This is a genomic window from Drancourtella sp. An57 (assembly GCF_002161525.1).
GTDB lineage: Bacteria > Bacillota > Clostridia > Lachnospirales > Lachnospiraceae > Sellimonas > Sellimonas catena.
In genome coordinates, this window is record NZ_NFHY01000009.1 from 115,343 (window position 1) to 171,338 (window position 55,996).

The 55,996-nt window shown below is 45.8% G+C and carries 62 protein-coding genes, 1 pseudogene and 1 other annotated feature (2 of these 64 cut by a window edge); of the genes and pseudogenes, 8 read left to right on the forward strand and 55 right to left on the reverse strand.

The window, feature by feature from the left end; translation table 11 throughout:
- The 18 genes from dnaK to argC all read right to left on the reverse strand — a co-directional run.
- Positions 1-802, reverse strand: the 5' portion of a protein-coding gene (dnaK, locus tag B5G11_RS09135) for a molecular chaperone DnaK (protein WP_087167381.1). Its footprint begins 1,073 nt before the window's first position; 802 of the gene's 1,875 nt are visible here — the first part of the coding sequence; it begins with the start codon at positions 800-802; the stop codon falls past the left edge of the window.
- Between the two features lie 31 nt (positions 803-833).
- Positions 834-1,484 carry a nucleotide exchange factor GrpE gene (grpE, locus tag B5G11_RS09140; RefSeq protein ID WP_343215492.1) on the reverse strand — a complete coding sequence of 217 codons (651 nt, stop codon included), beginning with the start codon at positions 1,482-1,484 and terminating at the stop codon, positions 834-836.
- A gap of 23 nt (positions 1,485-1,507) precedes the next feature.
- A complete protein-coding gene (hrcA, locus tag B5G11_RS09145; protein WP_087167382.1) occupies positions 1,508-2,548 on the reverse strand; it encodes a heat-inducible transcriptional repressor HrcA in 1,041 nt (346 codons plus the stop codon).
- Positions 2,549-2,668: 120 nt separating this feature from the next.
- Positions 2,669-3,511, reverse strand: coding sequence for an EamA family transporter (locus tag B5G11_RS09150; RefSeq protein WP_087252993.1), 843 nt, complete (start codon positions 3,509-3,511; stop codon positions 2,669-2,671).
- A complete protein-coding gene (gene hemW / locus B5G11_RS09155; RefSeq protein ID WP_087252995.1) occupies positions 3,508-4,704 on the reverse strand; it encodes a radical SAM family heme chaperone HemW in 1,197 nt (398 codons plus the stop codon). Before hemW ends, B5G11_RS09150 begins: the two co-directional genes overlap by 4 nt.
- Positions 4,705-4,792: 88 nt before the next feature.
- On the reverse strand, positions 4,793-6,607 hold the full coding sequence (gene lepA / locus B5G11_RS09160; RefSeq protein WP_087167385.1) for a translation elongation factor 4: 1,815 nt from the start codon (positions 6,605-6,607) through the stop codon (positions 4,793-4,795).
- Positions 6,608-6,651: 44 nt separating this feature from the next.
- A complete protein-coding gene (gene holA, locus B5G11_RS09165; protein ID WP_087252997.1) occupies positions 6,652-7,629 on the reverse strand; it encodes a DNA polymerase III subunit delta in 978 nt (325 codons plus the stop codon).
- A gap of 40 nt (positions 7,630-7,669) precedes the next feature.
- Positions 7,670-9,868 carry a DNA internalization-related competence protein ComEC/Rec2 gene (locus B5G11_RS09170; RefSeq protein ID WP_087252999.1) on the reverse strand — a complete coding sequence of 733 codons (2,199 nt, stop codon included), beginning with the start codon at positions 9,866-9,868 and terminating at the stop codon, positions 7,670-7,672.
- Positions 9,869-9,871: 3 nt separating this feature from the next.
- Positions 9,872-10,807, reverse strand: coding sequence for a GerMN domain-containing protein (locus B5G11_RS09175; RefSeq protein ID WP_087167388.1), 936 nt, complete (start codon positions 10,805-10,807; stop codon positions 9,872-9,874).
- 12 nt (positions 10,808-10,819) lie between these two features.
- Positions 10,820-12,274: an ATP-binding protein gene (locus tag B5G11_RS09180; protein WP_343215489.1), complete on the reverse strand. Its 1,455-nt coding sequence runs from the start codon at positions 12,272-12,274 to the stop codon at positions 10,820-10,822.
- Complete coding sequence (locus B5G11_RS09185; protein WP_087167390.1) at positions 12,252-12,941, reverse strand: response regulator transcription factor; 690 nt, start codon at positions 12,939-12,941, stop codon at positions 12,252-12,254. Before B5G11_RS09185 ends, B5G11_RS09180 begins: the two co-directional genes overlap by 23 nt.
- A gap of 12 nt (positions 12,942-12,953) precedes the next feature.
- Positions 12,954-13,604, reverse strand: coding sequence for a helix-hairpin-helix domain-containing protein (locus B5G11_RS09190; RefSeq protein ID WP_087253002.1), 651 nt, complete (start codon positions 13,602-13,604; stop codon positions 12,954-12,956).
- A gap of 81 nt (positions 13,605-13,685) precedes the next feature.
- Complete coding sequence (locus tag B5G11_RS09195) at positions 13,686-14,117, reverse strand: DMT family transporter (protein WP_087167392.1); 432 nt, start codon at positions 14,115-14,117, stop codon at positions 13,686-13,688.
- A 64-nt stretch (positions 14,118-14,181) separates the two neighbouring features.
- Positions 14,182-15,363: an aspartate aminotransferase family protein gene (locus B5G11_RS09200; protein WP_087253004.1), complete on the reverse strand. Its 1,182-nt coding sequence runs from the start codon at positions 15,361-15,363 to the stop codon at positions 14,182-14,184.
- The gene (gene argB, locus B5G11_RS09205) at positions 15,356-16,252 is read right to left on the reverse strand and encodes an acetylglutamate kinase (protein ID WP_087167394.1); all 897 of its coding nucleotides are present in this window, start codon (positions 16,250-16,252) and stop codon (positions 15,356-15,358) included. Before argB ends, B5G11_RS09200 begins: the two co-directional genes overlap by 8 nt.
- A gap of 12 nt (positions 16,253-16,264) precedes the next feature.
- Complete coding sequence (gene argJ, locus B5G11_RS09210; RefSeq protein WP_087253006.1) at positions 16,265-17,488, reverse strand: bifunctional glutamate N-acetyltransferase/amino-acid acetyltransferase ArgJ; 1,224 nt, start codon at positions 17,486-17,488, stop codon at positions 16,265-16,267.
- 42 nt (positions 17,489-17,530) lie between these two features.
- The gene (locus tag B5G11_RS09215; RefSeq protein WP_087253008.1) at positions 17,531-17,977 is read right to left on the reverse strand and encodes a GNAT family N-acetyltransferase; all 447 of its coding nucleotides are present in this window, start codon (positions 17,975-17,977) and stop codon (positions 17,531-17,533) included.
- Positions 17,978-17,983: 6 nt separating this feature from the next.
- Positions 17,984-19,024 carry an N-acetyl-gamma-glutamyl-phosphate reductase gene (gene argC, locus B5G11_RS09220; RefSeq protein ID WP_087167521.1) on the reverse strand — a complete coding sequence of 347 codons (1,041 nt, stop codon included), beginning with the start codon at positions 19,022-19,024 and terminating at the stop codon, positions 17,984-17,986.
- 290 nt (positions 19,025-19,314) lie between these two features.
- Between argC and B5G11_RS09225 the strand changes: the two genes are divergently transcribed.
- The 4 genes from B5G11_RS09225 to B5G11_RS09240 all read left to right on the forward strand — a co-directional run bounded on the left by B5G11_RS09225 (position 19,315) and on the right by B5G11_RS09240 (position 23,183).
- Positions 19,315-20,541 carry an argininosuccinate synthase gene (locus tag B5G11_RS09225; protein ID WP_087253010.1) on the forward strand — a complete coding sequence of 409 codons (1,227 nt, stop codon included), beginning with the start codon at positions 19,315-19,317 and terminating at the stop codon, positions 20,539-20,541.
- 156 nt (positions 20,542-20,697) lie between these two features.
- Positions 20,698-21,228 (forward strand): GNAT family N-acetyltransferase, encoded by a 531-nt coding sequence (locus tag B5G11_RS09230; RefSeq protein WP_087167399.1) that lies wholly within the window; start codon positions 20,698-20,700, stop codon positions 21,226-21,228.
- Positions 21,229-21,376: 148 nt separating this feature from the next.
- Complete coding sequence (locus tag B5G11_RS09235) at positions 21,377-21,808, forward strand: MarR family transcriptional regulator (RefSeq protein ID WP_087167400.1); 432 nt, start codon at positions 21,377-21,379, stop codon at positions 21,806-21,808.
- A gap of 127 nt (positions 21,809-21,935) precedes the next feature.
- Positions 21,936-23,183 carry an MFS transporter gene (locus tag B5G11_RS09240; protein ID WP_087253013.1) on the forward strand — a complete coding sequence of 416 codons (1,248 nt, stop codon included), beginning with the start codon at positions 21,936-21,938 and terminating at the stop codon, positions 23,181-23,183.
- A gap of 99 nt (positions 23,184-23,282) precedes the next feature.
- Here the strand turns inward: B5G11_RS09240 and B5G11_RS16890 are convergent, their stop codons facing one another.
- Genes B5G11_RS16890 through B5G11_RS09250 form a run of 3 tightly spaced genes read right to left on the reverse strand, consistent with a single transcriptional unit; the run spans position 23,283 to position 25,157 of the window.
- The gene (locus B5G11_RS16890; RefSeq protein ID WP_255396416.1) at positions 23,283-23,405 is read right to left on the reverse strand and encodes a hypothetical protein; all 123 of its coding nucleotides are present in this window, start codon (positions 23,403-23,405) and stop codon (positions 23,283-23,285) included.
- On the reverse strand, positions 23,365-24,162 hold the full coding sequence (locus B5G11_RS09245) for a DUF1835 domain-containing protein (protein WP_087253015.1): 798 nt from the start codon (positions 24,160-24,162) through the stop codon (positions 23,365-23,367). The genes B5G11_RS16890 and B5G11_RS09245 overlap by 41 nt, the downstream gene beginning before the upstream one ends.
- A 26-nt stretch (positions 24,163-24,188) precedes the next feature.
- Positions 24,189-25,157: a dipeptidase gene (locus B5G11_RS09250; RefSeq protein WP_087253017.1), complete on the reverse strand. Its 969-nt coding sequence runs from the start codon at positions 25,155-25,157 to the stop codon at positions 24,189-24,191.
- A gap of 66 nt (positions 25,158-25,223) precedes the next feature.
- Here B5G11_RS09250 and B5G11_RS09255 point away from each other — a divergent pair, with 66 nt between their 5' ends.
- Positions 25,224-25,940: a gamma-glutamyl-gamma-aminobutyrate hydrolase family protein gene (locus B5G11_RS09255; protein WP_087253019.1), complete on the forward strand. Its 717-nt coding sequence runs from the start codon at positions 25,224-25,226 to the stop codon at positions 25,938-25,940.
- A 10-nt stretch (positions 25,941-25,950) separates the two neighbouring features.
- On the opposite strand, the gene B5G11_RS09260 is transcribed toward B5G11_RS09255, so the two are convergent.
- The gene (locus B5G11_RS09260) at positions 25,951-26,922 is read right to left on the reverse strand and encodes a Gfo/Idh/MocA family oxidoreductase (RefSeq protein WP_087167406.1); all 972 of its coding nucleotides are present in this window, start codon (positions 26,920-26,922) and stop codon (positions 25,951-25,953) included.
- Between the two features lie 204 nt (positions 26,923-27,126).
- Here B5G11_RS09260 and B5G11_RS09265 point away from each other — a divergent pair, with 204 nt between their 5' ends.
- Positions 27,127-28,683, forward strand: coding sequence for an ABC-F family ATP-binding cassette domain-containing protein (locus tag B5G11_RS09265; RefSeq protein WP_087253021.1), 1,557 nt, complete (start codon positions 27,127-27,129; stop codon positions 28,681-28,683).
- Between the two features lie 107 nt (positions 28,684-28,790).
- Here B5G11_RS09265 and B5G11_RS09270 read toward each other — a convergent pair whose 3' ends face one another.
- The 19 genes and pseudogenes from B5G11_RS09270 to B5G11_RS09355 form a co-directional block, all read right to left on the reverse strand.
- A complete protein-coding gene (locus B5G11_RS09270) occupies positions 28,791-29,618 on the reverse strand; it encodes a PRD domain-containing protein (RefSeq protein ID WP_087253023.1) in 828 nt (275 codons plus the stop codon).
- Positions 29,619-29,639: 21 nt separating this feature from the next.
- On the reverse strand, positions 29,640-31,805 hold the full coding sequence (locus tag B5G11_RS09275; protein ID WP_087253025.1) for a PTS transporter subunit IIABC: 2,166 nt from the start codon (positions 31,803-31,805) through the stop codon (positions 29,640-29,642).
- Between the two features lie 232 nt (positions 31,806-32,037).
- Positions 32,038-32,457, reverse strand: a complete 420-nt coding sequence (locus B5G11_RS09280) for a hypothetical protein (RefSeq protein ID WP_087253027.1) — start codon at positions 32,455-32,457, stop codon at positions 32,038-32,040.
- Positions 32,458-32,670: 213 nt separating this feature from the next.
- The gene (locus B5G11_RS09285; protein ID WP_087253029.1) at positions 32,671-33,462 is read right to left on the reverse strand and encodes a nitroreductase family protein; all 792 of its coding nucleotides are present in this window, start codon (positions 33,460-33,462) and stop codon (positions 32,671-32,673) included.
- Between the two features lie 12 nt (positions 33,463-33,474).
- Positions 33,475-33,888 carry a YrvL family regulatory protein gene (locus tag B5G11_RS09290; protein ID WP_087253031.1) on the reverse strand — a complete coding sequence of 138 codons (414 nt, stop codon included), beginning with the start codon at positions 33,886-33,888 and terminating at the stop codon, positions 33,475-33,477.
- A 32-nt stretch (positions 33,889-33,920) separates the two neighbouring features.
- A complete protein-coding gene (locus tag B5G11_RS09295) occupies positions 33,921-34,391 on the reverse strand; it encodes an LURP-one-related family protein (RefSeq protein WP_087253032.1) in 471 nt (156 codons plus the stop codon).
- Positions 34,392-34,403: 12 nt separating this feature from the next.
- A complete protein-coding gene (locus tag B5G11_RS16730; protein WP_343215493.1) occupies positions 34,404-34,859 on the reverse strand; it encodes a GNAT family N-acetyltransferase in 456 nt (151 codons plus the stop codon).
- A gap of 78 nt (positions 34,860-34,937) precedes the next feature.
- Positions 34,938-35,603: pseudogene (locus B5G11_RS16735) on the reverse strand (HAD family hydrolase); the annotation flags it as partial.
- Positions 35,604-35,631: 28 nt separating this feature from the next.
- Positions 35,632-35,817: a hypothetical protein gene (locus tag B5G11_RS09305; RefSeq protein WP_158099243.1), complete on the reverse strand. Its 186-nt coding sequence runs from the start codon at positions 35,815-35,817 to the stop codon at positions 35,632-35,634.
- Between the two features lie 186 nt (positions 35,818-36,003).
- On the reverse strand, positions 36,004-37,107 hold the full coding sequence (gene tnpB, locus B5G11_RS09310; protein WP_087253038.1) for an IS200/IS605 family element RNA-guided endonuclease TnpB: 1,104 nt from the start codon (positions 37,105-37,107) through the stop codon (positions 36,004-36,006).
- 362 nt (positions 37,108-37,469) lie between these two features.
- Positions 37,470-37,709, reverse strand: a complete 240-nt coding sequence (locus tag B5G11_RS09315; protein ID WP_087253040.1) for a hypothetical protein — start codon at positions 37,707-37,709, stop codon at positions 37,470-37,472.
- Between the two features lie 19 nt (positions 37,710-37,728).
- The gene (locus B5G11_RS09320) at positions 37,729-38,328 is read right to left on the reverse strand and encodes a DNA-3-methyladenine glycosylase I (protein ID WP_087253042.1); all 600 of its coding nucleotides are present in this window, start codon (positions 38,326-38,328) and stop codon (positions 37,729-37,731) included.
- Positions 38,329-38,360: 32 nt separating this feature from the next.
- A complete protein-coding gene (locus B5G11_RS09325; protein ID WP_087167418.1) occupies positions 38,361-39,368 on the reverse strand; it encodes a type II toxin-antitoxin system antitoxin SocA domain-containing protein in 1,008 nt (335 codons plus the stop codon).
- Positions 39,369-39,393: 25 nt separating this feature from the next.
- The gene (locus B5G11_RS09330; RefSeq protein WP_087167419.1) at positions 39,394-39,780 is read right to left on the reverse strand and encodes a type II toxin-antitoxin system MqsR family toxin; all 387 of its coding nucleotides are present in this window, start codon (positions 39,778-39,780) and stop codon (positions 39,394-39,396) included.
- A 129-nt stretch (positions 39,781-39,909) separates the two neighbouring features.
- Positions 39,910-40,371 (reverse strand): GNAT family N-acetyltransferase, encoded by a 462-nt coding sequence (locus B5G11_RS09335; protein ID WP_087253043.1) that lies wholly within the window; start codon positions 40,369-40,371, stop codon positions 39,910-39,912.
- A 30-nt stretch (positions 40,372-40,401) separates the two neighbouring features.
- Entirely contained in the window at positions 40,402-41,085 is a 684-nt protein-coding gene (locus B5G11_RS09340; protein WP_087253045.1) for a 4Fe-4S double cluster binding domain-containing protein, read from the reverse strand.
- A gap of 27 nt (positions 41,086-41,112) precedes the next feature.
- Complete coding sequence (locus tag B5G11_RS09345) at positions 41,113-41,754, reverse strand: N-acetyltransferase (protein WP_343215490.1); 642 nt, start codon at positions 41,752-41,754, stop codon at positions 41,113-41,115.
- A 16-nt stretch (positions 41,755-41,770) separates the two neighbouring features.
- Positions 41,771-42,304 (reverse strand): putative ABC transporter permease, encoded by a 534-nt coding sequence (locus tag B5G11_RS09350; RefSeq protein WP_087253047.1) that lies wholly within the window; start codon positions 42,302-42,304, stop codon positions 41,771-41,773.
- A gap of 50 nt (positions 42,305-42,354) precedes the next feature.
- Positions 42,355-42,543 carry a DUF6472 family protein gene (locus tag B5G11_RS09355; protein ID WP_087167423.1) on the reverse strand — a complete coding sequence of 63 codons (189 nt, stop codon included), beginning with the start codon at positions 42,541-42,543 and terminating at the stop codon, positions 42,355-42,357.
- A gap of 165 nt (positions 42,544-42,708) precedes the next feature.
- Here B5G11_RS09355 and B5G11_RS09360 point away from each other — a divergent pair, with 165 nt between their 5' ends.
- On the forward strand, positions 42,709-43,161 hold the full coding sequence (locus tag B5G11_RS09360; RefSeq protein ID WP_087167424.1) for a GNAT family N-acetyltransferase: 453 nt from the start codon (positions 42,709-42,711) through the stop codon (positions 43,159-43,161).
- Between the two features lie 62 nt (positions 43,162-43,223).
- On the opposite strand, the gene B5G11_RS09365 is transcribed toward B5G11_RS09360, so the two are convergent.
- The 11 genes from B5G11_RS09365 to B5G11_RS16325 all read right to left on the reverse strand — a co-directional run bounded on the left by B5G11_RS09365 (position 43,224) and on the right by B5G11_RS16325 (position 53,388).
- On the reverse strand, positions 43,224-44,327 hold the full coding sequence (locus tag B5G11_RS09365; protein WP_087253089.1) for a 5-methyltetrahydropteroyltriglutamate--homocysteine S-methyltransferase: 1,104 nt from the start codon (positions 44,325-44,327) through the stop codon (positions 43,224-43,226).
- A gap of 108 nt (positions 44,328-44,435) precedes the next feature.
- Positions 44,436-45,353 (reverse strand): LysR family transcriptional regulator, encoded by a 918-nt coding sequence (locus tag B5G11_RS09370; protein WP_087253049.1) that lies wholly within the window; start codon positions 45,351-45,353, stop codon positions 44,436-44,438.
- 123 nt (positions 45,354-45,476) lie between these two features.
- Positions 45,477-46,067, reverse strand: coding sequence for a hypothetical protein (locus tag B5G11_RS09375; protein ID WP_144289679.1), 591 nt, complete (start codon positions 46,065-46,067; stop codon positions 45,477-45,479).
- Entirely contained in the window at positions 46,040-46,225 is a 186-nt protein-coding gene (locus B5G11_RS09380) for a hypothetical protein (RefSeq protein WP_087253054.1), read from the reverse strand. Before B5G11_RS09380 ends, B5G11_RS09375 begins: the two co-directional genes overlap by 28 nt.
- A 52-nt stretch (positions 46,226-46,277) precedes the next feature.
- The gene (locus B5G11_RS09385) at positions 46,278-46,940 is read right to left on the reverse strand and encodes an aldo/keto reductase (protein WP_087253056.1); all 663 of its coding nucleotides are present in this window, start codon (positions 46,938-46,940) and stop codon (positions 46,278-46,280) included.
- Between the two features lie 122 nt (positions 46,941-47,062).
- Positions 47,063-47,962: an NAD-dependent epimerase/dehydratase family protein gene (locus B5G11_RS09390; protein WP_087253058.1), complete on the reverse strand. Its 900-nt coding sequence runs from the start codon at positions 47,960-47,962 to the stop codon at positions 47,063-47,065.
- Positions 47,963-47,993: 31 nt separating this feature from the next.
- The gene (locus tag B5G11_RS16985) at positions 47,994-48,149 is read right to left on the reverse strand and encodes a hypothetical protein (RefSeq protein ID WP_330677587.1); all 156 of its coding nucleotides are present in this window, start codon (positions 48,147-48,149) and stop codon (positions 47,994-47,996) included.
- A 272-nt stretch (positions 48,150-48,421) separates the two neighbouring features.
- Positions 48,422-49,312 (reverse strand): proline iminopeptidase-family hydrolase, encoded by an 891-nt coding sequence (locus B5G11_RS09400; protein ID WP_087167430.1) that lies wholly within the window; start codon positions 49,310-49,312, stop codon positions 48,422-48,424.
- A 278-nt stretch (positions 49,313-49,590) separates the two neighbouring features.
- The gene (locus B5G11_RS09405) at positions 49,591-50,241 is read right to left on the reverse strand and encodes a sugar O-acetyltransferase (RefSeq protein ID WP_087167431.1); all 651 of its coding nucleotides are present in this window, start codon (positions 50,239-50,241) and stop codon (positions 49,591-49,593) included.
- Between the two features lie 251 nt (positions 50,242-50,492).
- Complete coding sequence (gene leuS, locus B5G11_RS09410) at positions 50,493-52,916, reverse strand: leucine--tRNA ligase (protein WP_087253059.1); 2,424 nt, start codon at positions 52,914-52,916, stop codon at positions 50,493-50,495.
- A 122-nt stretch (positions 52,917-53,038) separates the two neighbouring features.
- Positions 53,039-53,259 (reverse strand) — a binding site (T-box leader).
- Positions 53,236-53,388 carry a hypothetical protein gene (locus B5G11_RS16325; RefSeq protein WP_158099245.1) on the reverse strand — a complete coding sequence of 51 codons (153 nt, stop codon included), beginning with the start codon at positions 53,386-53,388 and terminating at the stop codon, positions 53,236-53,238. Its footprint overlaps the feature before it by 24 nt.
- Positions 53,389-53,508: 120 nt before the next feature.
- Between B5G11_RS16325 and B5G11_RS09415 the strand changes: the two genes are divergently transcribed.
- Positions 53,509-53,931, forward strand: a complete 423-nt coding sequence (locus tag B5G11_RS09415) for a hypothetical protein (RefSeq protein WP_087253060.1) — start codon at positions 53,509-53,511, stop codon at positions 53,929-53,931.
- Between the two features lie 106 nt (positions 53,932-54,037).
- Here B5G11_RS09415 and B5G11_RS09420 read toward each other — a convergent pair whose 3' ends face one another.
- The 3 genes in view from B5G11_RS09420 to B5G11_RS09430 are tightly spaced (at most 60 nt apart) and all read right to left on the reverse strand, a layout consistent with a single transcriptional unit that may run on beyond the window.
- Positions 54,038-54,760, reverse strand: a complete 723-nt coding sequence (locus tag B5G11_RS09420) for an amino acid ABC transporter ATP-binding protein (protein ID WP_182466580.1) — start codon at positions 54,758-54,760, stop codon at positions 54,038-54,040.
- A 10-nt stretch (positions 54,761-54,770) separates the two neighbouring features.
- Positions 54,771-55,499 (reverse strand): amino acid ABC transporter permease, encoded by a 729-nt coding sequence (locus B5G11_RS09425; RefSeq protein WP_242959015.1) that lies wholly within the window; start codon positions 55,497-55,499, stop codon positions 54,771-54,773.
- 60 nt (positions 55,500-55,559) lie between these two features.
- Positions 55,560-55,996, reverse strand: partial view of a transporter substrate-binding domain-containing protein gene (locus B5G11_RS09430; RefSeq protein ID WP_087253068.1) — the 3' portion only. It continues 352 nt past the right edge of the window; the window shows 437 of its 789 coding nt (coding positions 353-789); the start codon falls outside the window, past its right edge — the gene reads right to left on this strand; the stop codon is at positions 55,560-55,562.

Below are 55,996 nucleotides of genomic sequence, written 5' to 3' on the forward strand. Positions count from 1 at the left end.
CAAAATGTTTCGGTCCTTCAGATGTTGCTGTGATGAACGGAAGGTTGATATTGGTTGTTGTAGCGGAAGAAAGTTCTTTCTTTGCTTTTTCTGCTGCTTCTTTTAATCTCTGAAGAGCCATCTTGTCATTGGAAAGGTCTACGCCTTCTTTTGCCTTGAAATCAGCCAGCATGTAGTCTGTGATCTTCTGGTCGAAGTCGTCACCGCCAAGTCTGTTGTTTCCGGCTGTGGAAAGTACTTCGATAACACCGTCTCCGATATCGATGATGGAAACGTCGAATGTACCGCCGCCAAGGTCGTATACCATGATCTTCTGTTCTTTTTCATTGTCAAGTCCGTAAGCAAGTGCTGCTGCTGTAGGCTCGTTGATGATACGTTTTACATCCAGTCCTGCGATTTTACCGGCATCCTTTGTTGCCTGACGCTGTGCATCATTAAAGTAAGCAGGCACTGTAATAACTGCTTCTGTCACTTTCTCACCAAGGTATCCTTCTGCGTCTGCTTTCAGTTTCTGAAGGATCATTGCAGAAATCTCCTGCGGAGAATACTGTTTTCCGTCGATGTTTACTTTCTCATTTGTTCCCATCTTCCTTTTGATGGAAGAAATTGTTTTGTCTGCATTTGTAACTGCCTGACGTTTTGCAGGTTCACCTACAAGACGTTCTCCGTTCTTTGTAAATGCGACTACGGATGGAGTCGTTCTTGCGCCTTCTGTATTTGCGATAACGGTCGGCTGTCCACCTTCCATTACGGCAACACAACTGTTTGTTGTACCTAAGTCAATACCAATAATTTTGCCCATAATGCATTCCTCCTGATTTATTTCATTTTTCTTAATTAGCTACTTTTACCATGCTGTGTCTTACCACACTGTCACGGTACATATACCCTTTCTGGAATTCCTCCACGATAATATTCTCACCGGCTTCTTCGTCTTCCACATGCATCACCGCATTATGAAAGTCCGGATTGAATTCCTGTCCCAGGGCCTCGATCTGCTTGACGCCTGCGTCTTCCAGCGTCTTCATAAGCTGTCTATATACTTTATCCATGCCGTCTACAAACGGATCGTCTTTCTTTCCGTCTTCAACGCTCTGGAACCCTCTCTCGAAATTATCGATAACAGGCAGGATCTTCTCAATGATGTCCTTTGCTCCAATCTCATACATGGCCGATTTTTCTTTTTCAGTACGCTTTCTGTAATTGTCAAACTCCGCCATCTGGCGTGTCAGCTTATCGGTCAGATCTTCGATCTTCTCATCTTTTGGATCCTTTTTATTCTTTCTTTTAAAGAATCCTTTCTTTTCTTTGCCGTCGTCCGAAGCTTCCTGGCCGTCTGTGCTTTCCGGCGCGCCGGTCTCTTCTGCTTCATCCTGTGCGGTTTCATCCTCTACAGGAATCTCACCGTTTTGCTCAGCCTGCTTTTTCGCTTCTTCTACGGCCTCTTTTACCATTTCTTCCTGATTCTTACTTTCTCCCACCAGGATACCACCTTTCTGCTTTTGCTCTATTCTTTTTTGTGAAATATCGTATCCAGCTCAGTCTGCAGTGTTTTCAGTGTGTCCATGACATGTTCATAGTCCATACGCTTCGGTCCGATAATCCCTATCGTTCCCTGCATGCCTTCTCCTAATTCATAGGTTGCTGTCACAATACTGCAGTCCTTCATGTTCTGTACCGGAGTCTCATTTCCGATATAAACCTGTATTCCCTTAGTGTCACTGGAAAGTGTCTGGGTGACAAGTTCCGAAAGCTGCTGTTTCTCCTCAAAGGCACTGATGATTTCCTGTGCGCTTTGCTTGTCGGATAATTCCGGATAACGGAAAATGTTGGTGGCTCCGCTTGTATAGATCTCCATGTCCTGATCGAGCTGAATCACATTGCCTACCGCGTCCAGCACATCGCTGATCACTCCGCTGTGAATGCCTGCCTGTTCTTTGAGCTTGGCAATCAGTCCCAGTGTAATCTGATCGATGGACATGCCGTTCAGCGTCGTATTCAAAAGCATGTTCAGCTTTAGAAGCGTCTCGCTTCCCAGATCCTGGTCAACCCGGATGATCTGGTTCTTGACAATGTTTCCTTCCAGCACAATGACTGCGATCAACTGTTCCTCATCAACCTGGGAAAGCTGAATAAATTTCAGCCGGTTTTTCATGCTGACAGGCGCGGATACCATCGTGGCGTAATTTGTATTGTTAGCCAGTACTTTCGCCGCCTGTTTCAAAAGCTGATCCATCTTATCCGCCTTCTGAAGCATCTGTTCCTTGATTTCCGTCACTTCCTGCTCTTTATCCTGCATGAGCATATCGACATAAAGCCGATATCCCTTGTCAGACGGAATACGTCCTGCAGACGTATGAGGCTGAAAAATATATCCAAGTTCTTCCAGATCCGCCATCTCATTCCGGATTGTAGCGGAACTTAAATTCAGATCGGTGTACTTGGAAATCGTTCTGGAACCAACCGGCTCACCTGTCTCCAGATAGTTCTGAATGACTGCTTTTAATATCTTCAGTTTTCTTTCACTCAGTTCCCGGATTAATTCCATTCAGATCCTCCTTCCGTCTTATTAGCACTCATTTATTTCGAGTGCTAATATCTACGTTTACTAATTTAGCACTCTCGCACACATTTGTCAACACCGATTCTGTATCTTTTTTGTGTCTTTCTACATATTCAGAAGTCCGACAGCAAGGATCACCATCCCATACGCTGTCCACTGTTTTTTCGTAAGTTTCTCCTTAAAAAGGATCACTCCTGCTGCTCCTATTACCGCCATCGCCGCAATGCTATAGGTCGGATAGGCAATGACCGCAGGGACATCGGCCAGTGCCCACAGCAGAAACCGGGCCGAAAAATAATTTGGAATTCCAATGAGAACTCCAAATAGAATTTCATTTTTTGTAATCCGCTCCCTGTTTCGTGCAACAAGCAGACCACTGATTACTCCGGAAACAAGAAAGGAAAGCATCAGGAAAAAGCTTCCAAAGGATGTTTTCCCGTATGCGTCATAAAACTTGGCCATGGCATCTCCCAGGCCTCCGCCAAGTAAAAGAAGTACAAGTCCGGCCTTGGAGCTTCCTCCCGTCCGGACCGCTCCTTTCTCCAGATTAATGAGCAAAATGGCAACCACCGCAATCAGAAGTCCGATTCCCTGGTTCCATCCTGGTTTTTCTCCAAACCAGAGGACTGCAAGCGCGGACGGGACGATCACGCCAAGCTTCATAAAGGTAGAGGACAGGATAACGCCGTTTTTCCGCACATTCCACTGCAGGAGAATGAATGCCCCGCAGTAAAGCAGACCGGTCACCACGCCAAATCCCACGGCTGTCATAGTACCGGCTTCCCCGATATGTCCCAGGTTTTTTCCCGTTGTCAAAAGCCCTGCAATGACGCAGACCGCGTAGTTCATCAGCAGAATCCCGTATTTTCCCCGACAGTACGTCTCACTTGCACGCATGAAAATGGAAACACCTGCGCTGCAAAGAACTGCCAGAATCAGATTGATCATGAGCTTTCCTCCTCTCCCTCATCCTGCAGAAAGCAGGCCATCACATGATTGCTCACATCAATTCCCCGGTCTGTTAAAGCGATACGCCCCTGCTTTCTTTGTATGAGATGCTCCTGTTCCAGTTCCCGGATCTCATCTCCATAAATTTCTTCCACCATATGGTGAAACCGCGCCGCAAACTCTGCTTCGGAAACACCTTCCATCATTCTAAGCCCCAGAAACATCGTCTCTTCCTGAGCTTCCCGCCCGGATAGTTTCTGCACTTCTTCCCTTGTCAGAAGCAGCGCTTCTTTCGGCTCGTTTTCACTCCAGATTTCCACATATTTCTTCCTGTCCCGGAGATTACTCCACCTCTGCTCTTCAAAAAGAGAGGCTGCCCCGACTCCAAATCCCAGATACGGAATTCTTCTCCAATAACCGATATTGTGTCTGCATTCTTTCCCTTTCTTTGCGTAATTGGAAATTTCGTACCGTTCATATCCGTATCCGTGCAGAATCTCTTTTGTCCGCTCATACATCTGCCGTTCGGTCTCTTCATCCGGCAGGGGCGGATGGTCCTTTGGATGATCCGTCTTCTCATACCATTTCCAAAACAGCGTCCCTTCCTCCAGAATCAGACTGTACGCCGAGATATGCTCCGGACAAAGACTGCATACCCGTTCCAGTGTCTTCTCATAACTTTTCAGTGTCTGACCCGGAATTGCAGACATCAGATCGATATTAATATTGGCAAAACCTGCCTTTCTCGCCGCCTCATACGTGTTTCGAAAATCCTGCCATGTATGAATTCTTCCAAGAGTATGGAGCTCCTGGTCATTCGCAGACTGTAACCCGATACTCAAACGATTGATCCCGGCCTTTCGATACGCTTCCATCTTCTCTTTTCCATCAGTCCCCGGATTGAGTTCCATAGTAATCTCCGCATTCGGAGAAAGCGAAAATGATTCCCTCACCGTCCTGAGAATCCCGTCAACTGCCTCCGGCGGCAGAATCGACGGCGTACCGCCTCCCAGAAAGACAGTGCTGACTTCATATTCCTCTGCCATTTTCGAAGCAACGCTGATCTCCCTCCGAAGAGCCCGGACATACGCTTCCTGCTCCTCCCTTCCGGCAGGGCCGGACAGGAAATCACAATACGCACATTTCTGCACACAGAAAGGTATATGAATATATATTTCCAGTTCTTGTTTCATCTATTTATCCTCATTTCATAATCATTATTGGGGACGTGTACCTGTGCATCGGTACACGTCCCCAATGAAAAAAATAAAACAATTCTGACTATTTGTCGTCGAGTTTCAGTACGCTCATGAATGCTTTCTGTGGAATCTCTACGTTTCCTACCTGGCGCATTCGTTTCTTTCCTTCTTTCTGTTTTTCGAGGAGTTTCCGTTTTCGGGAGATATCTCCTCCATAACATTTTGCAAGGACGTCTTTTCTGAGTGCTTTTACTGTTTCTCTTGCGATGATCTTTCCGCCGATGGCTGCCTGGATCGGAATCTCAAACAGCTGTCTTGGAATTTCTTCTTTTAATTTTTCGCACATCTTGCGTCCTCTGTCGTAGGCGCTTCCCTCAAAAACGATGAAGGAAAGGGCATCCACCTCTTCTTTATTGACAAGAATGTCGAGTTTCACGAGGGAGGACTGTTTGTATCCGAGCATCTCATAGTCGAAGGATGCGTATCCTCTGGATCTGGATTTCAGGGCGTCAAAGAAATCGTAGATGATCTCATTGAGCGGCAGGTGGTAGTGAAGGACCGCTCTGGTCGCTTCGATGTATTCCATTCCCTGGTATTCTCCTCTTCGTTCCTGACAGAGGTCCATGATTGCCCCGATGAATTCGGAGGTTACCATGATCTCCGCTTTGACCATCGGCTCTTCCATGTAGTCGATCTCACTTGGCTCCGGCAGGTTGGACGGATTTGTAAGTTCGATGACTTCGCCGTTAGTCTTGTGGACTTTATAGATAACGCTTGGTGCGGTTGTGACGAGATCCAGATTGTATTCTCTCTCCAGACGCTCCTGGATAATTTCCAGATGAAGCAGTCCTAAAAATCCGCAGCGGAATCCGAATCCGAGTGCAATGGACGTCTCCGGCTCAAACTGAAGGGAAGCGTCGTTTAGCTGAAGCTTCTCAAGGGCATCCCGGAGATCCGGGTACTTGGCTCCGTCTGCCGGGTACATACCGCAGTATACCATCGGGTTGACTTTCTTATATCCCGGAAGCGGCTCGTCGCACGGACGATCTGCGTCTGTAACGGTATCGCCGACTCTGGCGTCTTTTACATTTTTGATGCTGGCGGTGATATAGCCGACCATTCCTGCGCTCAGTTCGTCACATGGAATAAAGCGTCCGGCTCCGAAGTAGCCGACTTCTACAACCTCTTCTTTTGCCCCGGTTGCCATCATCTGGATTTTGGTTCCTTTTTTTACGGTTCCTTCTTTGATCCGGCAGAATACGATGACTCCTTTATAGGAATCATAGACCGAATCAAAGATCAGTGCCTGAAGCGGGGCCTCCGGATCTCCTTCCGGTGCCGGAATCTTATGCACGATCTCTTCGAGCACCTGGTCGATATTCAGTCCGGTCTTGGCGGAGATCCGCGGTGCGTCTGTGGCTTCAATTCCGATGACGTCTTCAATTTCTTCTGCCACACGGTCCGGATCCGCACTCGGCAGATCGACCTTATTGATTACCGGAAAAACATCCAGATCGTGATCCAGTGCCAGATAGACATTTGCAAGCGTCTGTGCTTCCACGCCCTGTGCCGCGTCCACCACGAGAATTGCCCCGTCGCAGGCCGCAAGGCTTCTGGATACCTCATAGTTAAAGTCCACATGTCCCGGCGTGTCAATCAGGTTGAAAACGTATTCCTCCCCGTCCTTTGCCTTGTAGACTGTGCGGACTGTCTGTGCCTTGATTGTGATTCCTCTTTCCCGTTCCAGATCCATATTATCCAGTACCTGGGACTGCATCTCCCTGCTTGTCAGAAGTCCGGTATCTTCAATGATCCGGTCCGCAAGCGTCGACTTCCCATGGTCGATATGGGCAATGATGCAGAAATTCCGTATATGTTTTTGATCAATTACTGACAATGTAAAATCCTCCAATCAACTCATTATAACTGCTGTATCTTATATTAACTACTGTATTGTACAATCAGAAGCTCCACCGCCATTGTATCGGCAAGCCTTCCTGTCTTGACCTCCTCTTCTGTCGAAGCACAGTCCTCCAGAATCTGCCGAAGACTGGAAGGAGAAAACTTCTGTGCCTGTGCCAGATAGCGTCCCACCGCAAACGGCGGAACCTTGACATTTTCACTGATCTCTTTTTTCCCGTATCCCCGTCTGTTCATCTCAGATACTTCCAGCAGAATACGGAACTGCCGTGTCATCAGAAAGAGAATCCGCATCGGCGGCTCTTTTAAGGCCAGCAGATCATAATAATACATCAGCGCCTGCTTCTGCTTCTGATCTGCCACGGCATTGACCATGTCGAAAATCTTGTTGTCTATGTGGGTCGTACAGATTTCTTCTATATCATGAATGGTAATCTCCTGTTTCCCAAGAGTATAGCAGAACAGCTTCTCAAGCTCGCCGTGGATATTTTCCATATCTTCCCCGACTTTCGTGAGAAAATACCGGACCGTCGACTGGGTAATCTGCCGTCCTTCCTTCTTCACCATGGAGAGTACCCATTTCTGCAAAGTATTGCCGTCCTGTCTGGTCATCTCCACAATGCGCCCTTTTTCCTTTACCGCCTTGTATAGCTTTCCCCGCTTGTCCACTTCGCTCTCCACAAAAAGAAAGCACGTCGTCTCCGGCATGCTGCGGATATACTCCGCAAGCTCCGGAGAGGCGCCTTTGAAAAATCCGGTGTCCTCCATCACAATCAGTCGTCGCGGGGCGAAGAACGGAAGCGTCTCGGCAAGATCGATGACCTGTCTGACATCCGTTCCCTTCCCCTCGTAATACGCATAGTTCATCGTATCCCCTTCGGGGAGCATCGCCTTGGAAAGCCTGTCCTTATACTGCTTTTTGAGATAGCTCTCCTCACCGTACAAAAGATATACCTGTTTAAATTGTCCTGTTTTGAGATCTTCATTTAAACTTTTCATACCGCTATTCTAGCATAGAACATGTTTTTCCGTAAACACCCTATTCCAAAAATTTTCGGATGGTCATTGTCTCCCCTTTGACCAGCAATGTGATGGCTCCGTCCTCTTTTGTACAGAATGTCTGGATTCCACAGGTTTCCAGACGTTTCAGAAGCTTTTCTCCCGGATGTCCGTATGGATTGTCTTTTCCCGCAGAAATCAGTGCATACCTTGCATTGTTCTGTTCTAAAAACGCTTCTGTCGCTGCTCCGTCAGAACCGTGATGGGGAACTTTCAGTACGGTATAGGTTCCTGAACCGCTTTCTCCCTGTAAGAAGTCTTCTTCTCCTGCTCCTTCCAGATCCCCGGTAAAGAGCATGGAAAACTTCCCGCTGGAAAGTTTTAAAATCATGGATGCTTCATTTCCCGGTTCTCCTCCATATTCTTCGGAAGGGCCAAGACAGGAAAGCTCTGTCCCTGCCCTGTCCCGGATTGCTTCCCCCGCTTTCATGGTCCGCACTTTTGTCCCTGCTCTTTTTGCGGTCCGTGCCAGATTTTCAAGACCTTCATCCCACAGATGCTGCTCGGGCAGAACCAGTGTCCGGATGCCGACGCCCACCTCCTGGCGCTCCAGCATTTCCTGTATCCCGCTGATGTGATCCGTATCCCCATGGGAAATCAGGACATAATCCAACATCCGGATTCTCTTGCTTTCCAGAAACGGCTCCAGCGTGTATTTTGCCAGCATCTCTTCCGATGTGCTTCCTCCGTCTACCAGACAGTCCAGTCCTCCCGGCATCCGGATCAAAATCCCGTCCCCCTGACCCACGTCTATCATGGTGACTTTCAGCTCTCCGTAATGCTGACTCCATGGACCAAGAAGCAGAGTCAGTGCAAATATAAGGGCGGACATCCCCGATTTTCCCTTTCCTTTTCGGAACAGCAGATATACCAGCATCAGTAAAAACAGATAGAGAAGAATCTGGATTGTATCCGGTTTTCCGGTGACAATTCTTGCCAAAGGCAGTTTCAGCATGATCCGGCAGTTCCATTCGTAAAACATCAGAACCGCCTTACTGATCCAGAGAATGACATCCGCAAGAGGGGGCAGCACCAGACAGCAGATGCTTCCCAAAAGACCGGCTCCCATGACAACCGACATCATCGGAATTACCCAGATATTCACAAGGACCGAGTACAGCGGAAATTCATAATAGGAAGAAAGAAGGACCGGAAAGGTCAGAAGCTGAATGCACAGCCCCGGATACGCTGCCCAAAGCAGTTTCTGCCGGATGGTTTTCTTCCTTTTTATTCCAGGAGTTTTCTCTTTTTTTCTTTCCTTGTCTTTCAGTTCCTCCAACCGGATTCGCAGCTCTTCCCCTCCCCAGATGGCAAAGATCGCACCAAACGAGAGGAGAAATCCCGGATCAAATACGGAAAGAGGCGCTGTCCCCACAATCACAGCAGCGGAAACGACAAGGCTTGTCAAAAGGTCATAGACTCTTCCCGTCACCTCTGCTCCCATCCGGATAAAATACATGTAAACTGCTCTTCTTGCCGAGACACTGAATCCCGTCATCACTGCATACGGGAGCAAAACAAGGATGCCCAGGGCGGCGCTTCCAGAAAACGGGACTCCCGCCTTTCGCATTGTCCGGTAAATCAAAAGGCCGATAAAGGACACATGAAGCCCCGAGACCGCCAGAAGATGAGCAATTCCGTTTTTCTGATACAGCTCTTTCACCTCCGGATCCAGGGCACTTTTATCTCCCAGGAGAATTCCGCTTAAAACCGCACCCTCGTCCCCCATTCTGTCCAGAAGTTCTTTCTTCCACCGCTCCCGAAGAGAGGTAATCCATTCTTTTCCATATTGAATTGTGTTGTCTGTAACTTTGATTGATTCCGGAAAGATCATTCCGTAGATATTCTGATTCTGATAATAAGACCGGGAATCGAATGTTCCCGGATTAGAAGCCCTTTCAAACAGATGAAAGGTGCCTGTGACTATGATCGTATTGCCGATCCTGTAATCGCTCCACTCGGAGCTGTAGATGATATACGCCCTGTCTCCCGCACGAAGATACCATGTCGGGCCCTTTTCCCTTTGTTCTCTTTTAAAAATACGCCCGCTCACACAGATCTTTTCTCCGTCCATCCGCAGTACTTCCGGCGGGAACTCCCATTTGGCTCCCGCCCAGAAGACCAGACAGCGGATCACAAGAAAAACAAGGCACATTACTGCAAGCGGCCTGTTTTTCAATCTTTATTTTTCTCCTTCCACAAGATCCAGATTTCTCGACAGCGGCTGGTCCAGCGGAACGCTTTCGCCGAAGTTGATATTACTCTCACCGTTGATGGAAATCTGTACCTGGCCTGCCATCCCGCTCTCCACAATCGAATTGACGATCGAGTAAATCAGGATCTCAGGCTTTACATTGGATTTCATGTTCATCAGTTCCTGATCAAAATTGACATAGCAGATCTGATCCCTTGTGGATACACTCAAGATCTTGGTATTGGCCGGAATCGTTGCATAGGCTCCCGAAGAGGACGGCCCCTTCAACAGCTGCTCAATCACCAGACGTTCCATGGAGATATTACTGTTGTACCGGACATTATTTACCGTTTCCTTAACCAGTTTGTCCCCGTCTTTGTTGGCGAAATAAAGCGTCAGTGACGTAGACTGATAGGAGTGGAGCGAAGATCCGACATTCTGTATAAAATCCTCGTTACTCATCAGGCCGACCGGCGTATTGTCTGCCGCCATCAAAGGCTCCTCTCCGATATAAAAAGAGACATAATCGATCCCGGAAATCTGTACCAGTGATTTTACAACCGCCGCTCTCAGAAGCACTTCTTCTGCGGCATCCAGAGATGTGTATTTCTCATTAAAAGTAAGATCCACCTGTTTTCCGTCGATCTCAAACTCTTCCACTCTCACGTCATTCTGAAACGGGGTCTGATAGTCCTCTGACTCTTCAGCCGGTTTTTCCAGTGCATCCAGCACATACTGTACCTGCTCCGCCTTTGACCCGTCTTTCTTTTCCCCGGCAATTCTCACAAGTTCCGTCTTATCCGCACTTAAGTAAAACAGTCCAAACTCTCCCTGCTTGACCTGCTCTCCTCTCCTGCAGCCGGACAGGAGACCAGACGCCATGAGTATGACAAGCAGAAATGATACAATCCTTTTTCCTTTCATGGTCTCCTCCTCTTATTTTGCATTTGCCACATATTTCAACGGAATCCGCACGGTAAACGTCGTGCCCTCCCCTTCTTCACTGTACACTTTGATAGCCCCTCTGTGCATGATCACAGCGCTTCGTGCAATGGCAAGCCCAAGTCCCGTTCCTCCGATTTCCCTGGAATGAGATTTGTCCACGCGGTAGAATCTCTCGAAAATATGTTCCTGCGCTTCTTTTGGAATTCCCATTCCGGAATCCGCCACTTTTAAATAGAAAAACTTATGGTCTGCGTTTAACGATACATGCACCCAGCCATTTTCATGATTGTACTTGATGGCATTTTCCACCAGATTGCTGACTGCGAGAGAAAGTTTTGTCTCATCTACTTCCGCCTCCACTGTACGGAATGTCTCAAATACAAGCTCGATATTTTGTTTCTGCGCGATCGGCTTGAGTCTTTTTAAAATCCGCTCTACGATGAGGTTAATATCCAGCATTTCGATATTCATATCGTTGGAAGTCTTATCCATCTTCACAAGAGACAAGAGATCGTTGATAATCTTGTTCTCCCGTTCGATCTCCTCCGACATATCTCCCATAAACTCCCGGTAGAGCTCTGCCGGCACTTCCTCCTGGGAAAGAAGAGAATCCGCCAGCACCTTCATGGAAGTAAGCGGCGTCTTCAACTCATGTGAGACATTAGAAACAAATTCCTGTCTCGATTCGTCCAGAACCTTGAACCTTCCGATCATCTTATTGAACGCCTCCGAAAACCGGATGGTCTCCAGAAATGCATTTTCATGGAGATCGTCTTCCTCATAACTTTCTGTCATGTTTTCGACTGCTTTTGTAATCCGGTTCAGCGGACGCGTAATGTAAAAGCTGATCAGCACGCCCACCGCAATCAATACAACAAACACCGTAATGATGATAATATCCAGCGTCTGTCTCAGATTTTCCTGAATATCCACAATATTGTCCGTGGAAACACTTGCGAGCATAACACCGACAATCTCTTTGGACGCAGTCCCCTGAATCGGAGATGTCACTTCGATATAGCTGTTCCGGTCGTCATAATTGCTGACTGTTTCACCTTCAAAACACTTGATCACATCACCGGAAATGATCGTCTTGCCCGCATCCAGATCGTACGAATCCTCAATGATCCGGTAAGACTGATCGATAATCATGACCCGGCCGTTATAAATGTTGGAAAACTGTGTGATCTCCGCGTCGATCGTCTCCGGGATATCTCCCGAAAGTGTGTCCAGCACGGAAAGCTGGTTGCAGAGAATCGTACACTGATTCTGAATCTCTGCCATGCGGATTGAGACAGAGTGGCTCTCGTTGGACCGCAGAACCACAAAACGTAAAATCAGACACGGCACCATTCCCATAAAAAGAATCAGCAGGAAAATCAGAAACCTGAGACTTTTAAACGGATGGTGCCTGAGTTTTAACTTACCCCCTAAAATAGTAACCAACTCCCCATTTTGTATATACATATTTCGGATCACTCGGGTTCACTTCGATCTTCTCACGAAGTCTTCTGATATGTACATCCACAGTCCTTGCATCGCCCGGATACTCATATCCCCAGACAAGATTTAACAGATCCTCTCTGGAATATACCTTGTTAGGGTTGTGGGCCAGAAGTTCCAGAAGATCAAATTCTTTTGCCGTCAGATTAATCTCTCTGTCTTTGGAAAATACTCTTCTGCTCTCACAGTCAAGCTTTAAGTCTCCTTTGACAATGACCTTCGCATCTTTTCCATCTTTTTCCTTCTTGCCTGTCCGGCGCATGATGGCCTTGATCCTTGCCTTTACCTCCAGAATATTAAACGGCTTTGTGATATAGTCGTCCGCACCATACTCGAGTCCAAGAATCTTGTCCATGTCGTCGCCTTTTGCCGTCAGCATCACAATCGGTACATCCGAAAATTCTCTGATCTGCTGGCATACTTCAAACCCGTCCAGCTTCGGAAGCATGATATCCAGAAGAATCATGTCGTAATCATTGTCCCGTGCATAGGCCAAAGCTTCTTCCCCGTCGTATGCGCAGTCCACTTCCATGCCGTCCTGTTCCAGACTGAAGCGTATTCCTTTTACAATCAGTTTTTCATCGTCTACAACCAATACCCTTTTTGCCATGTTTCTCCCTCGCTACACTGTTATCTTATCTTTAATCTTTTCAAAAACTCCATCCTTGATACCGGAAATATTTTTAATTTCATCGATGGAATCAAAGTTCCCATGTTCTGTTCTGTACTGAAGAATCGCCTCAGCCTTTGCCTCACCGATCCCCGGAAGCGTCATCAGTTCCTCCTTGGAAGCCTGGTTGAGATTGACGAGCCCACCGGCTGCTTCCGGGGATCCGCTTCCGGCTCCTTGCGGGATTGCCGGATTTGCTCCGCTTACTTCCTCTTTGTCCGGCACGTAAATCCTGGCTCCATCTGTCAGAACCTCCGCCAGATTCAGCCAGGAAGCCTCGGCCTCCTCAGTCACGCCGCCCGCCATCTCGATCGCCTGATAAACTCTGCTTCCGGCAGGAAGCGTAACAACACCTTCTTTTTGGACTTCCCCGCAGACGTAGACAACAATCATCTCCGGCTCTGTCTTCTTCCGGTCTTTTGACTCTTCTTCCCCGGCAGACTTCTGCTCAGTATCTTCTTCCAAAACAGCCTCTTTCTCTGACTCTTCCTCCAGAAGCACCACCGTCTCTTCCGGTTCGTCCTCCTTGCCGCCGCATCCTGCAAACACCAGAAAAATCAGAACTGCCGCCATACAAAACAATTTTCTTTTCTTTCTATGCATAGTACTCCTTTACCGCAGCCGATAAAAGCCCCCTCTATGCAGATAGTTCTATTGTAACGAATTTCTTTTTAAATTACAACTCTATTTCCACTGGAAAATCGCAATTCCGATCAGCGCAAGCAGAAGCCCTCCCGCCTTTCTCCATTCAAACGGACTTTTGTCCATTCCAAAGAGTCCGAAAAGTTCAATGACATAAGCCACTATCAACTGCGCAATGACAATAAGAAGCGCCGCCTTTGCCGGCCCCAGCTGATCCATGCTTTTGATTACAGTCCAGGTGATGCCCGCACCAATGGCTCCTCCAAGCAGCATATACTTTGGCTGTACTTCCATCAGACTTCCAACGGAATCCCTGCCTGCAAAAAACCAGACGATCAGACAGACGATAAATGCAGAAAACTGGACCCACATATTACTGACCCACATTCCCGCCGTCTTCGTCACCTGTGTATTAAAAACACCCTGCACACTCATTAGCGCACCGGAAATCAATGCAATAATAAAACCGGTCATACCGGAAATCCCTCCTTTCTTCTATATAAGAAAGTAGTCTTTCCAGTATGCCGGTTTTTATTCTTTATTCCAGGATCTCATCCAGAATCCGTATCAGTTCGTCCACTTCTTTTTCTGCGATAATCAGAGGCGGTACAAACCGGATTACGTCACTTCCTGCGCTGATCAGAAGCAGTCCCTTTTCCAGTGCTTTTTTCGTCACTTCCGCCGGAGAAATACTGAGCTGTATTCCCTGCATCAGACCTTTTCCTTTGCAGGCCAGAATGCAGTCGTGTTTCTTTGCCAGTTCCTCAAGCTGTTTTTTCAGATAAGCTCCGATTTCCTTAACATGCTCCGGAATGTGTTTCTCTTCAAAGATCTCAACGGTCTTTGCCACAGCCGCACAGGCAAGCGGTCCGCCGCCGTAAGTCGTACCGTGGTCTCCCGGGGCAAGTGAATACTCTGCCACTTTCTCCGTCATGGCAAACGCCCCTACCGGGAATCCGCTTCCGATGGCTTTTGCCATAGTCATAATATCCGGACGCACGCCGTATTCCTGCCATGCAAAGAAGGAGCCGGTCCGGCCCATGCCGCACTGTACTTCATCGCAGATCATCAGAATATCGTTTTCATCACAGATCTTGCGGATTCCTTTCATGAATTCTTCCGTCGCCACGTTAATTCCGCCTTCGCCCTGCACCGGCTCTACAATGATGGCGCAGGTCCTGTCTGTCACCAGTGCTTTCACACTGTCCAGATCATTAAGCTTTGCAAACTTCACACCCGGAACAAGCGGCTCAAACGGCTCCTGATAAGCTTTGTGGCCTGTCACGGAAACAGAACCGAATCCCCGTCCGTGGAAAGATTCTTCCATGGCAATCCATTCAAATCTTCCACTCTTTTTTGTATAGGCGTATTTTCTTGATGCTTTCAATGCACCTTCCACCGCCTCGCCGCCACTGTTGCAGAAAAAGATCCGGTCCATCCCGGACACCCTCTTCAGCGCTTCTGCCGCCTCTTTTGTTCTTGTATGATAGTAAAGATTGGAAGTGTGGGCCAGCTTGTCAATCTGGCTTTTCAGAGCCTCATTCCACTCTTTATTTCCGTATCCGAGAGAATTTACCGCATATCCGGCCGCGAAATCCAGATAAGCTTTGCCCTCCGTATCGTACAGATACGCACCTTTTCCATACTCCAGGATCACTGGAGCCGGATTGTATGTGTGTACAAGCGCATTCTGTACGGAGTCCATATATGATTTATCCATGATAATACCGACACTCCTTGTCATTTAAAATTGCTGTACCAATTCCTTTGTTGGTAAAGATCTCAAGCAGCAGGCAATGCGGAATCCGGCCGTCCAGAATATGAATCCGGGAAACTCCGTTTTCCAGCGCATCGATGCAGCTTTTCAGCTTCGGAAGCATACCGCCTTCGATGTAGCCTTCATTGATCAGACGGATCGCGTCTTCTGCGGAAAGCTCCGGAATCAATGTTTCCGGATCTTTTGGATCTTTGTAGACACCTTCGATATCTGTCAGGAAGGCAAGTTTCTCCGCTTTCACCGCTTTTGCGATAGCACATGCAGCTTCGTCCGCATTGACATTGTATGCCTGGAAATCATTGTCCAGACCAACGGAGCAGACTACCGGAAGGAAATCTTTTTCCAGAAGGTCAAAGAGGATCTTCGGCTCTACGTCGCAGACGCTTCCTACATATCCGATGTCCTCGCCGTCCACGTATTTTTTCGTCACTTTCAGAAGTCCGCCGTCAATGCCGCTGACTCCGATGGATTTAATTCCAAGCTCTTCCACGAGCTGTACCAGCTTTTTGTTGACTTTGGAAAGTACCATCTCCGCAATCTCCATCGTCTCTTCATCTGTTACGCGGAATCCGTTGACAAACTTTGTTTCCTTTCCGACTTTGTCAACCCACTTGCTGATCTCCTTGCCGCCGCCATGAACGATAATCGGCTTGAATCCACAGAGCTTTAACAGGACTACATCCTGGATGACTCTCTTTTCCTGTTCCTCATCGAGCATGGCGCTTCCGCCGTATTTTACTACGATGATCTTTCTGTTGAAACGCTGAATGTACGGGAGCGCTTCGATCAGCACTTCTGCCTTGTCCAGATATTTCTGCATACTCTTGTCCATTTTTCCTACCTCCTAGCTTCTGTAGTCCGCATTGATTTTAATATAATCATATGTAAGGTCGCATCCCCATGCAGATGCTTCTTCCGTTCCCAGCTTGATGTCCGCAATGGCTGTCACTTCCGGCTGAGAGAGAATCTCCGTCGCTTTTTCCTCACTGTAGGCAACAGCAGTACCGTTTTCCGTAATCTGAATCTTTCCTGCCTTGCTCTCGAAGAACAGATCAACCTTCTCCGGATCAAACTGTGCCCCTGAATATCCCATGGCGCAGAAGATTCGTCCCCAGTTGGCATCGTGTCCTGCAATGGCTGTCTTCGTAAGGTCAGAGCATACGATGGATTTTGCCAGGGTCTTTGCCTGCTCTTTTGTCTCGGCTCCGATGACTTTTGCCTCAAACAGAGCCGTGGCTCCCTCGCCGTCTCCTGCAATCTTCTTTGCCAGATAAACATTGATCTCATGAAGTGCCTGGCAGAATGCCTCATACTCCGGTGTTCCCTCTTTGATCTCCTCATTTCCGGCTGCTCCGTTTGCAAGGAGAAGTACGGTGTCATTTGTGGAGGTGTCTCCATCTACGGAGATCATGTTATAAGTATCCTGCACATCCGCGCTCAGCGCCTTCTGAAGCGCCTCTTTGGAAATGACTGCGTCTGTGGTTATGAAGCTTAACATCGTGCACATATTCGGATGAATCATTCCGGAACCTTTTGCCATTCCACCGATAGTCACTGTCACACCGCCAACTTCGATCTCAGCTGCCAGTTCCTTCTCTACGGTATCTGTCGTCATGATGGCTTTTGCCGCCAGTGTTCCATTCTCGATGGAATCATTCTTTTTCTCCGCAAGTGCTTTGACTCCTGCTTTCATACGGTCAATCGGGAGCTGGCGTCCGATCTCTCCGGTCGATCCAAGGGCTACGCTGTCCGCCGGAATTCCGAGTGCTTCCGCTGCCGCCCTGGCAGTCTCCTCACAGTAATACATTCCTTCTTCTCCGGTACAGGCATTTGCAATGCCGGAGTTAACAACGACAGCATGTACCGGTTTCCCGGAATCCACTACCTGACGGTCCCATTTCACCGGCGCTGCTTTTACGACATTCGTCGTGAATGTTCCTGCTGCCGCGCACGGCTTTTCACTGTAAATCAGTGCCATATCCGTCCTGCCCTCGTATTTGATCTTCGCTGCGGTGCTTGCTGCCTCAAATCCTTTTGCCTTTGTCACTCCGCCTTCTACTATCTTCATGTTCCCATCCTCCGTTCTGATCCCGGATTCTGCCCGGCATCTTTATTCTATAAATACTGTAATATTTTCTTCATTTAAAGTGAAATCATAATAATTCAGGTCTTCCCGTTTCGTCCATCCGATCCGGTTCCAGAATGCATTCCCGATATCATTTTGTGTAAAGGCAATCAGAGATACCTTGTTGATTCCCTCTGACTGCAGCGCCCGCATGGACGCAGCCACCATCTGGCGTCCGATTCCGTGCTTGCGGTATGCCTCCTCTACACAGACGTGGTAAAAGCATCCCCTTCTTCCATCGTGACCGCAGAGAATGCATCCTACGATCTTCCCGTCCTCTTCTGCCACTACACTGGTCGTCGGATTCCTCTTCAGGAAACGCTCCACACCCTCTCTTGAGTCATCAATGCTGCGGATTCCAAATCCATGAATCGTTTTCCAGAGGTGATACACCTGGTCATAATCCTCAATTGTCATTATCCGAATCTTCATTTTCTCTTACGGGAACATCGGTACGAGATTCAGTCCTTCGTTCTCCGGAAGACCAAACATCAGATTCATATTCTGTACCGCCTGTCCTGCTGCTCCTTTCACCAGATTGTCCATTGCTCCCATCATGATCACTCTGCCCGTCCGCGGGTCAAGCTGGAAGTTCACATCTACATAATTGCTGCCTTCCACCCATTTGGTCTGCGGGCAGATGCCTTTCTCAAGCACTCTTACGAACTGCTCATTCTCATAATAGCGGTCATAGACTGCTTTCACTTCTTCATAGGAAACTTCTTTCTTTAAGGAAGCATAGGCTGTCACCAGAATTCCCCGGTTCATCGGCACCAGATGCGGTGTAAAATTCAGGACCGTCTTTACACCGGATGCGTAGGTCAGCTGCTCCTCGATCTCCGGTGTGTGCCGGTGGGAGGCCACTCCGTATGCTTTGATGTTTTCATTCACTTCGCAGTAAAGATTGTCCACCTTTGCTCCTCTTCCCGCTCCGGATGTCCCGGACTTGGCATCGATAATCAGTGTATTCATATCGATCAGTCCTTCTTTTGCAAGCGGATAGATGGAGAGAATCGAACAGGTCGGATAGCATCCCGGATTGGCGAGAATCCGCGCCCCTTTGATCTGCTCCCGGTTGATCTCACAGAGTCCATACACCGCCTCCGGCAGAAACTGCGGACTCTTGTGCTCGATCTTGTACCATTCCTCGTATACATTCTGATCTTTAATACGGAAATCCGCGCTTAAGTCAATCACTTTGACTTTGGAGAGAATGTCTTCATTTAATAAGGAAGCGCAAAATCCCTGCGGCGTTGCTGTGAAGATCACATCCACCTGATCTGCGAGTTCCTCCATATTGTCATCCTTACAGACGTCCTCCACAATCTGAAACATATTCTGGTAAACTGCTGCGTATTTCTGATCGATATAACTTCTGGAACCGTACCATTTGATCTCCACGTCCTTATGACCCATCAGGATCCGGACCAGTTCTCCTCCGGCATATCCAGTCGCTCCGATGATTCCTGCTTTTATCATGATTCTTTCGATCCTTTCTTTTCTTTCTATAGAATGCTCTGTTGGAATCGAGCTGTTTTGCTTGTAGTCTTTAGTATACAACCTTTTTTTTCCTTTCACAAGTATAAATACACATATTTTTTGTATAATTATTCTTCTTTTGTGAATATTTTTTTGTGTATTATGCATTGTCTCTCGAAAAATCTTCTATTTTTATCTGATTTTCTACATTTTTCTGTTGCATAATTATAAAAAAAGGTGTATAGTAACACATGTGATTGACGAAAACAAAATTTCAGGAGGATATAGATATGAAAGAAAAAGTTGTACTGGCGTACTCAGGCGGACTGGATACTACCGCTGTCATCCCGTGGCTGAAGGAAACGTTTAACTATGATGTCATCTGCTGCTGTATCGACTGCGGTCAGGGAGAGGAGCTTGACGGACTGGAAGAACGTGCGAAAATGTCCGGCGCAAGCAAGCTTTATATTGAAAATATCGTAGATGAATTCTGCGAAGACTACATTATGCCTTGCGTACAGGCAGGCGCTGTTTATGAAAACAAATACCTGCTCGGTACTGCTATGGCTCGTCCGGGAATCGCAAAGAAACTTGTGGAAATCGCAAGAAAAGAAAATGCCGTAGCAATCTGCCACGGTGCAACCGGAAAAGGAAATGACCAGATCCGCTTTGAACTTGGAATCACTGCTCTCGCACCGGATCTGAAGATCATCGCTCCATGGAGAATGACAGATCTGTGGACCATGCAGTCCCGTGAAGATGAGATCGAATACTGCAAACAGCACGGCATTGATCTTCCATTTGATACAAAACACAGCTACAGCCGTGACCGGAACCTCTGGCATATCAGCCACGAAGGTCTGGAACTGGAAGATCCGTCCCAGGCTCCAAACTACGATGATCTGCTCGTACTTACCGTAACACCGGAAAAAGCACCGGATGAACCGGAAGAAGTGACCATGACATTCGAAAGCGGCGTACCGAAAACGCTGAATGGCAAAGAGATGAAAGTTTCCGAAATCATCACAGAGCTCAACAAACTCGGCGGAAAACACGGCATCGGTATCATCGATATCGTGGAAAACCGTGTTGTCGGCATGAAGTCCCGTGGTGTCTATGAAACTCCTGGCGGAACGATCCTGATGGAAGCACATCAGCAGCTGGAAGAACTCGTTCTCGACCGCGCTACCTATGAAGTGAAGAAAAACATGGGCAACAAACTCGCTCAGGTTGTCTACGAAGGAAAATGGTTTACACCGCTTCGTGAAGCAATCCAGGCATTCGTAACATCCACACAGAAATATGTGACAGGAGAAGTAAAATTCAAACTGTATAAAGGCAACATTATCAAAGCCGGAACAACCTCTCCATATTCTCTGTACAATGAATCACTTGCAAGCTTCACAACCGGCGATCTTTACGATCACCACGACGCTGACGGCTTCATCAACCTGTTCGGACTTCCGCTGAAAGTTCGTGCCATGAAGCTGATGGAAGAAAAGAATAATCAGAAATAATTCATAATCATGCATAATTATAAACCAGCTTCCGGGGAATGTTTATTCTCCGGAAGTTTTGGCATGTTTACGTATCAGAGGTGAAAAAACACTGGAATTCCCGCTCCTATTCTGGTAAGATTATTAGAATCATACCTGTGAGGGAGGGAAAGAAAAATGGAAATCTTAACACTGAAACGACCGGACATTTCCTTTTCGGATGAGATCCGCTCCTATCGTCAGGAGTTTCTCGATGCGGGGAGCCCTCTCAATGGCTGCGGCCCTCTGGCCGACATGGAAGATCCGGCAGAATGGGTAGCACACACAGTACGCTTTGAAAAGGGCGATGATATCCCTGAGGATATGGTACCATCGACTCAGTTTATCTATGTCAGAGAGTCTGACGGCAAAATCCTCGGTACCATCCAGATCCGTCACTCCTTTACTCCATTTCTGGAAACATACGGCGGACATATCGGCTACTCCATCCGTCCAAGCGAACGTCGTAAGGGATACGCAAAGCAGATGCTTCACGACTGTCTTCCATACTGCAAAGAACTCGGACTGGAAAAGGTAATGGTCTCCTGCGTGGATACCAATGTCGCAAGCCGGAAGACGATCCTTGCAAACGGCGGCGTTTATGACGGCACTGTCTGGGAACCGGAAGAACAGGTAAACTTTGAACGGTACTGGATTACAGTGGAATAAACGAATTTCCTTATAAGCTAAAAACGGACATTTGCAGACGCAACTGTCCGTTTTTTCATTTCCCTACTATTTCATAAAAAATCTCTTGACTTATGTCCGAAATCGGATATAATGTACAATGTACGAAATCGGACAAGGGGGTGAGCATATGCACTACTTAGGAGCAGAACAATATACTTATTTGGCAGGCGAAATCAATGCTTTATATCATGAAGCCGCTGTAAAAACGGGAATTTCAGACAGTGTTCAGAATATTTTATATGTACTCTGCGAGAAAGGCGGAAAATGTCTGCAAAGTGAGATCAGCAGACTCACAGGCATCAGCCGCCAGACCATCAATTCTGCCATCCGCAAATTAGAAAAAGAAGAAATTGTATATCTGGAACAAGGGAAAGGCAGAAATACCATTCTCTGTCTGACTGAAAAAGGGCAGAAATTTTCATTGGAAAAAATCTATCCTTTACACGAAATCGAAAACAAAATCTGGAGTGAGTGGACTCCGGAAGAACAGCAACAATACCTGGCTCTTACGAAAAAATATCGTGACGGATTAAAGAAATATATGGAAGCCCTGCTATAAATACAGGGAAGAATGATCTTTGGAAGGGAGGTGGCTTGATGTCGGCATCAGTACGCTAAGGGGATTATCGTACTTGATATTGTCCCCTGTTTGAAAAACTATTTTGAAAATGAGAGGACAATTGAATATGAAAAAAATACAAAAGTGGAAATCACAATTTATCATCGTTGCATTAGGACAGGCAGTTTCCATGCTGGGCAGCCACGGTGTTCAGTTTGCCTTGATCTGGTGGCTTGCTGAGAAGACATCTTCGCCTTTCATGCTGGGAATATCAGGGCTTGTCGCCTATCTCCCAATGTCGTTATTCAGCCCGATTGCAGGCATTGCGGCAGACCGCTACAACCGAAAGTTTATCTCTATTTTTTCGGACATGGCAATGGGAATCACTGCACTGATTTACGCAGTGATGCTGTACTTTTTTGACCTGCCGGTATGGACAGTATGTATTATGCTTTGTGTCAGAGGGATTGGCAGCACCTTTCAGCAGCCGGCCATACAGTCCATTATTCCGCAGCTTGTACCAAAAGACCAACTGATCAAAACCAATGGGTGGATGCAGCTTTTAAGTTCCGGTTCTTTCCTGATCGGGCCGGTCATCGGCGCAGTTTTATACTCGTTCTTCCCTATGTCCATCGTTTTGGTGAGTGATGTGGCAGGAGCAATTTTAGCAAGCAGCGCATTAGCCATTGTGAAAATCCCGAAGCTGGAAAAAACAGACAAGGAAGAACAGCATTTTGTTGCAGAAATCAAAGAGGGGTTACAGGTATTTAAAGAAGATAAACGACTGTTTTACATTGTTGCCGCAGAAGCACTTTGCATGTTCTTTTACGCACCGCTCTCTTCTTTTTATCCATTGATGACAAGCGATTATTTTCAGTTGTCAGCCATGCACGGCAGTGCTGTGGAGCTGTCCTTTGCCGTCGGCATGATGGTAGCATCCCTCCTGTTTTCCAGCGTTTTAAAAGTAGAACGTAAAATCAGAGTTTCTTTTATCGGTCTGTTTGGAATGGGGAGCACATCTCTGATCTGCGGCGTCATACCTCCGACTTATGTTGGCTGGTTCTTCTTTGCAGCAAGCTGTATCTGCCTGGGCGCTTCCGGAAATGTTCATACAATTCCACTGACTGCTTATATACAGGAAACCGTTGCTCCCGAAAAAATGGGACGGGCATTTTCGGTACTTACTTTGATTTCTTCCGTTACAATGCCGATTGGATTACTTTTCAGCAGTCCGATAGCAGAACAAGTAGGCGTGAATGTCTGGTTTTTCATTTCCGGCCTTTGCATGATTCTGCTGACCAGCCTTGTGTTTATCCGGTATTCGGTAAAAACAGAGGCATCAGAAAAAAGGTATAATGAGGAAAAGACAAATTAGAAATCCTGATTCACTAAAATCTCCAAAAAGATAAAAAGCGTGGCCCCGACAGCTCACCGGCTGCCGGGGCCCGCTTTGGCAATACGCTATGTTTCTCTTTTATCTTTCAAATGTATACTGAATTCCGGCAACCGCCGCAAGATCCTCGGTCACGCCTCTCCGGATCATGCTGTCTCCTCCTTTATTTCTTGCAGATCCATCTTTCAAATGGATTTCTGTCATCTTTTGCGATCCGGACTGTTCCTTTCCTGATCCCGGCTTCAATCCGGTGTGCCAGCCAGCCGTCTCCGATTCCCGGCTCATATTCTCCCAGAACGTTTCCAAGAACCTCTGCTTCTTGTTGCGGTTCTTCTGTCAACGTGTTTTCGATCATGAAGTCATAAAAGGATTCCCGAACGCTCATCGGCTTTCCATTGACAGAGGCTCTGAGTACTGCATTCTCCTGCACAAGTCTCTCCCAGTGCATCGTCCCGATCTGGATTTCCCACTCATTCAACGGTTTTTCATACGCAAGGAGCGATGGAAATTCCTCATGCACAATCTCTCCCATCGTAGATACCTCATATGGCATGTTGGTATCCTGACGGAACAGGACGTCCGGCAGTTTCACTGCTGAAATCTGATCGGTCAAATCGTTTAACAGGTGGCAGGTATAATAATAGCCGCACACTTCATAAGGTGCTTTGCCGTACCAGATACGGATTGTTTTCCCCTCTGCCGCAAGCGTTCTCAATCTCTCCGGCATCACACTGTATCTGTTGACTCGTTCTTTATATTCTTTCCACACACGCTCTCCCGCTTTTGTCCCGTCACGGAACAGGGTTTCCAGCGCATTGCTTCTTTTACTTTCATTATCCAGATTCCGGATCTCTCCAACGTCCAGTCCCAGATCCAGACAGATAATCTCGTCCGCCCGGTTTCGCAGCCGGGACATTTTCAATGAAGCCGCCTCACTTGCACCAAATACTACTTCTACCATATATTTCTCCCTCAAAAAATTATCAACTAAAGTACTGTATCAATCACACGTTTTGCGTTGCCGTACCAGATCTTTTCCCGTTGTCGCTGGGTAAATCCGGCCTTTCCGAGCGCATCGTAAAGAAGGGGCATCGCACCGATGTCTTCGATCTCCATCTTCTCTGCTCCGCCAAAGCCGTCAAAATCCGTTCCAATGGCGATAACTTCTTCTCCGCCTTTCTGGTACATGTGCCGGACATGGCTTACCATCTCTTCGATCAGGCAGGAACCGCTTTTCCCAAGAAACTCCTGATAAAAATTCAGGCCGGCAATCCCTCCTTTTTCGGCAAGCGCCCGGATCTGTTCATCCGAAAGATTTCTCGGATGATTCCGAAGCGCCCGCGCATTGGAATGAGACGCCACCGGAGGGGTTTTGCTGTGAGAAACCACATCCCAGAAGCCGCCCTCTGACAGATGGGAGACGTCGATAATCATCCCGATCCGGTTCATTTCCTCAACCACGGAAAAGCCAAACGGCTTCAATCCCTGTTCCATCACCTGCGCCTCCTGGCTGTTCGGATAGCCGATACAGTTTTCATAATTCCACGTCAATGTGATCAGGCGGATTCCCATATCATAAAGTCCCTGCACCCGTTCCAGCTCTCCATGGATCACTCCACCCTCTTCCAGTGTCAGAAACGCGGAGATCTTTCCATCCTTTCTGTTCCGGTCAAGGTCGTTTCCATTTCCTGCGAAAGCAATCTCATCCGGATAGATCCAGATCTGCTTTTTCAGATACGTGGCCATCCTTCTGACATATTCATATGCCTGTTCGTGCTTCGATTTTCCAAGAAATTCCTCCAGCGGCACAAAGCAGGCAAAAAACTGGGCCATGGATCCTCCCCGCTTCATTTTTTCTATATCTACTTTCAGATGGTTCTTTTTCAGATCCTGATCCGGCATATTTTCGGACAATAATTCATATACCGTATCACAGTGCATGTCAATCAGATTCATAAGAAACGACTCCTTTTCATAAACTGATACCATTATAATCTAATATAAGCAGAAAGGAAATCAGATATGAAACAGAATTCCCCTTCCATCGGTATCGTTGTGTGCGCCAGAGAACACGGGCGCATGTTTACCAGTCTTCCGTACATACAGGCGGCCGCAGATCACGGCGGACTGCCTTTTCTGATTCCTTTTTACGAAGACATGGAACTCTCCTATTTTCGGGCGTGTCTGAAAAAATACGACGGTTTTCTGTTCTGCGGCGGCGCCGATATCAATCCCCTACTGTTCGGTCAGGTCCCGTCCCCGGAACTTGGAACAACCGATTATGACTTTGACCGGTTCCAGCTTGACTTTCTTACCTTTCTTCTGAAGCACTCTGAAAAGCCGGTCCTCGGTATCTGCAAGGGAATGCAGCTTCTGACTCTTGCCTGCGGCGGCACCATTTACCAGGATCTGTCCGAGCAGCCGGATTTCTTTAACCACAGCCCCGCTGCCGCTTTCCGGCATGATCCTGTCCATCTCGTCCGCACACTGGAAGATACGATGCTGTCCGACCTGATTGGAAAACAGGCCAAAGTCAACAGCTTCCACCATCAGGCAGTCAAAGATCCGGGAGAAGTTCTCCGAATCTGTGCCCTCGCACCGGACGGACTGATTGAAGCGGTGGAAGGAATCAGGCATCCTTTCCTGCTTGGCATCCAGTGGCATCCGGAATGTATGTATCTGACCTCCCGGAAAATGAGCCGGATCTTCTCCGCCTTCATCAAAGCCTGCCGAAACTGACTGCTCTTTTTTACTTTTCAAACGGAAAACGGATGCCCCATGCGTTTCGCATGCTGTCCATCAGCTGCATCATGTAGATCGACTCACTGTGAGGCATCTGCGGGCATTCCGTTTTTCCCGCACGTACAGCTTCCATAGCTGCCCGTACTTCGTACTCAAATCCGGTAATCTGCTCCGGCGTTTCCATCTCCCGGATCAGTTTTCTGCTGTTGTCAAAAACCTGAATCCTGTCCACATCATTGATATTCCATGCAATCAGATATCCTTTGTCGCCGTAGACGATTCCTGCCTGCTCTGTTCCGCCTAACATGCTGCTGTGCATCGATGCCATACATCCGTCTTCAAAAATAAATGTGGCTGCATTCTGCGCGTCAACTCCGGTCTCCAGCTTGACACAGGACGTATCCATGGACTTGATTTTGGCATCGGTAATCATCCGGATAAAAGTCAGCGGATAAATACCCACATCCAGAAGCGCCCCTCCGGCAAGCTCCGGATTACGAAGCCGTTCTACATTTTTGATATCATAGCCGAGATTTGCCGTAATCATATGGACCTTCCCGATCTCTCCGGAACGGATCACCTCGTCAATCATGGCTCTGGATGGAAGGAAACGTGTCCACATTGCCTCACCCGCAAAGATCCCTTTTTCCTCGGAAATCCGGAAAATCTCCTCCGCCTGTGCGGCGTTTGCCGTAAATGCCTTCTCACAGAGCACCGGTTTTCCGGCTTCCAGCGCCATCTTCATATACTGATAATGATGGGAATGCGGAGTCGCCACATAGACAAGTTCCACCTCCGGATCTGCAAACAGTTCCTCATAAGAACCGTACGCCTTTTCTATCTGATTCTTTTCGGCAAATGCCTGTGCCTTTGCAAGGTCACGGGATGCCACTGCATATGCTGTTGCGTCCTCCATCTCATTTAATGTCTTCGCCATAGTGACGGCAATTCCGCCCGCTCCGATAATTCCTACCTTCATCTTTGTCCTCCTTTTCTGATCTGCATGTTGATTTAGATGTTATACAATTACAATCTCCTTACTTCCTCCACTCTGTCCTTATTGTATCAAATTTCCCGCTGTAAGGCAAAACTAACGACTGAAAGAGAATTCTGTTTTTCCGGGTGACAATCCTTCGGTTTTCCTGTACAATAGGGAAAGACTGTATCATAAGGAGTTTGAGTGATGAGTATTTTAAATGTAGAACATCTGTCACACGGTTTTGGAGACCGTGCGATCTTTTCGGATGTTTCCTTCCGCCTGCTCCGCGGTGAACACATCGGACTGGTAGGCGCAAACGGGGAAGGAAAGTCCACGTTTTTTAATATGATTACCGGCCATCTGACACCGGATGAAGGGAAAATCGAATGGTCCAAAAATGTCCGTGTCGGCTATCTGGATCAGCACACGGTCCTGGAAAAAGGAATGACCATCCGGGACGTACTGAAATCCGCCTTTTCCTGGCTCTTTGAACTGGAAGAAAAGATGAATCAGATCTGTGATTCTCTGGGAGCTGCTTCGGAAGATGAAATGACTGCCATGATGGAAGAGCTCGGAACCATTCAGGACACCCTGACCATGCACGACTTCTATACCATTGACAGCAAGGTGGAGGAAGTGGCAAGAGCCCTCGGTCTTCTGGATATCGGCCTGGACCGGGATGTCACCGATTTAAGCGGTGGACAGCGTACTAAAATCCTTCTTGGAAAACTGCTTCTGGAAAAGCCGGACATCCTTCTTCTGGACGAGCCGACCAACTATCTGGATGAAGAGCATATTGCCTGGCTGAAGCGCTATCTTCAGGAATATGAAAGTGCTTTTATCCTGATCTCCCATGATATTCCATTCTTAAATGACGTTGTCAACATCATTTACCACATGGAAAATCAGAAACTCGACCGCTATGTAGGCGACTATACGCATTTTGAGGAAGTTTACGCTGTCAAGAAAGCACAGCTGGAGGCGGCCTACCGCCGACAGCAGCAGGAAATCAGCGAGCTGAAAGATTTCGTGGCACGGAATAAAGCCCGGGTCTCCACACGGAACATGGCCATGTCCCGTCAGAAAAAGCTGGACAAGATGGAGAAAATCGAACTTGCAGCTGAACGTCCGAAACCGGAATTCCACTTCCGCTACGGGCGGACACCGGGCCGGATTCTCTTTGAGACAAAGGATCTGGTGATCGGATACAACGAGCCTCTCTCCAAGCCTCTTTCCATCTCCATGGAACGCGGCCAGAAGATTGCGCTCACCGGAGCAAACGGAATCGGGAAAACAACGCTTTTAAAGAGCATCCTCGGGCTGATTCCATCGCTGAGCGGAAGCTGTGAGCTGGGAGAAAATCTCCAGATCGGATATTTCGAGCAGGAAGTCAAAGGCGAAAGCACCGCCACCTGCATCGATGAAATCTGGGATGAATTTCCATCCTTCAATCAGTACGAAGTGCGGTCTGCCCTTGCAAAATGCGGCCTGACTACCAAGCATATCGAAAGCCAGATCCGGGTATTAAGCGGAGGCGAGCAGGCGAAAGTCCGGTTATGTAAACTTGTAAACCGTGACACGAATATCCTGCTTCTGGACGAGCCGACCAACCATCTGGATGTGGATGCCAAGGAAGCACTGAAAAAAGCACTTCTGGAATACCGTGGAAGTCTCCTTCTGATCTGCCACGAACCGGAGTTCTACCGGGATGTGGTATCCGAAGTGTGGGACTGCACAAAGTGGACAACCAAAATCATCTAATCTGTAAAACCGAAACAGACGCAAAAGATCCCCGCAGGAATCCGGGCCTTACGGCCGCCCCTTGATTCCTGCAGGGATCTCTTTTTTTGAAACATTTTCTGCTCTATCTATTCCCGGTCTACAATCCGTAAAATATGGATCGCCAGAAATCCGATTTCTTCCCGTTTCACTTCCGTCTTCAGTTCTTTTTCCATCCAGGCACAGATCTTCACTGCCGCCTCAAACTCTTTCGGATATTTCAGCTGCACGAATTCATTTAAGTCTGCTTTCACCTGCTCGCCTTTGCGTGTCCGTACAAGCATGTAGTAAATATGGCTCATCATACGGTTATACGCAAGAGAATCCGGTTCCACATCAATCTGAAACTGCTCTTCAATCATCCTGATTCCTTCATTAATGATCCGGGTATTATCCAGTGTCTCGGAAACCTTCTCATCCGTACGGGCCGAATGAATATGCAGAGAGATAAATCCGACCTCATCATCAGAGATCTCGGAACCAGTCATCTCACGGATGATTTCCCGCCCTTTCAGGGCAACCTCGTACTCTTTTTCAAACAGTACCTTGATGTCCGGCGTAAACGGATTTGGTATCTGCCTCTTCTCTTCCGCCCGCTTTGCCGCAAGCGCGATATGGTCTGCCAGAGGGAGCAGAGAGTCATGACTGACATGCTCAAATACCTTCTCCGCTTCCTCCAGAATTCGTCCGGTGGCCTCAATATATACCGGCTTGATACCGTTGACCACTTTCAATGCGGAGACCTGCTTCTTCTTCGTCACCAGCGTGTAAATCTTGGCGTTTTTGATCATTTTCATCTCTTCGCCCGGATGTTTCCCGAAGCCGATCCCGTTTCCGAGCAGAATGATCTCCCGCTTCTTCTCACGGTCCAGGGCAAGAATGGCATTGTTATTCAATACTTTGATAATTCGATACATCTGACATAAGCTCCTTTACAATCAGCAGCTCACGATCTCCGCAATATCCTCCTGTGCATTTACATGCCCGGATGCCTTCATTACAATTTCTTCCTCTTCTGTCAGTCCGGTAAATACCGCAATGCAGGCTTCGGATTTCGCATGCTCTTTTATATATTGTATATCAAAAGCCATCAGTTTGTCTCCCTTTTTTACGAAATCTCCGTTATTTACAAACATCTCGAAGCCTTTTCCTTCCAGTTTTACCGTATCTACACCGATATGAAGCAGATATTCTACGCCGTCCTCTGTTGTCAGGCCGATCGCATGATTGGTCGGGAATACGAAGCTGACTGTACTGTCTTCCGGTGCATAGACAACTCCTTCTTCCGGCATGACCATATAGCCGTCTCCCATCATCTTTCCTGCAAACGCTTCGTCAGGAGTATCTGTGATCGGATGCGCCTCCCCTGTAAACGGTGAGCAAAGCACCTTTTTCGTTGTCTTTTCTACTGTATTTTTCGTTTCTTCTTTCTGTTCCTCTTCCAGTTCCGGAGCTGTCTCCTGTGCGATGTACTCTTCATCCGGAGCATTCACAAGGTAGTCTTCCAGATTGGATTTTACAACGGTGACAGACGGTCCGTAGATAATCTGGATTCCCTGTCCCTTCTTCACAATTCCGGACGGACCGGTCTGTTTCAGAATCTGATCATTTACCAGTTCCGGTTTCACAACCGTGCAGCGCAATCTTGTTGCACAGCAGTCCACATCGGAAATATTTTTCTTTCCTCCAAGTCCCTGAGTGATAAGAATACTTCTCTCATCTCCTCCTGACACAGAGCCGGTCTGATCCTTTGCACCCTGTTTTGCCTTGTAGTCTGCTTTCGTATACAGTTTTGTCTCTGCATCATCATCTTCACGTCCCGGTGTCTTTAAGTTAAACTTCAAGATCAGGAAACGGAAAATCACATAGTAAAGGATAAAGTAAATAATACCTACCGGGATGATCCGCATCCAGTTTGTCTTGTCGTTGCCCTGTAAAATACCGAAGATAAACAGGTCGATAAATCCTCCGGAAAATGTCAGTCCCACGGCAATATTCAGGATATGCGCAATCATATATGCCGCACCTGCCAGGATCACCTGAACTACAAAAAGCAACGGAGCCACAAACAGGAAGGAAAATTCCAGAGGCTCTGTGATACCTGTCAGCATACAGGTCAGTGCTGCGGAAAGCAAAAGACCGCCGGCCTGTTTTTTCTTCTCTTTCTTTGCACAATGGTACATTGCAAGGGCTGCTCCCGGAAGTCCGAAGATCATGAAAATGAATTCTCCGGAGAAATATCTCGTCGCGTCTGCACTGAAGTGCACGGTGCTCGGATCAGCAAGCTGTGCGAAGAAAATATTCTGTCCGCCCTGTACAAGCTGTCCTGCCACTTCCATCGTTCCGCCCACTGCGGTCTGCCAGAACGGAAGGTAAAATACGTGATGCAGTCCAAACGGGATCAGCGCACGCTTGATAATACCAAAAATCAAAGTACCGACATAACCGGTTCCTGTTACAAGTCCTCCAAGCGCGTAAATTCCATTCTGTACGAACGGCCATACGAAGAAAAGAAGAATACCGACGCCCACATAAACGATGGTGGAAATAATCGGCACAAATCTGGAACCGCCGAAGAATGACAGCGCATTCGGAAGCACGATCTTATGGAATCTGTTGTGAAGCGCCGCCACACCAAGTCCTACAATGATACCTCCAAACACACCCATCTGCAATGTCTGAATACCAAGGACACTTGCCACCGTACCGCTGAGTACATCAGAAGCAACCGTGCCGTCCGCCAGGATGGTCCCGTCAATCTGAAGCATTGCGTTGATGGTAACGTTCATGACAAGAAACGCTATCATCGCAGAAAGTGCCGCTACTTCCTTTTCTTTCTTTGCCATACCGATTGCCACACCTACGGCAAAGATAATCGGCAGGTTGTCAAAAATCGCATTTCCCGCTTTTGTCATAATCGTGAATAATGCGTTCAGCACTGTTCCTTCTCCAAGGATTCCTGCCAGATGATATGTCTCAATCGTCGTCGCATTCGTCAGCGAGCTTCCGATTCCAAGCAGCAGGCCGGCAACCGGAAGAATGGCGATCGGAAGCATGAAGCTTCGTCCAATCCTCTGAAGAACACCAAAAATTTTGTCTTTCATAGTTTCTCTCCTCTCTTTGATCTGACAGCAGTATTTTCTGAAAACAAAAAAGCATGAACTTCTCCCATCATACACTCCGGCTACTGTGCGGAATGTGTAAGGATAGTTCATGCCTGAAATTCAGTAACACGCTATCATATGCTGTTTTCTACTGTCAGTATATACTATGATTTAAGGCTGTGTCAATCATTTTCTAAAAATTCTATAAACTTTTCCTCGCTGTTCGTCCCTCCTACTGTGTTCTGATATGTGCAAGAAGCTCTTCTGTCAGCTGAATCGTGTCTTCCACTTCTTCACCCAGGCTCTGAAGCTTTGTCTGCACCAGATAATCTGTAATCGGGTTGTCAAATGCGAAATCCGCAAAGGTAAGAAATCCGCTGATTTCAGTCTGAAGTTTCGGTGATACTTCTACTTTCCGCAATGCTTTCTGAAAATCTGTCAGCCTGATTCTCGCCTGCTCGATCATTCCTTCTACCTCATTGATTCGGGAATGTTTCATATAGGTGCTGATCATGCTTCCCCCAAAAATGTCCAGAATTCCCCATTTTTTTGCACTGTTTAACTTTTCTCTGACTGTATACAGGCTTTGAAGCGCCTGTACTCCTGCTTCTTCTGCACACTTCAGATCCTCTCTCATCATTACTGCTTCCATCTCATTTTCCTCTCCTTCTGAATTTCATACCAAATAAAAAAGACTCCTATCATGACATCTGCCACAATAAAAGTCTTGCTATCTCATTTGCTACGGGTACCTCTCGATACCGGCTGACGATTACAAATCGACCTTCCGAAGAAGGTTTAAGCTACTCCCTTTCCATTGCTTGGAACGAATATAACACATTCAAATTTACTTGTCAATCCGATTTTACAAGATTTCGTATTCCGCTTCTTTTCTCGGCGCAGTTCTTCTGTAGGTTACCGCCGGATATCCGATCAGCATGCAGACTGCCACCGGCCTTCCCTCTTTGTCCAGAAAGTTTCTTACCTTTTCAGAGCACATCGTTGCCGCCTTCAGATAGCCATTATACAGCACGCCAAGGCCAAGCGCCTGAGCCATCATTTCGATATTCTGGGCTGCAAGTCCTGCGTCATCCAGGCGTTCTCCCATAATGTAAAGTACCGCCGGTGCGTTCCGGAAGAGAAATTCCTCCTTCGGATCCCGTGTTCTCCCTTTATAAAAGCTGTAAAGCAGCGCTGTCACCGGACTCTTTTCCCCTTTGTGCAGTTCCAGCTCCTCACCGATTCCTTCAAAGACCATCTCTTTGAATTCATCCAGCCTGTCCTGTACAATCACGAATTTCATTTTACGTTCATTCTTTGCCGTTGCCGTATGTGCCGCCACATCCAAAATCTTCCGGATTTTCTCTATTTCCGCCGGCTGTTCTTTATAATTCCGGACACTTCTTCTGAATTTCACTGCATTTGCATATACTTCCGGATCCAGCTGAAAACGCTCTTTTTCATACGGAATCATCTCATCACTTTCATATTCCGTAATCTTCACCGCATCCATCGGACAGATCGCGGCGCAGTGTCCGCAAAGAATACATTCCCGTTTTACTGCCGCCTTTCCGTCTTCCAGCTTCAGGGCATGTCCTACACAGTCCTGAACACATTTTCCACATCCAATACATTTTTCTTCCTCAATCTTTACCATGCTTATTCTCCTTTATCTCATTTCCTTTCTGTCCAGCCAGACAGTAATTGCAGACGAAAGTGCGGACACAACCAGAATTCCCGCCGCCTCCGCACGGACGCTGTCCATAAACAGGTCTGCTCCCGCCAGCGTCATCATCTCAAACAGCATATCCAACACATACCACAGAAAGAATCTTCCGGATTTTCGGATCCATCCAAGGCTCATCATCGCTTTTGGAAGTGCTTTTGCCAGAATCTCCAAAGGTGCATCTGCTACAGCTACCACCAGAAAAAACAGAAAAACACTTTTCATAGAGTCATAGTGGAATCCGAATAGCTTCATAATAAAACCGCCGATCACGGCTTCCAGAAAAACGACCGGAAGCGCCACTGCCAGAAACAATGCCGCTCCGATCAAAATCGATACAATTTTTGACTTTTTCATAGGATTTCGTATTTCTCAGTTTCCCTCTCTGCTTAATTAGATGCACAGTTTGCCGCGTCAATCGCAAGCACCAGCATCAGTGCCATAATTTCATCTGCAGAATCTGCAATGTCAATTACATAAGTATCTCCCCAGTGGAAAATCTCTTTGGAAATATGCATCACCAGAACACCGCCTGCAAAGGCATCGTATTCCCAGCCCATCATGTTTCCCTCGACCTGCCATCCTTTATAATCCACCGTATATTTAGGACGGAGCAACGTCAGTTTCTTTGCAACAGTACCATAAAACTGTCCTCCTGCATAGATTTCAAAGGTCGGGAGGAGATGCAGCAGTTTCTCCTGAACCATACCGATCTCATTTTGAGCGGCATCATATACTCTGAGCCGGTGTCCAATCGAGAAAAAATCTCCTTTCACAAAATAACGGACATTCCCGTATTCATCATAAATATCATAGGTATCCGTCCATGAAAATACTCTTTGTTTGATTAACAGTTTCATCCCTTTTCTCCTCTACTGCCTTCTTTTTCGCATTACATAATTGGTCAGCAAAATTCCCTGCCTTTCCACCTGCTGGGCACGAATCACCTCATAGCCTCTGGCCTCAAAAAACGTCCGGGCCGTAATCGAAGCATGGGTTTCAAATACGTCCGCTTCCGATTCTCCTTCCAGGGCATCGCAGATCGCCTCAGCTATCCCCTGTCTCTGGAACTCCCTGTGCACATACAGGCGGTCCAGATACCCGGTTTCGTCCATATCTCCAAAACCGGCAATCCTGCCGTCCCGTTCAGCAACGAGTGTCCTGTGCTTTAAAAAGGACTGGTTCCATGCATGCAGATCACGCTCTTTTGGAGCCCAAACATCCAGCTGTTCCTTTGTATAATCAGCCGCATTGACCGTATGTACTGTATCATAGAAAAGCTGTGCCAGCGTTTCGGCATCCTCCTCCCGGTATGGGCGAAGCCGCAGGGCTTCCTTTTTCTTACCGGAAAGCAGCATTTCCTTAACCCGGCGCTGATCCATTTCTTCCAGTACAAAATCCGCATCCGGCGTCTCTTCTTTCGGGGAAATATTGGACCGGATATAAAATGTGTCGATGCCGGCTTCTTTTGCTCCTCTAATATCGCAGATGCCATCATTTCCAATCATGACAGCCTCTTCTCTTTTGAGCTCTTCCTTTTCGAGAAGGATCTCAAAAAAACGTCGGTCCGGCTTTTTGACTCCATAGGAGGAAGAAATATAAATCCCGTCAAAATACCGGAAAATATCAAGTGCCTTCATCTCATACGCTGTGAATATCCGCTGAGCATTGGACAATAGATAAAGGGACCCTCCGGAGGCTTTTAAAGCCTCCAGAAGTTCCCGTGTCCCATCATAAAGCCGGATATACTCTGTCGTAAGGACTCGGAAAAACTGACCGGCATACACCGCAGTCTCTTTTAGAACATCTGCCCCTTTCCGGCGGAATAATTCCAGAAAGACGTCCTCGATCTGAAGCTCCGGAAAGCTTTCATGGCTGTCGTGGCGCAATGCCTCTTTTTCCGCTTCCTGTGTCAGCTCCCGGTATGTTTGCCGAAGCTCTTCAGCCGTATAAAATGCTCCATAATACCCATAAAACAGAGCCATTTTTTCCCACACTTCTATTTTAGTCTCATCCGTGTGAATGTCAACCAATGTTCCGTATAAGTCAAAAATATAAGTCTGATACATCATTCTTTCCTCTTTATCATCTGTTTTACTGTTAGAACAGATTTCCCACTGTTCTTGGGAACAACAGTGTATCCCGGATGTTGGATACTCCCGTCACATACATCAGCATCCGGTCAAACGGGCAATTACCAAGCACCTCAATCGTCTGAATCTGAATTTCATAACCGTTGCGCTTGGATCTGACAAAAGAGCCGACTGCCTTTAACGCTGCTCCCACATTGAACGCATTTTTATTTATTTCCAACTTTATTCTTGTCAATCACCAACTGGATATTATTCATACAAGTACCATCGTTCAGGTGAACTACCCATTTTCTAAAGCCAATGGGCTTCCTGCTTCATCGACCTCGTACCCTACTATCTCCACAGGCGTTGATTCGGGCAGTTCCTGCCCTATATACTATTACGCTATTTTTCTTAAGCCCTCTGCTAATATGTTTTTTGCGGCATTAATATCCCTGTCATGTTCTGCTCTGCATTTTGGACATATCCACTTCCTCACCGACAAATTTTTTGTACCTGTATTCCGATAGCCACAAGCTGAACATAACTGGCTGCTGGCATAGAACGTATCTATTTTGACATATTTTCTCGCATTCCACTCCGCTTTATATGTGAGTTGCCTTGTCAATTCGTACCACGATACATCCGATATGAATTTTGCAAGATGATGATTTTTTACCATATTTTTTATCTGTAAGTTTTCAGAGACTATCACTTGATTTTCGCTGATAATCTCATGCGACAGCTTATGCAGATAATCTTTTCTGGCATTTACTATTTTCTCATAACATAACGCAATCTGCCTTTTTGCCTTATAATAGTTACTACTTTCCTTTTCTTTATGCTTTAACTGCCTTTGTAGTTTTACCAGTTTTCTTTCCATCTTCGACAGTATTTTAGGATTCCTGTATTTCCGTCCATCTGACGTAACACATATGTCTTTAATCCCTAAATCCAAACCAATTTTCCCTTCTGTTTCCGGAAATGGTTCATGGTACGTCTCTACTAAAACTGATACATAATATTTGCCGCTTGGAACCTGCGACACCGTTGCTGATTTTATCTGACCTGTAAATTTTCTGTGCAACTCCGCCCTCACTTGTTTTAGTTTTGGCAGTTTTATTTTTCTGGCATCAAAATCTACGCTGATATTTCCATTTGTATAATTTGTCGTATAAGATTTACGGCTGTTATGTTTGCTTTTGAATCTGGGATATCCGGCATGTTCTTTGAAAAATTTCCGGTAGGCCGAATCCATGTGATATATTGCGTTTGTAAGCGCAAATTTATCCACTTCCTTTAACCATTCATATTCCTCTTTTAATTGTCTGTTGCAGTAATTATTGCAGTCAGTTCTGCTCATAGATTTCTTATCTTTCTCATATTTTTCTTTTCGGTATGCCAAGGTCTGATTGTAAACAAAACGGCAGCAGCCAAACGTCTTTTCCAGAACTTCTTCCTGCACTTTATTTGGATAAATCCTATATTTATATGCCTTTAACATTAACCATCACCTCCCCATCAGCCCTAATTTTCTATGTATTTCCTCAGCATTTTTTCTAAAGCATTTCCAATGTTGCCCGGAAATATCTATCCGCCCAAAGTATGTGTTCTTTCAAAAAAGTTTCCCTAAGTCTATCGGATACCGTTCTCATATGTGATGCATCGTGTAATTTTTATCATATTTACAATTTTGCTGACAGACATTGTTAACTCTGTTTCTATCACGTAATAAATACTTGCATCTGTTTTCGATTTCCAGGCTTCCACGAAGCAAGTATATCACGCCTCGCTACTTTTTGCTACCTTGCCCAACAAAACTAATTGTTATTCAAAACAACCGTTTAAAGATCACTTATTTTGTACTCAATCTTTGGAAACACAAGAAAAATAATATCCATCTTCTGAAAAACGGACTTCTTCTCCTTTTGATGCATAATATTCCTGAATACATTTTATCGCAGTCTCTCTTGCTTCCTCTGTCAGACAGCATTCTCCCGGCGGAATGACGCAGGCGGTCTCCTCATTTTTATACCCCACATGAAATCGTGTACCGCTCTCTTCCAATATACCATTTAACAAAACAATATCCTGATACTTGATCATTTTATCCGCCCCGTTTCTATTACTCTTTATCTCTTCTTTTATGTACTGCATCCGACATTTCTAACAGTTCCTGATACCGGAAACACGTTTCCTTATGGTCATTGACGATGCCGCATGCCTGCAGATGGGAGTAAACGGTCACCGAACCCATATATTTTAATCCCCGCTTTTTCAGATCTTTACTGATCCTGTCAGATAAGCCGTTTCTGGCTGGAACCTCTCCTTTCTGATGCCCGGTATACAGATATGTTTTCCCTTTTGTGAAACTCCAGATATAATCAGAAAAAGTACCGAACTCTTCCCTGATCTTCTGAAAGCACCTGGCATTATGGATCACCGCCTCAATCTTTCTCCGGGAGCGGATCATACCTTCGGTTTCCATAATCCGCTCAATGTCGTCCTCCCCGTATGCTGCCACTTTATCAAAATCAAAGGAATCAAAGCAGGCACGGAAAATTTCCCTCTTCTGAATCATCATATTCCAGTTCAGTCCGCACTGCATGACTTCCATCATCAAAAACTCAAACTGCTTCTGGTCATCCCGGAGCGGGACACCCCATTCTTCATCGTGATACTTCATCATTTTTTCATTGCACATACACCAGCCGCAACGCTCCATGGCATTCACCTCTCATTCGTTTTCTTCTGTCATTAAACATTCATCAGAATATCCTGAATATATCTTTTCAATCCAATCTCTGAGGAAATCGGATATTTGCTATTTATGAATTCATAATATTTTTTCATACGTTCTTTTGACATCGTTTCTTGAGACTGAATCTGCTCCTCGTATCCTTTACGGGCATCTTTCCATGGCTCTTCACTATGCGTGATCTGTTCCAACACTTTCCCCCCATATAAGCCAAATGTATTAACCACAAGATCGATCACATGCTTTTCATTCTCTGCAAGATCATCTGATATACCATTAAGGACTGCAAATCGTACATCATCAACCGGATTATATTTAAAATCTCTAAACAGATTATAAACTTCCGGATATACCGGGCCGTGTGCCCATGCTTCGCAGTCTTCCTCGAATAATGGATCTCCGAAGAGCACATAGTAAATACTCTGAATGAAATAAAGAAGCTTTTGAAGCATCAAAGGTGTAACCTCTTCCAAACTTTCAAAAATATATGCAATTGCCTGAAGCATTTTATCCGATACAGAAAACAGATTTTCTAGAGAATCCGCTGCCACAACGGCCTTATTATAAGCAGTTGACGCAATTTTCGAACGATTTTCTTTCAAACGGTTCTTCATATATGAGGGTGAAGTTAAAGCAGCTCTGATGATATCTGAGTATTCTTTTGATGGAATCTGTCCTGAAAGATACCTCGTTATTGTCACCTCGCCAAACCCCAATGCAAGAGATAGCGGCGCCTTTCCAAGATTATAAAGCTGCATCAGCTTCTTAATTTCCTCTGTTGACACAATTCCTTCTGTCTTTCGATACTGCTCATCCATCTCCTGTATATTCCTATCAAGAAGCCCCGGAATACTCATTTCTTTTCCACACTCGCTGCAAATCGCTGTCGTAATCGTAAACTGATATTCTTTATCTCTGATTTTCCTTACAACAGTTTTTTTACATAAAACATACTCTGTTTCTCTTCTGCATTCAACGCAGAAATCGATTCTACCCTTCTTTGACATATTCTTACCTCCTGACCCGGAATCTTTATTTGAAGTAATATTTAATCGGATAGCGTTGCTCATGAAATGAAACCACAATCACAAAACAATTCTCCAGCTTATTAAACTTGATATACAAAGATACTGTTTTTTCTCTGCTCCCAAACCGTTCTAATAGAGTAACATCTTTTCCAAAAACATAAAGTCTCTCATATTCATATCCTTTATGTTTATTTTGGAGAACCTCCGAAAAATCTTCCACTGATAAATCCAGTATAATCTTCCTGACTTTCTGTTCATCTAACACATAGTTAAAAAACAAATCCTGATTATCCTGTCTTCTATCATTTCTTTCCAGTCGGTATTTCCCGTTTTTGACTGCCTTTTTTACCTCGGAAAGATAACAATCTATTTCCTTTCTCCCTATATTCAATCTAAAACTCCCCTCATTTTAATGATTGATTTTTTCATTTATTCTATCATTAGATTACATCTATGATCGGTTTTTGTCAATATCCCATCACCGAAAAAGGACTCTGAAGTCCAGAATCCTTTTCGTTTCCTATCTCTCCCGATGTACATACATCCTCGTCATTTCTTCTTCCCCGTCTCCCTGCACCATGCAGTAGAATTCCCATCCATACCGTTCATAAAAGGAGTCATGGTCTGTGATGAGATAGAGCGTATCGATACCTTTTTCTTTCATGTCCCGGCAGACAGTCTCCAGCATCTTTCCTGCAATCCCGCGGCATCGAAATTCTTCTTCCACGTATACCGCGCAGACATTTGGCGTCAGATCTTTTCTATCATGGAAATCATTTTCAATCACTTCGATTCCACCGATGATCTGTTCTTCTTTTACAGCCAGATACCACTGCGGCACCGGATTTTCACTGTTCAGACTTTCTTCTATGCTTTCCAGATATGCATCCACCGGAACATTCCATTTTTCATGAAACCACTGTGCTGCCTTCTGCTTCCACTGCGGTTTTTCTCTTAAATTCATGATATGGTACTCACACATCGTTTTTCTCTCCCATGTTTCACTTTACTTCTATTGTTTTTTCAGATAGTTTTGCGTGTATGCACAAACGGCAAAGCATTTCCCGCACAGGTCTGTATCAATTCCGGTGCTGACGTACATAATTTCTTTCTGCTTCTGATAGCATCGGTTGACATCGACAATCTCTTCCCGCTCCATTCCTGCACTCCAGAGGGTTCCTTTCAGTGCCCCTGCCGGACAGTGCTGAACACAAAGTGAACATCCGCCGCATCTGGATTTCTCCATCGGCTGTGCACATTCTAAAGGCGCATCCGTCAAAAGGGAGGAAATCCGGATAGCTGAACCATATTCCGGCGTCACCAGCAGGCAGTTCTTCCCGATCCATCCAAGCCCCGCCCGGACGGCCACTGTTTTATGCGGAATCTCAGAACAGTTTTCTTCATCTACTTTTACCCGGTCTGTTGTCTGCGCCCAGGCATGATACCCCTGTTCTTTCAGAAATGTTTCCCCCGCTGTTACAATCGTATTTAATTTCGCATTTAAGCTTCCATACAGCTCATAATATTCTTTTGTCGGAGCTGTTTTTAAATCCTCAATGACATGCTTCGGGATGGGAACCGCAACTGAAATCCCTGCCGGAAAACGGCACAACTGAACCGGGCGCATATCCCCGATTCCAACCAGCGCTGCTCCCTGTTCATAAAGCACCTGTTTCACCTGTTCTGTGATATTCATAGCTCTCACCTTCCTGTGCCGGATCAGTTAGTTTAGGGTAGAATTACTGATTATATAAAATGCCTCCTGGCTTGGCTGAACTTTTTTCTCTTTCGGCTCAAACATCTGATCAAACTCTTCGATTTTATCCATATCGATTTCAAAAGCCGGACTTTCTCTGTAGTACCATGTTCTTCCATCCAGCACTCCCGGTTTTAACTCTTTTACCATCATTCCGGTCGGAAATATCCCGCCTTCCAGACAGACAGAAAACCGTTTACAGCTCTTAAATCCACGAGCCACATAATTATTCGGATCTCCCATAATGACAATTACATCAAATCCCATTTCTTCTGCAATCTCAAAGGAATACTCAAGAAGCTGTTTCCCGATTCCTTTTCTCTGGTACTCAGGAAGGACACTGAGCGGTCCGAACGTCAGCACTTTCTTTTCCTCGCCCGCTTCATCTGTCAGCCTTGCAATCGTATACATGACATTTGCCACGATCCGGCCGTCCAACTCGGCAACCAGATCCAGTTCCGGCACAAAGTCCTCATGAGCTCTGAGTTCATGTGCCACATAATGCTCCGAGCATCCCGGAACATACACATTCCAGAATGCTTTCCGGATCAGATTTTCCACCTCTTTATAGTCCTGTTTTTCCTCTTTTCTGATTTTCAACATTTCCATCGTTTTCACCTCGAACTTATTGTAAAATCAATGCCGCAACATCGATGATAAACAGCACTGCCAGAACTCCGGTCAGCACAGAAAATGCCTTCTCCGGAATTTTCTTTGTCAGCCTGACAAACAGCGGCTGAAGTAAATACAGAAAAATCATTCCGCCAATACCAAAACGAATACTCGGATTTAGCGCAATCCGCCCCTGAAAGTTAAAGGCAAACCGGGTATAATCCCACATCCAGCCGCCGGAAGTAAATTCCATAATATAACTTCCGATCAATTCTACCACCGTGGTAATCACAACAATTCCCACAAATACCAGAAGCGGCGTCACCAGAATCTTCCCCAGATAAATCTTCTTTTTCTGAAGACCTCCCAGTGTAAAAATCAAAATCAGTGCTCCGAAGCCGTAGATCACACAATACGGGCCAAACAGCACTCCTCTGTTGGAGAAGCCCCAGCGGTACACAACGACTTCCAAAAACACCTCATAAATCCATCCAATCATAGAATAAAGCATAAAATAGAAAAAATATTCCTGTACTTTTCTTTTCATAACCGTCCCCTTTCGTTTTCTCCTTTTGTCATCTTTTACGGTCTCTTTCTTTACATCTGCTTTCGCACAACCCGGTATTCATCCCCGTTCCGATAATACGGACAGGAATAATGCGGCTCCATACGCAGCCGGACATAATCGTCTTCATCCATCGCGGCATCACAGACATATTCGTCATACTCTTCATCATAAATATAGTAAGCACAGCTGCTACAGCTCTGTGCAGATTGATTTCCCATTGACGTTCCCTCCTCTTCTCTGTCATTTCTGCTATCAGTGTATCATATCAGGGCTTTTAAGAAAAGCAAGGAAACATTCCGTTTCTCATTTTCTTCCATATCTCTTTCTTTTTTCTCTGACTCCTTGTAAAATAGAAAAAAACAGGCGGAGATCAGGAGGGAACAATGGAAATCAAAGAATATTTCAGCACAAAATATCAGGCACACTGGCTTGAGGAAATCAGGCAAAGCGACTGGAGCGCAGGTCAGTTTCTCTATGAACTGTTGAGCAAGAATGAGATCCATGAATTCTGCGGTAATCATGTGAGACTTTTTCTTCTGACAGAAGGCAAAAAGCTGGTCTCATTCTGCACCTTATCAGACATCGATGACATCAAAAATACAGACCTTGGTCCCTGGATCGGATTTGTCTATACCTTCCCGCAGTACAGAGGCCACCGGTATATGGGACTTCTTCTGGATCATGCGTGCAGGACTGCAAAAGAGGACGGCGCAGGAGAAGTGTTCATCGCTACCGGAGAAACCGGGCTGTATGAAACATACGGATATTCCTTTTATCAGATGATGGAAAATGCTGTTGGTGTCATGTCCAGAGTCTACCGAAAAGATTTGTCATGAGAAACAATCTTCATGCAAAAAAAACAGAGCCTGTCCCAAGACAGACCCTGTTTTTTCTTTTTTTACCCCCATACTTCTTCCGCGATCTCTTTTACAAGCGCAAGTTTTGCCCACTGTTCTTCCTCAGTCAGCTTATTCCCGATCTCGCAGGAAGCGAATCCACACTGCGGGCTTAAATACAGCCGGTCAAGGGGAATGTATTTTGCCGCCTCATAAATCCGTTTTTTCACTTCTTCTTTCTCTTCCAGAACCGGTGACTTTGTTGTAATCAGTCCAAGTACTACCTTTTTCTCTCCGGTCACTTCCGCAAGCGGTGCAAAGTTTCCGGAACGCTCATCGTCATATTCCAGATAGAATGCGTCTACCTGTTCTTCTCCGAACAGCGGTTTTGCAATCGGATCGTAAGCTCCGCTGCTGAAGTATGCGGAATGATAATTCCCCCTGCAGACATGTGTTGTAATCACCAGATCCTCCGGCTGATTCTGGATGGCCAGATTGTTGACTTTTACAAATTTCTCTGCACTTTCCCGGATTTCTTCCCTGCTTCCGGCAAATCCTTCCGCCACAAGAAGTCCCCAGGTACAGTCGTCAAGCTGAAGATTCCGGCATCCCGCATCATACAGATCCCTGATCACTTTCCGGTAACCTTCTGCGATATCCTCCATCAGTTCCTCGTCCGTCTTATAAACCTTTCTTGTCTGTTCCAGATTTCCCGGAATCAGCATCTGTGCAAAAAACTGGGCCGGAGCCGGAATCGTCTGTTTTGCTACAGTATGCTCATCTTCCAGCGCTTTGACAAACCGGAAATGCTCTACAAACGGATGTGTGCCCACCCGGATTTTTCCGGTCAGCCAGGTATCATCGAGCATTGCATCTTCTCCCTGAAAAGCGATGCCCTGTTCTGTCTTTTTATGAGCCACTCCCTCAAATCCCCACATAAAGTCCAGATGCCATGTGGATCGGCGGAATTCTCCATCTGTAATCACATAATATCCTGCCTCTTTCTGCTTCTTTACCAGATCCCGGATCGCCTCATCCTCCACAGCCTTTAATTCTTCTGCTGTAATTTTTCCTTCTTCCAGTGCTTTCCTTGCCTCCTTTAATTTTTCCGGGCGTAAAAAGCTTCCTACATAATCATATCGAAACGGTGCATGTTGTTTTGCCATGATGTCTTCCTCCATTCTTTTCCTGTCAGTTTTCTGATGGGTTTCAGTATACCGCTTCTCCATCCATTTGAAAAATACAAAAAAACAGCGTTCCGCCATAGCTTAAAACTATGACAGACGCTGTCTGTGTGGAATATGCTGTTTTAAAGCTTCCATATATGCTTTCCCGTAACGGCTCAGCGGCATATTCTTCTGTGTGATGGTGCCGATCCGCATCTTCTCATCCACATCCAGAGGCCGTGCAATGATATTTTCCCCGTTCAGCTCTTTACTGATCACTCCGGAACTGACCGTATATCCGTTAAGTCCGATCACCAGATTAAACAATGTTGCCCGATCCCGGACTTTGATGTTTTTCCTGCGGTCCAGCGTGCTTAAAATCTCTTCCGAAAAATAGAAGGAATTGTATTCTCCCTGCTCAAAGGAAAGATACGGATAGTCCGCCAGATCGTCAAGCGTTACCATCTCCTCCCCTGCCAGCGGGTGCTCTGCTGACAGAAACACATGGGGTTTTGCCACAAATAGTTCACGGAATACCAGTCCGTTCATCCGGAGCATCTTCTGAATGATTTCTTCATTTTTGGAGGAAGTATAGAGGATTCCGATCTCACTTTTCAGCCGGCTGACATCCTCGATAATCTCGTAGGTCTGGGTTTCTCTCAGCGTAAAATCGTACTTTTTCCCGCCAAATTCACGTATCACATCCACAAAGGCGTTGACTGCGAAAGAATAATGCTGACAGGAGACGGAAAATCTGGAACGCCGTTCTTTCTTGTTCAAAAAGCGCTCTTCCAGAAGGCTGGTCTGCTCCAGAACCTGTCTTGCATATGCGAGAAATTCATCACCCTCATTGGAAATCGTCACGCCCTTGTTGGTGCGGTGAAAAATCGTGATCTGCATCTCCTTTTCCAGTTCCCGGATGGCATTGGTGAGACTTGGCTGCGAAACAAAAAGCTGCCTTGCCGCCTCTGTAATATTTCCTGTCTCCGCCACGGTCACAATATATCTTAACTGCTGTAATGTCATCTTCCGTTACCTGCTTTCTGTCCGGGTACATTTCCCTGATTAAAAGGGCAGCGTCAATCGCTGCCCCTAGCTTAAAAGTATATAGGAAAGATAAGATTTTGTCAATTTGCCTTCTCTGGATTCTTACTTCCAGATCCAGCACAATCCGTTATAAAAATATTCCATCGCATACTCCCCGTTGTGAGTGCCGCCGTCCTGTTCGAGGAAATAAAGGTTGCCTTCCCCTTCATTGTCCGCATAACGGAATGTTCCGCTGTTTTCGCCTGCCATTGCCTCAATCTGGTTTTTGAAAGAGGAATAGGCAAAATCATCCGTACCGGATGCCGCAAAAATAAAGAAATCATCCCAGTCATGTCCAGAATCCTGTACCATCGACGCCATAACTTCTCCATCGTTCGTAAGGCTTCCGCTGGACGGCATGAAGTAGCGGAAATAATCCAGACAGTACTCAAATGTCCTCCATGTTGCTACAGATCCCATGGAGAATCCACAGAATGCCCGGTGGTCTCTCGAAGCCCGCAGCCCTTCCGGCGAAGTTTCCTCCGCATAAGTACTGTAAGTCCCCTCGACAGCCGGAATCAGATCGTTAACCAGCTCATTGTGATAATTTTCGGTCAGCTGAAGTGCCAGAGAATAATCGGCACTGTCCTCTTCACTTTCATTATTGTAAGTCGGGCAGACCACAATCATCGGCTCGATTTTCCCGTCTGCCATGGCATTGTCCAGCACATTTTTAAAATCATTCGGCCGGTCCGGCGTTCCCGGATAGGTCGTCTCGTTGCTCCATCCACCGTATCGCTTTGTTCCTGCTCACATCCTGCCAGAAGCATCAGCGCTGCCAGAAGTCCGACCAGTACTTTGCTCTTTTTCATCGCAATTTCAGCCTCCTGCCTCTTTTTGATTCACTATTTTTGTTCTCAAAAATCAATCGTGAATCTTATAGTTTGCAAGCAGCATCTCTGCAATTCCAGGTGCTTCCGGATCGTGTTTTCCCTTTCCGGTATCCATTGCACGGATTGCGTTCATCTCTTCTTCTGTCAGTTCAAAATCAAAAAGATCGATATTTCCCGCAATTCGTTCCGGATTTGTGGATCTCGGAAGAATAATCAGACCTTCCTGAAGTTCAAAACGAAGAACAATCTGTCCGGCATTTTTGCCGTATTTTTCTGCAATCTTTGTCACTGCCGGATGAGAAAGCATTGCAGCATTTCCACTTCCCAACGGCTGATATGCTTCAATTTTCACATCATGTTCTGCAAGTAATGCTTTTAATTCTTTCTGCTGGAAAAACGGGTTGCATTCCACCTGATTAACTGCCGGAATGGTGGATGCCTGCGGCAGAAATTCTTTCCAGATCTTCGGAGTCATGTTGCTTACGCCGATGGATTTCAGGACACCATCTTCCTTTGCTTCCTCAAGAGCCTTCCAGGCTCCTGCCACATCTCCGTACAGCTGGTGCAGAAGATACAGGTCAATATAGTCCATACCCAGTTTTTCCAGAGAAGTCTCCAATCCTTTCTTTGCTGCTTCATATCCATAATCCTGAAGCCAGAGCTTGCTTGTGATAAAAATTTCTTCTCTCGGGATTCCGCTGTCCCTTACTGCCTTTTATGCTGAGATCAATCTGTTGCTTTCGATTTTATTATAAATCCCGGATCTCCACATCAGAAGTATCTTTTGGTTTGGCAGTATATACCGAAAGGTTTCTTCTATTTCAGATACATGTCAATGTAATCAAAAAACGGCTTCTTCTCCACCTGATCCTGATTCTGTCTGTACCACGCAAAGGCTTCCGAAAGTCCTTCCTCCAATGGTTTTGCATCCGGCATGAGTGCACACTGTCTGGTCACATCCAGCTGGTATTCATACTCGCAGAAACTGAAATAATTTCTCTGTTCAACCGCTTCCTGAACATTTACAAATTCCGCTGTCTTCCCCGCAGCACGGTAACAGAGCCAGGCCCAGTCCCGGACAGAAATCATTTCCGGATTTCCCACATTAAAAATATGCTGTTCCGGTTTTCTCTCCAGTAGAATATCCAGAAATCTGCACAGATCCTGAATGTGGAAAAACTGCAGTTTCAGACTGCCGTCTCCCGGCAGATAAAACGGCCGGTCTGCCATCGCACAGTCAAATACAAAGGCTTCCCGGTAGATATCATTCATCGGCCCGTATAAATACGGCGGCCTTATAATAAATGCATCCGGATCTCTCTTTTGCAGCACTGCCTCTGCCTCGATCTTGTCCGTGCCATATTTTCTCCAGTATGTATTCTCAGCAAGCGGCGTTTCTTCCGCAAACGGCTGCGGGAGATTGTCCGGATAAACTGCGCTGGAACTGATGAAAACATAATTTTCATAACTTCCAAGCGCATCCAGAAGCAGCTCCACTTCTTTTGCCGTATAGCCTGTATCAATCACAACATCAAAATGAAGATCACGAAGACGATCCCCCAGATGATACCGGTCCGCCTCGATCAGCCGCACGCCGTCAGACTGTTTCTTCGTGTTTCTGTTCAGTACACTGACATCATATCCTTTCCCAACATAGTACTCTGCAATGTATCTGCTTACAAATGCGGTTCCCCCTGTTACAAGTACTTTTTTCATACATCCTCCATTTTTCTTATGTAAAGCCGGGTTAAATCCGGCTGCAAAATTCTATAATTTCCTCTTTCCTTTTCTTCGCATCCTCTTTACATTCTACGGAGCATAGTCCAAGGCTTCCGCAGCACTCAATTTCCAGATGTCCATAGAAGTGTTCGAGTGTTTTAATAATCCGTTCGCATTCCTTCATATTTGGTCCCGTTCTTAATACAACAGCATAGCCTTTTTTTCCCGCCCGGACAGACGCATGAGGTTCGTGTGTATTACACCATGGCGTACATCTGTCGATAAAGACTTTAAACTGCCCCGGAACATCCGCCCAGTAGGAAAGTGATTATTTTTACTATCCTATCACAGGCATGTTCTGGACACAAGAGTATTATTTATAAGACAAGGGCACCGCCCTGTCACTTTTCAGATGATAGAGCAGCGCCCTTTATTTACTTCATACATTCAAGCAGATTAGTCGTACTGATTCATCCATTTGATGAGTTCTACGCAGTAATCATCATGTCTGTCAACAAAACATGTATGTCTTGCACGTTCCCAAAGGATCCATTTAGAATTCGGGATTCTGTCTGCCATGGTCTTAGCTACAAGTGGAGAACAAAGATCTGAAATACCACTGCAGATCAGAGAAGGAATCTTGATCTGGTCAAGTTTGTCAATGTATTCAAAGTCTTTCAGTGTTCCTGTAGGTGCGAATTCGTTTGGTCCCCATCCTTCAACATAAGACTCAGAACCTGATTTTTTCGGTCTTGTACAGCACTCCGGAGCATCTTCTCCAATCCAGTAGTTGCAATATCTATCCATGTATTCTGCAACTGCAGCATCGTAAGCTTCTCCTGTGAAATCACCTGTTTCAAGAGCATGGTTAATTGCATCCTGCATATCCTGCGGCATCATTTTGATACGGCGAAGACCTTCTCTTTCCCAAAGAGAACTGCTTGGATGGCCGCTTGAAATGATGAAACTCTTAACACCCTTCGGATCATAGTCAACTGCATATGCGATCTGCATCATTCCGCCCCAGGACTGTCCAATGATGTGGCATACATCTAAGTCAAGGTGTTTTCTCAAAGCTTCCAGCTCGTCTAACCATACTTTCTGGTTCCACAGTTCCGGATGTCCGTCCAGATAAGAATTTCCGCATCCGATCTGGTCGTACATAACGATCATACGATCATCATCGTCTGCAACATTGTCCAGTACTTCGAAATAGTTATGAGTAGACCCCGGTCCTCCGTGAAGACAAATCAATGGTGCCTTTCCATTATCTTTTCTTTCCCCAACAATTCTGTAATAAGTCTGATAACCTAAGTACGGCATGTAGCCTTCTGTAATTTTTGCCATGATTATCCCCTTTCTGACATTTTTTTCACTATCTTTAAGTATAATACATTTTGCGAAAAAATGAACCCTTTTTTGTAATTTTTTTCAATTTTGTTAATATTATCCAAAATCATATCCCTGTACCATACAAGATAACCGAATATGAATTGGTATATTTATAGGTGATTTCTATAAAGCAAATATCTTTTTCTGCTTTATGCTGCCCTGATAGATATTTTTTTGTCAAGTGAAACATTAAGACTGCCTGATTATTTTTCACTCAATAGAACCACCTCTGATCAGATTATACAGTTCAAATTGTACGAAAAATGCTCTCTATCTTCCGGAAGAATCAACTCCTTCTTGCTGTCCTTTTCTGTAATTGGCCTTACCGGTCTGCACGGATTACCAAATGCAAGATAATTATCCGGAATATCTTTTGTCACAACACTGCCTGCGCCAATCACGACATTATTTCCTATATGCACGCCCCCAATTACAACCGTATTACATGCAATCCAGACATTATTACCGATATGAATTTCGTCCGCATATTCTGCCATCGTTGTCTTTCCATCTTCGTCCAGCCCCATCCTCTCCTGAGCAATAAGAGGATGAGAAGTAGCCATCAAAGAAACATTCGGGCCAAAACAGACATTGTCACCAATGAAAATTTTTCCATCATCCATAACCGTCAGATTAAAATTAGCAAAAAAATTTTCCCCGATAAAAGTATGACATCCATAATTAAACTGCACAGGGCCCTGAAAATAAAACACATTTCCCACTTTTCCCAGAATATCGCGAATCACTTCATTTCTGTCGGAATCAAACTCGTCCATCATATTATATTTCTGACATGCAGCATGAGCTTTGTGCTTGATATCCTTCAGCTCCTGTTTTCTTGGATCAAACATTTTCCCCGCAAAAATTTTCTCTTCCTCTTTCATATACCTTCCTCATTTCTTTTTTACTAATTCTTATATTAGCAGAAAGTCCTCCAAACTTCTACAATATTACATCCGCTGATTTTCTCTCCTACAATTCCTGTCTTTGATGTAAGATTCCTTAACCGCTTCTCTCGTCTCCCGGTCTCAACGTTTTAAATGGCCGGTAAAGAATTTCGGCATTTTCTCCCATATTCCGTCAAGCGAGAGAAGAGCCAGGCCCCTGTCTGCAAGGGTTCCTGGCTCTTTCCTGCTTATTTCATTACAATATTGATGATTCTTCCCGGTACATAGATTTCTTTTACGATATTTCCGGTCAGTTTTTCTTTAATTGCTTCCTTGCCGGCAGCAATCGCTTCGTCTTTTCCTGCTTCTGCGGAGATTGTTACAACAGCTCTTGTCTTGCCGTTGATCTGTACAGCCACTTCGATTTCGTCATCTTTCATAGCTTCTTCATCGTAGGTCGGCCATCCCGCATGGAATACGCTTCCTTCGTGTCCCAGCTGCTCCCAGAGTTCTTCACCCATGTGCGGTGCGAACGGTGCAAGCAGTACTGCGATCGTGGAAAGTGTCTCTTTATCAATTCCGCCTTCTTTCTTGGCAAGATCGATAAACTTGTTGTTGTATTCCATGAATCCGGAAATTACCGTATTCAGGCTGAAGCTTTCCAGACGTGTTGTAATATCGTATACCATCTTGTTACGGAGTTTGAGCATCTCCTTGGATGGTGTTACGTCTTTGTCTTTGTTGTCCATTACAAGATTCCAGAGCTTGTTCAGGAAACGGTATACCCCGTCGATTCCTCTGTCATCCCACTCCGCATCCAGTTCCGGCGGTCCAACGAAGAGTTCGTACATTCTCAGGGAGTCGCATCCGTAATCTCTTACAAGATCGTCCGGAGATACGACGTTTCCTTTGGACTTACTCATCTTGATTCCGTTCTTTCCGGTAATCATACCCTGGTTGAAGAGCTTGATAAACGGCTCATCAAAATCGATCACGCCGATGTCACACAGGAACTTCGTATAGAAACGGGAGTACAGAAGATGAAGTACCGCATGTTCCACACCGCCGATATACATATCAACCGGAAGCATAGCGTCAGCTTTTTCTCTGGAAACCAGTTCTTTATCATTGTGCGGATCTACATAACGCAGGAAGTACCAGGAGGAACCTGCCCACTGAGGCATGGTGTTGGTCTCTCTCTTGGCCGGCTTTCCACAGACCGGACAGGTTGTGTTAACCCAGGAATCAATCGCAGCAAGCGGAGATTCTCCTGTTCCTGTCGGCTCGTAGGACTCTACATCCGGCAGTGTCAGTGGAAGCTGATCCTCCGGCACCGGTACAGCGCCGCAGTCCGGGCAGTGTACGATCGGGATCGGTTCTCCCCAGTATCTCTGGCGGGAGAATACCCAGTCACGCAATTTGTAGTTGACGGTCTTTCTTCCGATACCGCGCTCTTCGATCATCACCGGAGCTTCCTTTTTCAGAACAGCGGATTCCATGCCGTTCCATTCTCCGGAATTGATCATGGTTCCGGATGCCTCTGTGTAGGCTTCTGTCATATTTTCAATTTCTTTTCCGTCTTTGGCGATAACCTGAATGATCGGAATGTTGAATTTTGTTGCAAATGCAAAGTCACGGTCATCGTGTGCCGGTACGCACATGATTGCTCCAGTACCGTAGTCAGCCAGTACATAGTCGGACAGCCAGATCGGCACCTTTGCTCCGTTGATCGGATTGATTGCGTAGCTTCCTGTGAAGACTCCGGTCTTTTCCTTATCCTGAAGACGGTCTACATTGGACTTCATGGAAGCGTCGTAGATATATTTTTCCACTGCTTCTCTTGTCTCATCGGTTGCAAGTTCTTTTGCAAGGGCGTGCTCCGGAGCCAGTACCATAAAGGTTGCGCCGTAAAGTGTATCCGGTCTTGTTGTGTAGACAGTGATCTTTTCATCTCTTCCATCCACCGGGAACTCTACCTCGGCACCGTAGGATTTACCGATCCAGTCTGTCTGCATCTTCTTAACCTTCTCCGGCCAGTCCAGTTTGTCCAGGTCGTTCAGAAGTCTCTCTGCATATTTGGTAATCTTGAGCATCCACTGACGGAGGTTCTTCTTTGTTACTTCCGTACCGCAGCGCTCACATTTTCCATTGACAACTTCCTCGTTTGCAAGTCCGGTCTTACAGGACGGGCACCAGTTGATCGGGAACTCTTTCTCGTAAGCAAGGCCGGCCTTAAACATCTTTACAAAAATCCACTGAGTCCATTTGTAGAAGTTCGGGTCTGTCGTGTTGACCTCTCTGTCCCAGTCGTAAAGAGCCGCGATCTCATTGATCTGTCTCTTGATATTCTTTACATTTTCCGCTGTGGACTTTGCCGGATGAACGCCCATTTTGATCGCGTAGTTTTCTGCCGGAAGTCCGAATGCATCCCATCCCATCGGATGAATGATATAGTATCCCTGAAGCAGTTTGTAACGGCTCCATACATCGGAGATGACATATCCTCTCCAGTGTCCGACATGCAGACCGTTTCCTGACGGATACGGGAACATGTCGAGGCAGTAATATTTCTCATGTTTTCCTCTCTCATCTTCCTGCACATTCACCGGATGCTCTTCCCAGTGTGCACGCCACTTTTTCTCGATTGCCTTGTGATTATAAGGTGTCGGCATCTTTGATTTCCTCCTTACATAATATAGTAACCATTTTATGCTTTCTTTTATACCCGCAAAAGCTTCCTGACAGATCCATTAGATTATCTATAGAATAAAAAAACTTCCGTCTCTGAACATATCCAAGAGACGAAAGCCATGAAAGCCCACGCGGTACCACTCTTCTTCGCCCGTCCGCAGACCGGCGCACTCTCATCTGTAACGGGAATACCCGCTTCCGGCTACTAGAGTTCACCAGAAGAACTCCGAGGCGAGTTGGGAGTGTCTGTCCTGCTGCCTCGCACCATACGGCAGCTCTCTGAAAAAACATCGGCTCTTACTATTCCTCATCTGACGTTTTTCTCTGTACTTTTTTATACCTGTTCATTTTACTCATATCATCTCCCTTTGTCAAGATTTCCACCTTTTTTCCTATAATTTTTCCATATTTGATTTTTTCTGGATTTATTGGAATGTTTTTCGTTATTTTCATTCTTTTCGAGTTTCTTTTGTGGAATTTGACAAAAAAGGATTGTTTAAAATCCCTGATAGGTGTATAATAATCACAAGTCATTTCAGTACGAAAAATATATAGCTAAAGGAGATAATGCATATGGTTAATTTATTGACAGGCCCGAAAGGGAGCGGAAAAACACAGCAGATGATTGAACTTGCCAACAAAGCGGCAAAGGAGTCCGACGGACACGTATTCTTTATCAAAAAAAGCCACCGCGATACATACAGCTTATCTTTTGATATCCGTGCGATCTGCATGGATGACTATGAAGCGATCGACAATATTGATGCCTATCTTGGATTTATTTATGGCATGACAAGTGCAGATCACGATATTAAGGCGATTTTTATCGATGCTATTTTGAAACATGCACATATCTCTCTTGATGATATCCCGGAATTTGTTGAAAAGCTGAAGAAAATTTCAAAAGAGTGTGATCTTGATTTTTATGTAAGCATCAGTGCTGCCAAAGAAGACTTAAAGCTTACTAATACAGATGACTGTGCGTATCTGAATTAATGATGCCGACTGGCGGAACTGCTGCCACCTAGAGTCCTTACCTGATCCGGCAGCATTCCGTTTTAAAAAAAATAAGGAGGCGGTTGATATCCCGCCTCCTTATTTTTTAGAGAACTTTTCTTAAAAAGTCCTGCAGTCTTGAATCTTTCGGCTCATCAAAAAACTGCTTCGGACTGTTTTCTTCTTTGATAATTCCTTCATCTATAAACATGACTCTTGTTCCTACTTCTCTTGCGAAGCCCATTTCATGTGTAACGACAACCATTGTCATTCCATCCTTGGCAAGTTCCTTCATTAAATCAAGAACTTCTCCCACCATTTCCGGATCCAATGCCGAAGTCGGTTCATCAAATAAAAGTACGTCCGGATCCATAGCGAGTGCTCTTACAATGGCAATACGTTGCTTTTGTCCGCCGGAAAGCTGTTCTGGATAGGTATTTGCCTTATCAAGAAGACCTACCCTGTTCAGCAGTTCTTTCGCCTTGGCATCTGCCTCTGACGAACTTAATTTTCCAAGGGTCACAGGAGCAAGTGTAATATTTTCCAAAATCGTTTTATGCGGAAACAAGTTGAAATGCTGGAAAACCATCCCGATTTTTTGTCTGTGATTATCAATATTAACTTTTGGGTCCGTAATATCCGTTCCTTCAAAGAAAATTTTTCCTCCGGTCGGCTTTTCAAGCAGGTTTAGAGAACGAAGAAATGTAGATTTCCCCGAACCGGACGGCCCGATGATGACTACTACTTCTCCCTTATGGATCTCTGTCGTAATTCCTTTTAGAACTTTTGTTTTTCCGAATGCTTTTTCCAGATTTTCTACCTGGATCAAAGTTTCTCCTTTAACGCTCATTGTTCCTTAGTCTCCTTTCCAGCTTATTCATAAAGAATGTCAGAAGGCAGATCAAAGCGAGATAAATCACCGCTGCCGCAAGTAATGGTAAAAGTGCGTCAAATGTCCGGCTTTGGATTACCATAGCTGCTTTTGTAAGATCCTGTTCACCAATATATCCAATAATAGCGGTTTCTTTGATCAAAACAATCATTTCATTTACAAGCGCAGGAAGCACATTTTTAAATGCCTGCGGCATGATAATCAGCCGCATTGTTTGTGCATAACTAAGTCCAAGACTTCTTCCGGCTTCTGTCTGGCCTTCTGGTATGGACATAATTCCTGATCGAACAATTTCTGCTACATATGCACCTGAATTTATTCCAAATGCTATTCCTCCAATAATGATCGAGTTCAAAGAGGAAGATCCGAATACAACCAGATACATGATAAGGATCTGAATCATAGACGGGGTTCCTCGGATGACCGTCAGATAAACTTTGCAGACTGCATTTAAAATCGTAAACTTTCCTGTTTTATCATGATAGGATCGAATGATCGCCACAATAAATCCAATGATAATACCTATCAGCAAAGCCTCCAGCGTAACGATGACTGTAACTTTCAGACCGTTCAAAAGCATCAGCCACCTGTTATCTTCTATAAAGTTTTGATAAAAACGGTCTGCAAATGAATTAGAGGCCAGAAGCGCTCCATAAATCATGGTAAATCCCTCCATATTTTCACTTTTCTCTCGTAAAAACAGGGCTGTTCTCACCAGCCCTGTCTTTGTTGCTCTTTATTTTCTTACAATAACGACCTGACTTGCATTTGCATATGTGTCTGTAAAGTCCACATTTTGTTTTCTTTCTTCTGTCACAGTCATGCCGGCTGCACCGAAATCAGCCTTTCCCGCTTCGATAGACGGAAGGATGGAATCGAATTCCATATCTTCTACCTTTAAGCTGTATCCCATTTTGTCACAGATTGCTGTCGCGATGTCCACGTCGATTCCTACGATTGAGTCTCCATCGTGATATTCATATGGTTCAAATTCAGCGTTGGTTGCCATCACAAGCTCACCTTTGGAATGATCTACATTTTCCGGACTTTCATACTGATAGGATCCAACCTCACCAATGTAGTTGTTGATGATTTTATCCAAAGTGCCTTCTGATTTCAGTTCTGCAAGAGCCTGATTCATAGACTCTAAAAGTTCTGTATTTCCTTTTTTCA

What these genes read in the sequence shown, in the direction of transcription:
- hrcA (WP_087167382.1), bottom strand. Translation starts at nt 2,548, where the DNA reads ATGGAATTAATCCGGGAACTGAGTGAAAGAAAACTGAAGATATTAAAA.
- B5G11_RS09150 (WP_087252993.1), bottom strand. Translation starts at nt 3,511, where the DNA reads ATGATCAATCTGATTCTGGCAGTTCTTTGCAGCGCAGGTGTTTCCATT.
- hemW (WP_087252995.1), bottom strand. Translation starts at nt 4,704, where the DNA reads ATGAAACAAGAACTGGAAATATATATTCATATACCTTTCTGTGTGCAG.
- holA (WP_087252997.1), bottom strand. Translation starts at nt 7,629, where the DNA reads ATGAAAAGTTTAAATGAAGATCTCAAAACAGGACAATTTAAACAGGTA.
- B5G11_RS09175 (WP_087167388.1), bottom strand. Translation starts at nt 10,807, where the DNA reads ATGAAAGGAAAAAGGATTGTATCATTTCTGCTTGTCATACTCATGGCG.
- B5G11_RS09185 (WP_087167390.1), bottom strand. Translation starts at nt 12,941, where the DNA reads ATGGCAAAAAGGGTATTGGTTGTAGACGATGAAAAACTGATTGTAAAA.
- B5G11_RS09190 (WP_087253002.1), bottom strand. Translation starts at nt 13,604, where the DNA reads ATGCATAGAAAGAAAAGAAAATTGTTTTGTATGGCGGCAGTTCTGATT.
- B5G11_RS09195 (WP_087167392.1), bottom strand. Translation starts at nt 14,117, where the DNA reads ATGACCGGTTTTATTATTGCATTGATTTCCGGTGCGCTAATGAGTGTG.
- B5G11_RS09200 (WP_087253004.1), bottom strand. Translation starts at nt 15,363, where the DNA reads ATGGATAAATCATATATGGACTCCGTACAGAATGCGCTTGTACACACA.
- argB (WP_087167394.1), bottom strand. Translation starts at nt 16,252, where the DNA reads ATGGACAAGAGTATGCAGAAATATCTGGACAAGGCAGAAGTGCTGATC.
- argJ (WP_087253006.1), bottom strand. Translation starts at nt 17,488, where the DNA reads ATGAAGATAGTAGAAGGCGGAGTGACAAAGGCAAAAGGATTTGAGGCA.
- B5G11_RS09215 (WP_087253008.1), bottom strand. Translation starts at nt 17,977, where the DNA reads ATGAAGATTCGGATAATGACAATTGAGGATTATGACCAGGTGTATCAC.
- argC (WP_087167521.1), bottom strand. Translation starts at nt 19,024, where the DNA reads ATGATAAAAGCAGGAATCATCGGAGCGACTGGATATGCCGGAGGAGAA.
- B5G11_RS09225 (WP_087253010.1), top strand. Translation starts at nt 19,315, where the DNA reads ATGAAAGAAAAAGTTGTACTGGCGTACTCAGGCGGACTGGATACTACC.
- B5G11_RS09230 (WP_087167399.1), top strand. Translation starts at nt 20,698, where the DNA reads ATGGAAATCTTAACACTGAAACGACCGGACATTTCCTTTTCGGATGAG.
- B5G11_RS09235 (WP_087167400.1), top strand. Translation starts at nt 21,377, where the DNA reads ATGCACTACTTAGGAGCAGAACAATATACTTATTTGGCAGGCGAAATC.
- B5G11_RS09240 (WP_087253013.1), top strand. Translation starts at nt 21,936, where the DNA reads ATGAAAAAAATACAAAAGTGGAAATCACAATTTATCATCGTTGCATTA.
- B5G11_RS16890 (WP_255396416.1), bottom strand. Translation starts at nt 23,405, where the DNA reads ATGACAGAAATCCATTTGAAAGATGGATCTGCAAGAAATAAAGGAGGA.
- B5G11_RS09245 (WP_087253015.1), bottom strand. Translation starts at nt 24,162, where the DNA reads ATGGTAGAAGTAGTATTTGGTGCAAGTGAGGCGGCTTCATTGAAAATG.
- B5G11_RS09250 (WP_087253017.1), bottom strand. Translation starts at nt 25,157, where the DNA reads ATGAATCTGATTGACATGCACTGTGATACGGTATATGAATTATTGTCC.
- B5G11_RS09255 (WP_087253019.1), top strand. Translation starts at nt 25,224, where the DNA reads ATGAAACAGAATTCCCCTTCCATCGGTATCGTTGTGTGCGCCAGAGAA.
- B5G11_RS09260 (WP_087167406.1), bottom strand. Translation starts at nt 26,922, where the DNA reads ATGAAGGTAGGAATTATCGGAGCGGGCGGAATTGCCGTCACTATGGCG.
- B5G11_RS09265 (WP_087253021.1), top strand. Translation starts at nt 27,127, where the DNA reads ATGAGTATTTTAAATGTAGAACATCTGTCACACGGTTTTGGAGACCGT.
- B5G11_RS09270 (WP_087253023.1), bottom strand. Translation starts at nt 29,618, where the DNA reads ATGTATCGAATTATCAAAGTATTGAATAACAATGCCATTCTTGCCCTG.
- B5G11_RS09275 (WP_087253025.1), bottom strand. Translation starts at nt 31,805, where the DNA reads ATGAAAGACAAAATTTTTGGTGTTCTTCAGAGGATTGGACGAAGCTTC.
- B5G11_RS09280 (WP_087253027.1), bottom strand. Translation starts at nt 32,457, where the DNA reads ATGGAAGCAGTAATGATGAGAGAGGATCTGAAGTGTGCAGAAGAAGCA.
- B5G11_RS09285 (WP_087253029.1), bottom strand. Translation starts at nt 33,462, where the DNA reads ATGGTAAAGATTGAGGAAGAAAAATGTATTGGATGTGGAAAATGTGTT.
- B5G11_RS09290 (WP_087253031.1), bottom strand. Translation starts at nt 33,888, where the DNA reads ATGAAAAAGTCAAAAATTGTATCGATTTTGATCGGAGCGGCATTGTTT.
- B5G11_RS09295 (WP_087253032.1), bottom strand. Translation starts at nt 34,391, where the DNA reads ATGAAACTGTTAATCAAACAAAGAGTATTTTCATGGACGGATACCTAT.
- tnpB (WP_087253038.1), bottom strand. Translation starts at nt 37,107, where the DNA reads ATGTTAAAGGCATATAAATATAGGATTTATCCAAATAAAGTGCAGGAA.
- B5G11_RS09315 (WP_087253040.1), bottom strand. Translation starts at nt 37,709, where the DNA reads ATGATCAAGTATCAGGATATTGTTTTGTTAAATGGTATATTGGAAGAG.
- B5G11_RS09320 (WP_087253042.1), bottom strand. Translation starts at nt 38,328, where the DNA reads ATGGAGCGTTGCGGCTGGTGTATGTGCAATGAAAAAATGATGAAGTAT.
- B5G11_RS09325 (WP_087167418.1), bottom strand. Translation starts at nt 39,368, where the DNA reads ATGTCAAAGAAGGGTAGAATCGATTTCTGCGTTGAATGCAGAAGAGAA.
- B5G11_RS09335 (WP_087253043.1), bottom strand. Translation starts at nt 40,371, where the DNA reads ATGTGTGAGTACCATATCATGAATTTAAGAGAAAAACCGCAGTGGAAG.
- B5G11_RS09340 (WP_087253045.1), bottom strand. Translation starts at nt 41,085, where the DNA reads ATGAATATCACAGAACAGGTGAAACAGGTGCTTTATGAACAGGGAGCA.
- B5G11_RS09345 (WP_343215490.1), bottom strand. Translation starts at nt 41,754, where the DNA reads ATGGAAATGTTGAAAATCAGAAAAGAGGAAAAACAGGACTATAAAGAG.
- B5G11_RS09350 (WP_087253047.1), bottom strand. Translation starts at nt 42,304, where the DNA reads ATGAAAAGAAAAGTACAGGAATATTTTTTCTATTTTATGCTTTATTCT.
- B5G11_RS09355 (WP_087167423.1), bottom strand. Translation starts at nt 42,543, where the DNA reads ATGGGAAATCAATCTGCACAGAGCTGTAGCAGCTGTGCTTACTATATT.
- B5G11_RS09360 (WP_087167424.1), top strand. Translation starts at nt 42,709, where the DNA reads ATGGAAATCAAAGAATATTTCAGCACAAAATATCAGGCACACTGGCTT.
- B5G11_RS09365 (WP_087253089.1), bottom strand. Translation starts at nt 44,327, where the DNA reads ATGGCAAAACAACATGCACCGTTTCGATATGATTATGTAGGAAGCTTT.
- B5G11_RS09370 (WP_087253049.1), bottom strand. Translation starts at nt 45,353, where the DNA reads ATGACATTACAGCAGTTAAGATATATTGTGACCGTGGCGGAGACAGGA.
- B5G11_RS09375 (WP_144289679.1), bottom strand. Translation starts at nt 46,067, where the DNA reads ATGGCAGACGGGAAAATCGAGCCGATGATTGTGGTCTGCCCGACTTAC.
- B5G11_RS09380 (WP_087253054.1), bottom strand. Translation starts at nt 46,225, where the DNA reads ATGAAAAAGAGCAAAGTACTGGTCGGACTTCTGGCAGCGCTGATGCTT.
- B5G11_RS09390 (WP_087253058.1), bottom strand. Translation starts at nt 47,962, where the DNA reads ATGAAAAAAGTACTTGTAACAGGGGGAACCGCATTTGTAAGCAGATAC.
- B5G11_RS16985 (WP_330677587.1), bottom strand. Translation starts at nt 48,149, where the DNA reads ATGAAGGAATGCGAACGGATTATTAAAACACTCGAACACTTCTATGGA.
- B5G11_RS09400 (WP_087167430.1), bottom strand. Translation starts at nt 49,312, where the DNA reads ATGGCAAAAATTACAGAAGGCTACATGCCGTACTTAGGTTATCAGACT.
- B5G11_RS09405 (WP_087167431.1), bottom strand. Translation starts at nt 50,241, where the DNA reads ATGAAAGAGGAAGAGAAAATTTTTGCGGGGAAAATGTTTGATCCAAGA.
- leuS (WP_087253059.1), bottom strand. Translation starts at nt 52,916, where the DNA reads ATGCCGACACCTTATAATCACAAGGCAATCGAGAAAAAGTGGCGTGCA.
- B5G11_RS16325 (WP_158099245.1), bottom strand. Translation starts at nt 53,388, where the DNA reads ATGAAAATAACGAAAAACATTCCAATAAATCCAGAAAAAATCAAATAT.
- B5G11_RS09415 (WP_087253060.1), top strand. Translation starts at nt 53,509, where the DNA reads ATGGTTAATTTATTGACAGGCCCGAAAGGGAGCGGAAAAACACAGCAG.
- B5G11_RS09425 (WP_242959015.1), bottom strand. Translation starts at nt 55,499, where the DNA reads ATGGAGGGATTTACCATGATTTATGGAGCGCTTCTGGCCTCTAATTCA.